Raw genomic sequence first — 57,671 nt, 5'->3', positions numbered from 1 at the left:
ACCCGGTGCACGGCGCCCCCTCCGGCTCCTACACCGTGCAGGGAGCACCTCCCGGGCAGCAAGGCAGGCCCGCGCAGATCCAGCAGCCCTATCCGCCACAGCAGTACGCCCGGCCACCCGCCCCGCACCATCAGGTGACACAGGGACCGGCGCCACAAGGGCACACACCGCCCGCGCAGGTCCGGCCGGACCCGGTGATGAGCACCTGGGGACCACCGCAGAGCGCGTCCTGGGCGCGGGGCGACCAGCGGCCCGCCGAGCCCGCACCCGCGCAGGCACGCGCGGGCCGCAGCGGGGACGTGCTGGAGACCCACGGACTGGAGGGCGAGCAGCTCGCCATCCAGCTCCTCGAAGTGCAGGATCCGGCGGACTTCCTGTTCAGCGCGGCGGGCTACCGGCTCGACGACGGGGAGCGCGCGGTCGTCGTGCACACCGAGATCACCAATCGGGGAGCGATTCCCTTCGCCTCGCTGCCGGACAACTACCTCGAACTCGTCGCGGCGGACGGCACCGCCATCGGCAAGGCGCCGGTGTCACTGTCCTCGCGCCCTCCGCACCGGATCGGGGTTCGGCCGGGCGAGACGGCGGGCGGGCACACCGTCTACGTACTGCCGGACGCCACGCGCGTCGTGTCGGTGCGCTGGAACGCCCGGCCGGACTCCGACGAACGCTCGGTCACCTGGTCACTCGACGACTGACCCACCGGCAGGCCCGGTGCTGCCGGGCATCCGGTGCAGGACGACGATGCCGCCGTGCACCGGCTGGTCGAGGCGCTGGTCCTCGGTCTCGACGTAGGCGTCGATCACCGCGCAGATCCGCCGGTCCAGCTCGGCAAGGTCCTCCTCGGACAGATGCGGGGCGAAACGGGCGTAGGTGCGGACCGAGTCCGGCCCCGCCTCGCGCAGTTCCTGCTGGAACGCCTCGATCGGCGCTGCCGCGGCGGCCGAGACGGCGGCGTCCCGCGGCGGGGTGAACCACCAGGACTGGCGTGTGGAGCGGATCGGCCGGCTGACCGGCGCCGCCGGGTGTCAGGACTCGGCGCGCAGGATTTCCAGCGCGGACGCGAGATCGTCCGGGTACTCGCTGGTGAACTCCACCCAGCGGCCGTCGGCGGGGTGCGCGAAGCCCAGACTGCGGGCGTGCAGCCACTGCCGCGACAGCGCGAGCCTGCGCGCCAGTACCGGATCGGCGCCATAGGTCAGATCGCCGACGCAGGGGTGCTTCAGCGCCGAGAAGTGCACCCGGATCTGGTGCGTACGCCCGGTTTCCAGCTTGATCGCCGTCAGCGAGGCGGCACGAAAGGCCTCCGTCACCTCGTAGTGGGTGACGCTCGGCCGTCCCCCGGCGACGACGGCGAACTTGTAGTCGTGCCGGGGGTGGCGGTCGATCGGGGCGTCGATGGTGCCGCGCGTCGGATCGGGATGGCCCTGCACGAGCGCGTGGTAACCCTTGTCGACGGTGCGTTCCTTGAACGCCCGCTTCAGCACGGTGTAGGCGTGCTCACTCTTCGCCACCACCATCACGCCGGTGGTGCCCGCGTCGAGGCGGTGCACCACGCCCTGCCGCTCGGCGGCCCCGGAGGTGGAGATCCGCAGCCCGGCCGCGGCCAGTCCGCCCACCACGGTGGGCCCGGTCCAGCCGGGACTGGGGTGCACTGCCACGCCGACCGGTTTGTCGATGATCGCGATGTCGTCGTCGGAGTGCAGGACCCGCATGCCCTCGACCGGCTCGGCTACCACCTGGACGGCCTGCGCGGGTTCCGGCAGCGTCACCTCCAGCAGGCCACCTGCCGCGAGACGGTCGGACTTGCCCGCGGGCCTGCCGTCGAGAAGGACGTCACCGGAGGCGGCCAGCTCGGCGACGGCGGTGCGGGAGAGGCCGAGCATCTTCGCCAGGCCCGCGTCGACGCGCATTCCGTCGAGACCGTCCGGGACGGGCAGCATCCGGGCGCTCACGCGCCGTCCCCCTCGGCGGTTCCCGCCGCGGCGGCCTTACGGTCCTGTGTGGACGTACCGTCGTAGTCCTTACCCAGCAAGGAAAGCACCACGATCAGCACGGCCCCGACACACACCGCGGAGTCGGCGACGTTGAACACCGGCCAGGCCTCGCCGTTGGGGGCGAACGCGGACAGGAAGTCGACGACGTGACCCTGGAACGGGGCGGGCGCGCGGAACACGCGGTCCACCACGTTGCCGAGCGCGCCGGCGAGCACGAGGCCGAGCCCGACCGCCCAGCCCGCCGACCGGATTCGCCGGGCGAACCAGACGATCGCGAACGCGACGAGGATCTTCACCACCGCCAGCACCCACGTCATGTCGACACCCATCCCGAAGGCAGCGCCGGGGTTGCGGACGAGCTGCAGGTACATCGCGCCGCCGAGCACCCGGACCGGCTCGCTGCCCTCCAGCGTCGCCGCGGCGATCACCTTGGTGACGACGTCGAGGAGCAGGAACACCGCGGCGACGGCGGCCAGCAGTCCCACCCGGCGCGGTGGACGGGGCGGGGCGGGCGGTCCCGGCACCTCGGCATCCGCGCTCGCGGAAGTGCTGCCTGCGGTGTCGACGTCCTCGGGGCGTTCGGTGCTCACCTCCGCATTGTCCACTGTCCGGCTCAGCGGAGGAACGGCGGCAGCTCCCGCGGGTCCGGGGTGGGCGCCCAGCGTCCGTCCAGCTCCGCGTAGGACCACCGCTCACCCCCGGTGACCAGCCGTCGCAATGCGGTCACCAGCCGGTCCACGTGCTCGGTCGTGGTACCGAGTCCGATGCTCGCCCGCAGCGCCTTCGCCCCGCCGGTTCCGGTGCGCCCGACCAGCCTGCGGGTGGCGATGTGCGCGCAGAACGCGCCGTCCCGCACGCCGATGCCGTACTCGGCGGACAGGGCCGCGGCCACCCGGCCGGGGTCGTGGCCCTCGATCACGAAGCTCACGGTGCCGACCACGTCGGCCACGGCCGGATCGTCGGCGAACAGGCGCAGCGTGTGCAGTCCGGGCACCCCGGCGAGGCCTCTGCGCAGCCGCGCCAGCAGCTCGTCCTCGTGGGCGGCGACCGCCCCGGCGTGGCGTTCGAGTTCGGCGCAGGCCACACCGAGGGCATACACGCCGACCGTGTTCGGTGAGCCGCCCTCGTGCCGTTCCGGGCCGTCGTTCCAGGCGACGGTGACTCGTTCCCCGTCGGCGGCGACCGACCTGCTCGCGCCACCACCGGCCAGGTACGGCGGCGCGGCCCGGAGCCAGTCGGCCCGGCCGGCGAGGGCGCCGGCGCCGAACGGCGCGTAGAGCTTGTGGCCGGAGATCGCGACGTAGTCGACGTCCAGCTCGCGCAGCGAGATGGGGCGGTGCGGGGCGAGCTGTGCCCCGTCGAGTGCGATCCGGGCACCGTGCCTGCGGGCGACGGCGGCGAACTCGGCGACCGGCAGGACCTCGCCGGTGACGTTCGACGCGCCGGTCACGACGACAAGGCGCGGACCCTCGGGACAGTCGGCGAGCGCGGCGTCCAGCGCGGCGATCGCGCCGGACCGGGTGCTCGGCGTGGCGATCCGGCGGACGTGCGGGCCGCGCCACGGCAGCAGTGCCGCGTGGTGCTCGGTGTCGAACTGCACGACGGCGGTGTGCCGGGGCACCGAGCGGGCCAGCAGGGTGAGGGCGTCGGTGGTGTTGCGGGTGAAGACGACGGTGTCGCCCCGCCGGGCACCGAGGAAGCGGGCGACGATGTCACGGCTGCGCTCGTGCACGCGGGTGGACACCTGCGAGGCGAAGCCGGCGCCGCGGTGCACGCTGGCGTACCAGGGCAGGAACTCGTCCACCGCGCGGCGGACCTCGGCCAGGCACGGTGCGCTCGCGGCGTGGTCGAGGTTGGCGTACTCGCGGGTGCCCCCGGTGACCAGCGGAACCCGCAGGCCCGCACCGGCCACGGCCGGAACCGCCCGCGGAGCGCGGGCGACCGGGGCGGGAGCGGGCACGGTGTCGATGCGGTCGAGTGCGAGCGTCATGGCGTCTCCTCGGCGGTCCGGGACCCCGGGTGACGACCGGCGGAGTCCGCGCTTGCCCACCGCGGGATCGCGACGGGCCAGGTCCTCACCCGGGGCACCCCACCGCGGAAGGAGGGTTGCCGGCCAGCGAGCCGGGGCTTGACGCTGGCGCTCATGACCTGCCGAAACGTTAGCCCATCACCGGGAGCCGGGGCGAACCGTTCCAGCCCGTGGGAGCGCGGAGCTCAGCCGCCGCCCGACTCGCCGTGCCACCGGGCGAGCCTGCCCGCGCGGTCCACGGCCCGGATCCGTCGTTCGGCCGCCGACCGTGCGGATTCGGTGGCCACCACCAGCAACTGGTCACCCACCTGCAGCCTGCTGGTGGCCTGCGGGGTGAACCCGGCTCCCTTGCGCACCACCAGGCTCACCGAGGCACCGACCGGCAGCCGGAGCTCGGACAGGTAGACGCCGTGCAACCGCGATCCCTGCTGGATCCGCACCTGCAGCAGTTCGGCGCCCAGCTCGTCCAGCGGGGCGGAGTCCACCTCGATCTCCTGGGCCCTGGCCGCGGTGTCCAGGCGGAGCAGTCGCGCCAGCCAGGCCAGGGTGGTGCCCTGCAACAGGGTCAGCACGAAGACGAGCACGAAGACGGCGTCGACGAGTTGCTGTGCGCCCGGCACACCCTCGGCGAGCGGGATCATCGCGAGCACGATCGGCACGGCACCGCGTAATCCCGCCCAGGACAGGAACGCCTGGTCCCGCCAGGGTAATCGGAACGGCAGGCAGGACAGCGCGACCGACACCGGCCGCGCCACCAGCAGCACCACGGCGCCTGCCACCAGGCCGGGGATCACCGCGTCGAGCAGACGGCCCGGCGAGGCGAACAGGCCCAGCAGCACGAACAGCCCGATCTGCGAGAGCCAGCCCAGCCCCTCGGCGAAGGACAGCGTGTCGGAACGGTGCGGCAGCCGGGAGTTGCCCAGGACGACCCCGGCCACGTAGGTGGCGAGCAGGCCGGAGGCGTGCGCGAGCTGCCCCGAGGAGTAGGCGAGGACGCAGACCGCGACCGTGGCCACCGGGTAGAGGCCGGTGGCCGGCAGGGCCGCCCTGCGCAGCGCCTGCGCGCCCAGCCAGCCCAGCGCCAGCCCGACCACCAGCCCGGCGCCGAGCTCGTAGACGACCAGCAGCGGAAGAGTCCAGTCGACCGTCGTGCCGGTGGCGAGCACGACCACCGCGATGTAGGCGGGTGCGTCGTTGATGCCGGACTCGAGCTCCAGGGAGCCGACCAGCCGCTTGCCCACCCCGGCGGACCGCAGCACCGAGAACACCGCGGCCGCGTCGGTGGACGCGAGCACCGCGCCCCACAGCAGGGCCATCCGCCAGTCGAGGCCGAGCAGCCAGTGCAGGAGACCGCCGGTGATCGCGATGCTGATCACGACGCCCACCGTGGACATCGCGATTCCGGGCCCCAGCGAGGGTTTCACCGCCGACCAGCGGGTGGTGAGCCCGCCCTCGGCGAGGATCATCACCAGCGCCGCCAGTCCCAGCGACTTCGTCAGCGAAGCGTCGTCGAACTCGATGCCCAGGCCCGCCTCGCCGATGAGCACACCGATGCCGAGGTAGAGCAGCAGCGAGGGCAGACCGATCTTGATCGACACCCGAACGGCCAGCACGGCCAGCAGCAGCACACCCGCGCCGACCCCCAGCACGACCGGGAGGTTCTCCATCGCCACCCCTTCCTCGCCGTGCCCGCCGGGGTCATTCTTCCGTAGGACCCTTCGGCCACTCACCATCACCACCCCCATCCGGACAGAACATCCGAAAGACCCTGGTGCGGGCCGGGTCCGGTACAGCAGCCTGCGAAGGAACCGAACGCGACCGTGACAGGAGTTCGCATGTCCCTGCGCAGCACCCTCACCCGTGGTCTGCCGGCGTTGCTGGCCACCAGCGCGCTGCTCGCCGGCGGTGTCGCCGTGGCCGCCCCCGCGACGACCGCGGCTCCGCCGGACATCCCGATCGCCGACGTGCAGGCACATCTCACGGCGCTGAACGACGTGGCCGCCGCCAACGGCGGGAACCGCGCGCACGGCCAGCCCGGGCAGAAGGCCACCATCGACTTCCTCAAGGCCACGCTCGACGAGGCCGGGTTCGAGACGTCCGTGCAGGAGTTCGAGGTGCAGGGCGCGACCGGCTACAACCTGATCGCCGACTGGACCGCGGGCGACGCGAACCAGGTGCTGATGCTCGGCGGCCACTCCGACGGCGTCGAGGCCGGACCGGCCATCAACGACAACGGCACCGGGTCGGCCGCCCTGCTTGAGGTGGCGCTGACCGTCGCCGAGCAGCAGCTCCAGCCGGCGAAGAAGCTGCGCTTCGGCTGGTGGGGTGCCGAAGAACTGGGCCTGGTCGGTTCCACCGAGTACGTGGAGTCGCTGCCGCAGGCCGAACGGGACAAGATCACCGGGTACCTGAACTTCGACATGCTCGGTTCGCCCAACGCCGGCTACTTCGCCTACGACCCGAGTGACCAGCCGGAGGGCTCCGCGGAGCTGCAGGCGCCGCTGAACGAGTTCCTGGCCGGAGCGGGCGTGCAGACCGAGGACACCGCGATCGGCGGCCGGTCCGACCACGCGGCCTTCGCCGACGCCGGCATCCCGACCGCCGGGCTGTTCTCCGGCGCCGAGGACGTCAAGACCGAGGCGCAGGCCGAACTGTGGGGCGGCACGGCGGGTGAGGCCTTCGACCCGTGCTACCACCAGGCCTGCGACACGCTGGACAACATCGACGTCGAGTCGCTGGACAAGATGACCGACGCTGTCGCGCACGCGGCCTGGACGCTGGCGGGCTGACCGGGTTCGCCGGACGCCGCCCGCGCCCGGGATCGGTGCGGGCGGCGCGCGGCGCCGGCGGGGCGTGGCCGGTGGGTTAGCGTCGGGCGATGGGCACCATCGAGTCGGTCAACGTCGGGACCGCGACCCCGAGCGAGCACACCGGTCCCGGGATCACCGGCATCGCCAAACGACCGGTGCCCGGCCGGATCGCCGTGACGGCCCCGGGACCGAGGGGCAGCGGGGGCAGCGGTCTCGCCGGCGATGCCGTCTGCGATCTGCGCTTCCACGGCGGCGACGACAAGGCCGTCTACGCCTATGCCGCGGAGGATCTGCGGTACTGGGCGGGGGAACTGGACCCGCCCCCGGGGCCGGGGACCTTCGGCGAGAACCTGACCACGGCCGGACTGGACCTCACCGGCGCGCTGATCGGCCAGCGCTGGCAGGTGGGCGGGGAACTGGTGCTGGAGGTGTCCGGGCCGCGGATCCCGTGCCGCACGTTCGCGGCCGCGATCGGTGTCCCACGCTGGGTCCGGACATTCATGGCGGCCCGCAGGCCGGGGACCTACCTGCGGGTGATCACCCCCGGAACGGTCGCGGCGGGCGACCCGGTCCGGTCCGTGCACACCCCGGACCACGAGGTGACGATCACGCTGGCGTTCCGGGCGCTGACCACCGAGCGCTCGCTGCTGCCCCGGTTGCTGCCCGCGGGCATCGCCCTGCCCACCGAGCTGCGCACACCCGCCTCGACGGCGAACTGGTAGGCGCCCGCGCTCTCAGGGCAGGCGGTATCCCATCCCGCGAACCGTGTCGATGCGGTCCGGTCCGATCTTGCGCCGCAGGGTGCGGACATAGACGTCGACCACGTTGGATCCGGGATCGAAGTCGTAACCCCACACGTGCGACAGGATCTGCTCGCGGGAGAGCACCTGCCCCGGATGTCTCAGGAACAGCTCCAGCAGGGCGAACTCCCGCGCCGTCAAGTCCACTGTGGACTCGCTGGTTCTGGCCCGTCTGGTGCGCAGGTCGAGTGAGAGTTCCCCGTTGCGCAGCACGGTGACCTCCGGCGAGCGGTCGGTGGACTTCAGCCGCAGGCGGACCCGGGCGAGCAGTTCCTCGAAGCGGAACGGCTTGGTCATGTAGTCGTCCGCGCCGCCCTCCAGCCCGGCGACCGTGTCGTGCACCGAGTCCCGTGCGGTCAGGATGATCACCGGCAGCGAGACCCGCGCGGCCCGCATCGCCTGCAGTACGGCGAATCCGTCCCGTCTCGGCAGGCCGAGGTCGAGCACCATCAGCTCGAAGTCACCGGTGATCACGGTGGCCAGCGCGGCGTCGCCGTCACCGACGACGGTGGTGGTGAACCCGTTCGCCCGCAGGCCTTTCTCGACGAACGCGGCGATGCGCTGCTCGTCCTCGGCGATCAGGATCCTGCTCATGCGCGGTGGGTCTCCCCGGTCTCGTGTCGTGGTGCCGTCTCGTGCGGGACGGTGTCGTGTCGTGGTGCGGCGGGCAGTTCGATGCCGAAGGTGGCGCCCTGCCCAGGGTCGGACATGACCCTGGCGTTGCCGTGGTGCGCCTCGGCGATGGCCTTGACGATGGCCAGCCCCAGACCGGCGCCACCGCGGCCCGCGCTGCCGTCCGCGGTGGTGGATCCGCGGGCGAAGCGCTCGAAGATCAACGGCGCGTCCTCCGCGGCGACACCGGGTCCGGTGTCGGTGACCCAGAAGGACGCGGACCCGTGGTAGACCGAGGATCCGACCCTGATCTCGGCGTCGTCGGCCGTGTGCGCGACGGCGTTCTGCGCGAGTTGCAGCACGGCCTGGGTGACCCGCTGGTCGTCGAGCCAGGCCTCGCCCTCACCGATCCGTTCGAGCACCCAGCGCCGGGGTGCGATCGCCCGGACCTTGGCGTCGATGTCGCTGGTCAGTTCCGGCACCGACACCCAGCCGGGGCGCAGGAAGTCGGGTTGTTCCGCCTTCGCCAGCAGCAGCAGGTCGCCGACGATGCGGGCCATCCGGTCGAGCTCGTCGGTGCACAGCCGCACCACCTCGGCGCGCTCCGCCGGGTCGTCGCCCATCAGCTCCAGATTGCCGCGGATGATGGTGATCGGGGTGCGCAGTTCGTGCCCGGCGTCGTCGAGGAACTGCCTGCGGGTGGCGAAGGCGCTCTCCAGCCGGTCGAGCATCGCGTTGAACTGCTCGGCCAGCGCGGCGAGGTCGTCCCGGCCGTGCACCGGGATCCGGGTGGTGAGGTCGTGTTCGGTGAGCTCGGCCGCGGCGCGGCGCACATCGCGCACCGGAGCGAGGATCTGGCCCGCCACCAGCCACGAGACGCCCGCGGCGAGCACGAGGGCGATGGCGCTGATGCCGACCAGCGTGCGCACGGTGGCGTCGACGTCGGTGTGCGCCTGGTCCAGGAAGTATCCGGCCACGAACCAGAAGCGGGCGCCCTCGGGCGTGCCGCCCGGCGGCGGGAGGACGTCGATGCGCAGCCAGCGCATGTCCCCGCCGGTGGTGGCCAGGGTGCCGGTGCCCGCCGGATCGTCGACGATGGAACGCAGCGCCGGATCGTCGAGCACGATGCCGCCGACGGAGTCGTCCGCCTGCTTGACGGTGCCGAGCCGGCCCGCGACGTCGCTGACGCCGAGCAGGATCTCCGCGCGATCCGGGTACTGGCCGCGGAGATGGGCGCGGAACAGCAGGGCCGGATCGGTCGGAGTGCCCGCCTGGCCGGGTTCCCCGCCCTCGCCGGCGACCCGCCGGAACTCGCTGATGTCCTGTTCCAGCGAGCGGTTCACCCGGTCGTCGACGGCCGAGTACTCGAACTCGGCGACCAGGAGCACGACGGTGGCCAGCGCGCCCGTCATCACCAGCACCAGCCAGCCCATGATCTGCACCCGGGCGGGGATCCTGGTGCCGCGGCCCCGTTCCGGCGCCGTCGACTCAGCCGTCGTCGTCATCCGGGCCGTCGATGCCGTCGTCGTCGGGGCCGTCGTCATCGTCGTCGTCCACCGGCGGTGGAGGCGGGAGCTGGGTCGCCTGCTCGGAGGGAACGGGCGGAGTGGGCGACGGGACGGGACTCTGTGTCGGGGAGTTCACCGGATCGCCCGGCCGCAGTTCGCCGACGGTCACCTGCGCGGGTTGCCGCGGTGGTTCGGGCCCGGTGGCGACCAGCATCGCGACACCGGCGGCCACCGGCAGCGCGGCCACCGCGACCAGCGCGAGGATCCGCGGCCAGCGGGTCGGTGTCGATTCGGCCATGAACCCAGTATCGGCGTACGGAGTGGCCGCCCGATGAGGCGAGGGTGAGGATCGCTTCATCTTCACCCCACCGGGCGGGTGCTCACCGCCGGGTCACGCCGACGGTCACCGGCACACCCTCGCCGACGGTTCCGGCGGACCCCCCGGCCACGGTCCCGTAGCCGGTCGACGTCGCCAGCGTCTCGGCGGCGACGAACGCCTCGTGCGCCCGGACGGCCTCGACCACGTCCTCGGGTGCCTGCACGGTCAGTGCGATCCGGTCGGCGACATCCAGCCCGGCGTCCCGGCGGGCCTGCTGCACCACGCGTACCAGGTCGCGGGCCACGCCCTCGGCGGCGAGTTCCGGGGTGACCTCCTGGTCGAGCAGCACCAGTCCCGAGCCGCCCGGCAGTTCCGCCGCGGCGCCCGGCTCCTTCGCGACGAGGCGCCGTTCGTACTCACCGTCGGCGAGTTCGATCCCGGCGGCGATCACGGCACCGGACTCGCTCGTCGACCACTCCCCCGCCTTCACCGCCTTGATCACCTTCTGCACGTCCCTGCCCAGCCGGGGGCCGGCGGCGCGGGCGTTCACCGCGACCTCGAACCCGCCGTGCGCGGCGATGTCGGTGCTCAGCTCGACCGACTTGACGTTCACCTCGTCGCGGACGATGCCGGTGAAGTCGCGCAGCGCTTCGGCGTCGTCGGCGGCCACCAGCAGTTTCGCCAGCGGCAGCCGCACCCGCAGTTTGCTCGCCTTGCGCAGCGACAGCGCCGAGGAGCAGACCTGGCGTACCCGGTCCATCGCGGTGACCAGCGCCGGGTCTGCGGGCAGTTCCCCGTGCCCCGGCCAGTCCCCGAGATGCACCGAGCGGCCACCGGTCAGCCCCCGCCAGACGACCTCGGTGGTCAGCGGCAGCAACGGCGCCAGCACCCGGCAGACGACCTCCAGCACGGTGTGCAGGGTGTCGATGGCCTCACGGTCGCCGGACCAGAAGCGGTCCCGGGACCGGCGGACGTACCAGTTGGTCAGCACCTCGAGGAAGTCGCGGGCCGTTCCGCAGGCACCGGCGATGTCGTAGGTGTCCAGCGCGTGCTCGACATCAGTGACGAGCTGGTGCGTCTTGGCGAGCACGTACCGGTCCAGCACGTGCCGGGAGTCGGTCCGGACGCTGCCCTCGGTGCCTTCGGCGTTGGCGTAGAGGGCGAGGAAGTAGTACGAGTTCCACAGCGGCAGCACGGCCTGCCGGACGGCATCGCGGATGCCCCTGTCGGTGACGACCAGGTTGCCGCCGCGCAGGATCGGGCTCGCCATCAGGTACCAGCGCATGGCGTCCGAGCCGTCGCGGTCGAACACCTCGTTGACGTCCGGGTAGTTGCGCAGCGACTTGGACATCTTCTGCCCGTCGGAGCCGAGCACGATGCCGTGCGAGATGCAGTTGCGGAACGCGGGCCGGTCGAACAGCGCCGTGGCCAGCACGTGCAGCGTGTAGAACCAGCCGCGGGTCTGGCCGATGTACTCGACGATGAAGTCGCCCGGGTAGTGGTGCTCGAACCAGTCGGCGTTCTCGAACGGGTAGTGCACCTGGGCATAGGGCATCGAGCCGGAGTCGAACCAGACGTCGAGCACCTCCGGCACCCTGCGCATCGTGGCGGTGCCCGTCGGGTCGTCCGGGTTCGGCCGGGTCAGGTCGTCGATGTAGGGCCGGTGCAGGTCGTCCGGGCGGACGCCGAAGTCGCGCTCCAGCTCGTCCAGCGAGCCGTAGACGTCGGTGCGCGGGTAGTTCGGGTCGTCGGAGGTCCACACCGGGATCGGCGTGCCCCAGTAGCGGTTACGCGAGATCGACCAGTCGCGGGCGTTCTCCAGCCACTTGCCGAACTGGCCGTCCTTGACGTGCTCCGGGTACCAGGTGATCTGCTGGTTGAGCTCGACCATCCGGTCCTTGAACTCGGTGACCGCCACGAACCACGAGGACACCGCCCGGTAGATCAGCGGGTTGCGGCAGCGCCAGCAGTGCGGGTACGAGTGCTCGTAGGTCTCGTGCCGCAGCAACACGGCACCCTGCGCGGACGCGGAACCGGTGCCGTTCTTCAGGTCCCGGATGATGTTCGGATTGGCCTCGAACACCTGCTGGCCCGCATAGTCGGGCACCTCTCCGGTGAAGCGGCCCTTGGCGTCCACCGGGGTGACCGGCACGATGCCCGCCGCGTCGGTGACGACCTTGTCCTCCTCGCCGTACGCGGGCGCCATGTGCACCAGCCCGGTGCCGTCCTCGGTGGTGACGTGGTCACCCGCCAGGACGCGGTGCGCGTTCTCCGCGCCGACGAAATATGGGAACGGCGGCGTGTAGCGCAGGCCGAGCAGGTCCGCACCGGTGTGGCGGCCGACCACGGCCGGTTCCTCGCCGAGTTCCTTCGCGTACGAGGTGAGGCGGGACTCGGCGAGCAGGTAACGCTCCCCGCCGGACTCGACGACGACGTAGTCGATGCCGGTGCCGACCGCGACGGCGAGGTTCGACGGCAGCGTCCACGGCGTCGTCGTCCAGATCAGCAGCAGCGTCCCGTCGAGCTCGGAATCGTTGCCGTGCAAGCGATATCCGACGGTGACGGCCGGGTCCTGGCGGCTCTGGTAGACGTCGTCGTCCATCCGCAGCTCGTGGTTGGACAGCGGCGTCTCGTCCCGCCAGCAGTACGGCAGCACCCGGTAGCCCTCGTAGACGAGGCCGGAGTCCCACAACTGCTTGAACGCCCAGATCACCGACTCCATGTAGGTGACGTCGAGCGTCTTGTAGTCGTTGCCGAAGTCGACCCACCGGGCCTGCCGGGTGACGTACTCCTGCCACTCGCCGGTGTAGCGCAGCACAGACTCGCGGCAGGCGGCGTTGAAGGCGGCGATGCCCATCTCGTCGATCTGCGACTTGTCGGTGAGCCCGAGCTGACGTTCCGCCTCAAGTTCGGCGGGCAGGCCGTGGGTGTCCCAGCCGAACCGGCGCTCGACGCGCTTGCCCTTCATCGTCTGGTAGCGCGGGACGATGTCCTTCACGTAACCGGTGAGCAGGTGCCCGTAGTGCGGCAGGCCGTTGGCGAAGGGCGGGCCGTCGTAGAACACGTACTCGTTCGAGCCGTCGACGCCGGGGTCGCGGGCCTCCACCGTGCCGGCGAACGTGCGGTCGCTCTCCCAGTACGCCAGCGTCTCCTTCTCCAGCGCGGGGAAGGACGGCTGCGACGGGACCTGGCCGTCGTGCGACTTGGGATACATCGGGGCGCTCCTCGCGGTTCGTGCTCGTCTCGTACGGACGCCGGCGTCCACCGGCGGTCCACACGGGGACGAGACGGCGCCGTGTCCGGCGTCGTTCCGCGGTACCACCCCGCTTGCCCGGCGATGTTCTCGCCGGGCCACTCGTTCCGCGACTGTACGGGCCGCACCCGTCCGGTTCTACTGGGGACCTGGGTCCCGTTCTTCCGGAGGCTCCCCGGTGATGGCCGGATCGACGCCGTTGTCACATCAGGTTAACCGGCCGGGCAAACGCGTTCCCGCCCGGCCGCGATACGCGGCCTAGCGCCGGGTGCGCTTACGCGCGCGGTACTGGATGGCCAGTTCGGAGTCAGGGCCGCACCGGGCGCAGGGCGTGAAGCCGAGTTCTCGGGCCTCGGACACGGCGATCGGGATCGTCTCGCGACGGCCGAGCCAGTCACAGCCGCCGAGGTGATACCGGGGGTACTCGTCCACGACGAGCACCGGGTTCGGCAACTCGGAGACGATCAGCAGATCGGCGGCATCGGTCTGCTCCTCCGCCGGGTCGCCGTCGGGTTCGGTGACGGTCGTGGCGGCCACGGCCGGCATGAACTCGGTCTGGTCGGAGGTGCGGCCGGCGGGCTTGTCCGCGGGGACGCCCGCCTTCCGCTCGTCCGGCTCCATCTTTCCGGCGGCGACCTGCTCGTCCGGGACGGTGCCGGTGTCCGAGTCGGCATCGCCGGAATCGGTGTCCGAGTCGGCCGCGGGTCCGGCATCCGGTTCGGCGTCCGGTTCGGCGTCCGAGGCCCGGTCGGCGCGCCTGCGGCGCAGAAAGTCCACCAGCAGGGCGATGCCGGCCACGACCGACAGACCGACGGAGACCCAGGCCCACACCGAGTTCGCGGACACGAGCGCCACGATCAGCAGCGCGAGGGCGGCCAACACCAGGAGAAGAGCGATGTAGAGCACACGCAATTACAGCATGTATCGGAACGACGACAGGGCCCGCCCCTCCGGAACGGAGGAACGGGCCCTGTCGGGTGTCGCGTGCGGGACGCCGGTGGGTCAGCCCGCCTCGGCGCGGGGACCGAAGGAGTAACCCTGGCCACTGCCGCCGGACGAGCCACTGCCGCCGGTCGAACTCGCGCCCGAGGTCGACGCGGACGCCGGCGCGGCCGAACCGCGGTCGTCGAGCTCGCGGAGCTGGGACTCGAGGAAGCCACGCAGTCGCGTGCGGTACTCACGCTCTATGGTGCGCAGTTCCTCGATCTTCTTGCCCAGCGAACCCTTCTCTGTGTTCATGTTGTTCATGGTCTCGGTGTACTTGCGCTGGGCCTCCCGCTCCATGGTGGTGGCCTTGTCCCGCGCCTGACGCTCCAGAGTCTCCGCCCTGGTACGGGCGTCGTTGAGCATCGTCTCGGCACGGGTGCGCGCCTCATTCACCATCGAGTCGGACTTCGACCTGGCATCGGAGAGCAACTGCTCGGACTTCGTGCGCGCCTCGGCGAGCATCCCGTCCGACTCCGTCTTCGCCTCGGCGGTCAGCCGGTCGGCCATCTCCTGCGCGAGCCCCAGCACCTTCGCGGCCTGGACGTTCGGCTCGCCGTTGTCCCCCACGATCGCGGCATGGGTCTGCGTCTGCTCCATCGACGAGGTCGGCGGAGGCACGGGGGCGAGTCGGCGTGGCTCCTCACGCACCGGTGGCGCGGGCGGCGCGACCTGGGCGGGACCGGCGTTCGCCTTGGCGGACTCCAGTTCTCCCCGGGTCGACTCCAGCTCGGAGTCCATTTGCTCGACCTGCTGGCGCAGCTCGTTGTTGTCCTCGATCAGTCGCGCAAGCTCGGTCTCCACCAGGTCGAGGAAGGCATCCACCTCGTCCTCGTTGTAGCCCCGCTTGCCTATCGGAGGCTTGCTGAACGCGACATTATGCACGTCAGCAGGGGTCAACGACATCAGATCTCACCTCACGCACTCCATGGACTGCCGGACGTTCCCTGATCCCCGTCATCAAGGAAGCGCCAGTTGCATCAGGATGAACACAACCAACAACAGCACCATAATCGATAAGTCCAGTCCGACGCCGCCGATCCGGACCATCGGAATGATCCGACGGACCAAACGGACCGGTGGGTCGGTCACTGTGTAGATGGTCTCCAGCGTTACCGCAACCCCGCCGGCCGGACGCCACTCCCGAGCGAACGCACGTACGAGTTCCACAACGACCCTCGCCGTGAGCAGGAGCCAGAAGACGAAAAGAACGTAATAAAGGACAAGCCGGACTACATCCACGTCACCACTCTGCCACTGTTCAGTGCCGGAGGAACAACCCACCCTCCGCAATGCGGCGGCGGTCCTCGGCCGTCACGTCGACGTCCGGGGGTGAGAGCAAGAACACCTTGTTGGTGACCTTGTCCATCGAGCCGCGCAGTGCGAAGGCCAGGCCGGCCGCGAAGTCCACCAGGCGCTTCGCGTCGGCGTTCTCCATCTCGGTCAGGTTCATGATCACCGGGACACCGTCCCGGTAGTGCTCGCCGATGGCGCGGGCCTCGGCGTAGCTGGTCGGATGCAGCGTCGTGATCCGGCTCAGCGTGTCCCTGGCCTGCGTGCGCGGCTGTTCCGGGACCGGTCGCAGGCGCGCCACCGGCTCCGGCTGGCGGTCCATCGCCAGCGCGCCGTGCACCGGCGGATCCGCCGGTACCGGGGCCCGGCCGCGTGCGCGGGCACGCGGTGCCGCGTGCTCGAAGTCCTCGAACTCGTCGTCCTGGTAGCGCCCGCGCGCCCTGGATCTGGCCGGTGGCCCGTCGTACGCGTCGAAGTCGTCCTCGTCGTGATAGCCACGCCGGTAGTCGTCGTCGAGGTCGTAGCCGTCCTCGTCGGCCGGCACCATCCCGAAGTAGGCCTTCAGCTTCTGTAGCGTGCTCATGCCTCTGCCTCTCCGATTGCCTTACAGCCCCAGGACCTCGGCCCTGGCCCGCCCTGTCCCGATCCCCCGGAGCGAGGGACTACACCCAGCTACCGGCATGATCGACTTTCTGCTACCCAGCCCCGCATCGGGTGAAACAAAGCCGGGGCAACTCCCTAGGGCGAGGCTAGACCGCGACCTCCCAGCAGGGCGGTTCCGACACGCACGCGGGTGGCACCGTGCAGCACGGCGGCCTCGAGATCACCACTCATCCCGGCGGAGATCTCGGTGGCAGCGGGATGGCTCCGGCGTAGCTCGGCGGACGCAAGGGCGAGGCGTTCGAAGGCGGGTCCCGGCTCCGCGCCGAGGGGTGCGACCGCCATCAGGCCACGGAGAGATAGTTCACCCGATTCAGCGACCGTATCGGCGAGTCGGGCAAGCTCCCCGATCGGGCAGCCACCGCGCGCGGTGTCCCCGTCGAGGCTGACCTGGAGAAGCACGGCGAGTGGTTCGTCACGTTCGCCCGATGCGAGCGCGCGGCCGGAGGCGCCGGCCAGTGCGGTGGCCAGTCGCACGGAGTCGACCGACTGCACCTCGTCCGCCCATCTGGCGACCGAGCGGGCCTTGTTGCGCTGCACGCTGCCGACCATGTGCCAGCGGATCGCCGCGTCCGGTCGCAGCGCTCCGACCTCGGGCACCTTCGCGGACGCCTCCTGGTCGCGGTTCTCGGCGAACGCGGTCAGCCCGAGATCGGCCAGCAGTGCGGCGTCGAGCGCGGGGAAGGTCTTGGTGACCGCGAGCAGGTCCACCTCTCCGGCCGCTCGGCCGGCCGCGGCGCAGGCGCGTTCGAGGCGTCCGCGCACGTCACTGAGCGCGGCCCGCAAGTCCTCGCGGCGCGCATCAGGGGCGGCGGGGTCCACGCGGGCGTTCACGCGGGGTCGACCCAGACGACCCCGGCCAGCCTGCCGGTCGGGTTCTGCCTGCGGTGGCTGAACAGCGTCCGGTCCTCGGCGGTGCAACGCGGGTCGACGCCGATCCGGCCCACTCCCGCCTCGGCGAGCTGCTTCCACAGCCCGGCTCGCAGATCCAGGGCCTGGGTTCCGGCACGGCTGCGGCAGGCACTGCCAGGCAGGTGCTTCTCCACGTCGGCGGCCATCTCGGCGGGCACCTCGTAGCACTCGCCGCAGATCGCCGGGCCGAGCAGGGCTTCGACGCGGGCGAGTTCCGCCCCGGCCGCGCGCATCGCGTCGAGGGCCGCCGGGAGCACGCCGACGCGCGCGCCGACCCGGCCCGCGTGCACGGCGGCGACGACACCCGCCTCCGGGTCGCCGAGCAGAACGGGCACACAGTCGGCGACGAGCACGACCAGCGCGAGGCCGGGTTCGGCGGTGACCAGCGCGTCGGTCGCCTCGGCCGCCGCGGTCTCGGTGCCGTCGACGATCGTGGCGGTGCGCCCGTGTACCTGTTCCATCCAGGCAAGACGCTGCTCACCGAGACCGAGTTCGGCGGCCAGCCTGACCTGGTTCGCGGACACGTCGGCCGGATCGTCGCCCACCCGGCCGCCGAGGTTGAACGAGTCGTACGGCGGCCGGGACCGGCCGCCCGCCCTGGTCGTGAACACACGGCGGATGCGCACGATGAAACCCTTCGACTCGAACGGTGGAGAACGCCGACCGGTCAGGCGGCTGCGCCGGGCGGTTGTGCGGACCACCGTATCGAGGGTTGCTCCACGCCCGTGCGCGGGTCAGGACGCCTGGGCGCGGCACTCGTGTGCCCGGCACATCGCGGTACCGGTCAGCGGCGCATGAACGGCGGGACGTCGACCTCGTCGTCGCTCGGGTCCTCGGTCACCGGAACCGCCCGGCTGGGCAGTCCCCCGCCCGCCTGGGGCGGACGCGGCGCGGGGTAGCCGCGTCCGGTGGAGCCCTGCGGTGCGGCTCCCACATGCGGGGCCCCACTGCCCGCGGATTGCTGCGGGCGGGCCGCGCTCTGGTGACCGCCGCCGTGCGGGACGGCGTGGCCGGTGCCGTGACCGTTGCCGCCGTCGACCTGCGGCGCGGACGCGGGACGCTGGCCGGAGGACTGCCCGCCCTGCTGGGACGAGGAGTTCCCGCCGACCTGACCGGACTCCGCGGACGCCGTCGAGCGCGAACCGAGCGTGCCGGGCTCCAGCTTCTTGTGCGTGGGAGCCCCGGCGTCGAACCCGGCCGCGATGACGGTCACCCGTACCTCGTCGCCGAGCGAGTCATCGATGATCGTGCCGAAGATGATGTTGGCCTCGGGGTGCGCCGATTCCTGCACCAGTGAAGCCGCCTCGTTGATCTCGAAGAGGCCGAGATCGGAGCCGCCCGCGATGGACAGCAGCGCGCCGTGGGCGCCGTCCATGGAGGCTTCCAGCAGCGGCGAGTTGATGGCCTTCTCGGCGGCCTGCACGGCCCTTCCCTCGCCGCGGGCGGAACCAATGCCCATCAGCGCGCTGCCCGCGCCGGACATGACGCTCTTGACGTCGGCGAAGTCCAGGTTGATCAGCCCGGGGGTGGTGATCAGGTCGGTGATGCCCTGAACACCGGAGAGCAGCACCTCGTCGGCGGAGCGGAAGGCGTCCATCAGCGAGACGCCGATGTCGCCGAGCTGCAGCAGCCGGTCGTTGGGGATGACGATCAGGGTGTCGCACTCGTTGCGCAGCTGCTGGATACCGTCCTCGGCCTGCTTGCCGCGCCGCTTGCCCTCGAAGGAGAACGGCCGGGTGACCACGCCGATGGTGAGCGCGCCGAGTTTGCGGGCGATCTGGGCGACGACCGGGGCACCACCGGTGCCGGTGCCACCACCCTCGCCCGCGGTCACGAACACCATGTCAGCGCCCTTGATGACCTCTTCGATCTCCTCGCGGTGGTCCTCGGCGGCCTTCTGGCCGACGTCGGGGGCCGCGCCGGCGCCGAGGCCACGGGTGAGTTCGCGACCGATGTCGAGCTTGACGTCGGCGTCGGACATCAGCAGTGCCTGGGCATCGGTGTTCACCGCGATGAACTCGACGCCCTTCAGGCCGACCTCGATCATCCGGTTCACGGCGTTCACGCCGCCGCCGCCGATACCGACGACCTTGATCACCGCGAGGTAGTTGTGCGGGGGCGTCATCGGGATCCCTCTTCCTGATCGTGGTGCTGTACCGCGTGTCTGTGCTGTCTGCCGTGTGCTGCTGTGCGAGCCGTGGCGCCGTTGCTCTCCGCCGCCGCGACCGGACCGGCGGAGCTTGCTCGGAAACCCTCGACCTAAACCAGAGAGTGAGAGTTATGTCAACCACCGGTTGTTCTGCAGGACGGTAGGCACCACACAGGCCGGATGCCAGCAGCCACGCCGTGTGTCGCGAACCTGTTTGACCACAAGAGCTTCCCGGCCCCCGGGCGTACCGGCCACCAACGAGACCCGGGCGGGACCCGCGTGGGGTCCCGCCCGGGTCCGCCGTGCTCGTGGCGCGCCGGTGTCAGGCGGGCAGGTCGACCCAGAGAACCGGGGCCGTCGTCGGTTCCGGGGAACCGCCCTTGGGCTCCACGGTCATCGCGACCTTCGCCATGCCCTGGATCCCGTCGGTCATCAGCACACCGTCACCCGCGGTCTCGGTGCCGACGATGCCCGCGGACCGCGGAATGCCTTCGGGATCCATCAGCCAGATCTGGTAGTCGTGGTCCGGGCCGTGGTCGGGAAGCTGCGAACCGAGGAACATCATCCGGTTCTGGCTCTGCGAGGCCACGACCGTGCCACCGCCGCCGGTGAGCGCGTCGTTCGAGGCGATCCGGACGTCCGACGCGGTGAGCAGGTCGCCCGCGGGCGAGTACTGCGCCCTGGCCTGTTCGAGCTGCTGCTGGGCGACGGTGAGCTCGTCGTTGGCGTCCGAGGCCAGTCCGGCGGAGACACCGGCGACGGCCAGTCCCACCACGGCCGCGGCGGCCGAGAGCCCGACCGCCCAGCGCGGGGCACCGGTCCGGCGGCGGGTCCGTTCCACGGAGTCGACCGACGCGGTCGGCGAGTCCTGCCGGGTGGTCCGGACCTGGGCGAGGACGCGCTGCTTGAACTCCGGTGACGGATCCGCCGCGACGGCCGCGCCCAGCCGGGCCGCGGTCGCCCGCATCTCGCGGACCTCCTGTGTGCACGCGGCACACTCGTCGAGGTGGCGCTGGAAGCGCGCACGTTCGTGCTCGCTGAGCGCGTCCAGTGCGTACGCGCCGGCCAGTGTGTGCATGTCCGGAGACGTCATGCCGTCACCCCCAAGCAGTCGCGGAGCCGGATGAGCCCGTCCCGCAACCGCGTTTTGATCGTTCCCTGTGGTGCCGAGAGGATCTCGGCCACCTCGCGATAGGTATAGCCCTGGTAGTACGCCAGCATCACGGATTCTCGTTGCAGTTCCGTCAGATTGGACAGACACTTGCGGACCTGCTGGCGTTCCCAGTTCGCGGTGACGGATTCGGACACCTCGTCGAACGGCCGGGCACGCCCCGCCTCGAAGGTCGCCTTCTGCTCCCGCTCGGTGCTCGCGGCGGCGGAGCGGACGCGGTCGACGGCGCGACGGTGTGCCAGGGTCATCGCCCAGTTCATCGCGCTTCCCTTCTCCGGCGAGTACCGCGTGGCCGTGCGCCACAGTTCGACCAGCACCTCCTGGGCGACCTCCTCCGACTGGGCACCGTCGCGGACGATCCGCCGCACGAGCCCCAGAATCGGGCCGGACAGTCTCTCGTAGAGGAGTTCGAAGGCGCGTTCGTCGCCCTTGGCGACCTGCACGAGCAGGTCCTCCGGTGAGGGCCCCCCGGCATCGCCGTCGACGGCGCGCATCGCCACCGGACGCGGTCTGCGTACCGCCTCATCCATTGAGTTCTCCCCTTGTGTCATCGACCCGCGGCCGTACCGCACCGCGGAGGTAGAGCGAGATCCCGTGCCCGCGTATCAGCGCCGACACCCGTTGCGGGACGAACGGCCTGTTCAGGAGCATACGGAGCACCGAGCCCGGCGAGGCGCTGCGACGGACGCCCCGGAGGGTGGCGGTGAGCGGATCCGGTCCTGCGCCCGGCGCGCCGAGGATCACCGTCGCGGAGAGCAGATCGTCCGGTCGCGGCAGGTGCATCCGATACTCACCGGCCATCTCCTGGAACGGCGAGACGTAGAACTCCTTGCCCGTGCGAGCGTGATCGCGTTCGTCGGGGCGCAGCAGGTAGGCGTGCCTGCCGCCGTAGGTGTTGTGCACCTCGGCGACCACGCACTCCAGCTCCCCGTCAGGACGGTGGCACCAGTACACGGTGATCGGGTTGAACACGTAGCCGAGCACGCGCGCGCTGGTCAGCATCAGCACCCGGCCGCCGGCCAGGTCCACCCCGCGGCCTGCCAGCCAGGCGTCCAGCTTCTGCCGGATCCCGGCGCGGTCTCCGGGCTCGAAGTGGTCCCGGCCGTCGAAGCGGGCGAACGGGCGCAGCCAGGCCGGCAGCCGGGGGGACGCGTCCAGGTCGATCAGCCACAGGTACATGCGGTGCGCGAAGGTCAGCGGCGGGTCGATCCGCCGTACGTGCCCGACGGTGGCGTCGTAGAGGGCGGCGGTCACCACTCGACCCCCAGCGAGGACGCCGCGCGCACGCCGGCGGCGCAGCCGTCCTCGTGGAAGCCCCAGCCGTGGTAAGCACCGGCGAAGGCCACGACACCATCGTTAAGGTCGGCCAGTTTCCGTTGCGCGGCAACAGATTCCGGCGTGTAGACGGGGTGCGTGTAGTCCATCCGGGCGATCACCGAGTCCGCGCTGGGCGGGGTGGCCGGGTTGAGGGTGACGACGTAGTTCTCCGGTTCGTCCAGACGCATCAGCCGGTTCATGTCGTAGCTGACCTGGACGGCGCTGTAGTCGGTGCCGCAGCCCGCCGAGACGTGGTTCCAGCCCGCCCTCGCCGCGGCGGCCGTGGGCAGCATCGTGCCGTCGGTGTGCAGCCAGGCCTCGTTGGCGGAGTACCGGAAGGCACCGAGGACCTCACGTTCCGCCGGGGTCGGATCGGCCAGCAGGCCGAGTGCGTCGTCCGCGTGCGCGGCGACCACGATCCGGTCGGCGTGGTGCGCGTGGCCGGACTCGTCGCGGATCTGCACGCCCTGTCCGGTCCGGCTGATCGCGCGGACGGGAGTGGCGAGGTGCACGGCACCGAGCTGCTTGGCGACCCGGTCGACGTACTCGCGGGAGCCGCCGGTGACGGTGCGCCACTGCGGGGAGCCGGAGACGGCGAGCATGCCGTGGTTGCGCAGGAACTCGAACAGGTAGCGCGCCGGGTAGCGCAGGGTGTCCGTGCGGTCGGCGGACCAGACCGTGGACACCACCGGCAGCATGAAGTGGTCGATGAAGTACTTGCCGTACCCGCCGATCGCCAGGAACGCGCCGAGGGTCACGTCGCCTGCGTCCGGGGCGTCCAGCAGGCGCCGGGCGTGCCGATGGAACCGCTTCACCTCGGCGAGCATCCGCAGGTAGCGGGGATTACGCAGGTTGGCGGGCTGGGCGAAGATCCCCCGCATACCCTTGGCGCCCGCGTACTCCAGACCGCAGCCGGAGCAGTGCACGCTCATCGACATCTCGGTCTCCTGCGTGGCGACGCCGAGCTCGCCGAACAGCCGCAGCAGATTGGGATAGGTGCGCTCGTTGTGCACGATGAACCCGGAGTCCACGCCGATCGTCCGGCCGCCCGCGCCCTCAATGTCGTGGGTGTGCGCATGACCGCCGAGACGCCCGTCGGCCTCGAACAGCACGACCTCGTATCGTCGCTGCAACAGGTACGCGGCGGTCAGGCCGGCCACGCCGCTGCCGACGACGGCGACCGTGCCTGCGCGTTCTCCGGTGGTATGCACAATGGTCATTCGACACCACGTACGCTCCGGATTGGCCCGGAGCGCGACGTGATCGGGACCACGCTACCAATCCGTCTCGCGCGCGCCCGCGAATCACCGCCATGCCAATGACTCGCGCCGAACGCATCGCCGCACTCGTCGAAGAGGTGCTGGGCACCTCGCTGCCCGTCGGACTGCGCACCTGGGACGGCTCGCACGCCGGTCCCGCGGACGGGCCGCAGGTGGTGCTGCGGTCCCGGCGCGCCCTGCGCTGGCTGCTCTACTCCCCCGGCGAACTGGGCCTGGCCCGTGCCTATGTCTCCGGTGATCTGGACGTCGAGGGGGATCTGACCGAAGGTTTCCGCACCGTGTGGGCGCTCACCCGGTCCGGTTCACTCGGCACGTCCCGGCTCGGTCCCGCGCAGCTCGCGAAGGCCGCGGGGCTCGCGCTGCGACTGGGCGCCGTCGGCACGCCGCCGACCCCGCCCGCCGAGGAGGCGCGCCTGTCCGGGGTCCTGCACAGCCTGCGCCGCGACTCCTCGGCGATCTCGCACCACTACGACCTGAGCAACGCCTTCTACCAGCTCCTGCTGGACGAATCGATGGCCTACTCCAGCGGCTACTGGACCTCGGCCGACTGGAGCTCGGGTGAGCCGGGCGGGACGCTCGAACAGGCGCAGTGGGACAAGCTGGACATGATCTGCCGCAAGCTCGCGCTGCGCCCGGGTATGCGCCTGCTCGACGTCGGCTGTGGCTGGGGATCACTGCTGATCCACGCCGCCAAGCACCACGGCGTGCACGCGGTCGGCGTCACGCTGTCCGCCGAGCAACTCGAACACGTGCGCGGACGGGTCGAGGCCAACGATCTGGGTGACCAGGTCGAGGTGCGCAGGCAGGACTACCGGGCGCTGGACGACGCTCCGTTCGACGCCATCGGCTCGATCGAGATGGGCGAGCACGTCGGCGAGGACAACTACCCCACCTACACCGCCACCCTGCACCGGATGCTGAAGCCCGGCGGGCGGCTGGTGCTGCAGCAGATGTCCCGCGGCGCCAACGCTCCCGGCGGCGGTGCCTTCATCGAGCGCTACATCGCCCCCGACATGACGATGCGCCCCATCGGCCGCACCCTCGGGCATCTCGAGGGTGCCGGGTTCGAGGTGCGCGACGTGCACGCGATGCGCGAGCACTACGTGCCGACCGTTCGGGCGTGGCTGGACACCCTGGAGCGCCGCTGGGACGATGCCGTCGCGCTGATCGGCGAGACCGGCGCCCGCGTCTGGCGGCTCTACCTGGTCGGTGGCGCACTGGCGTTCGAGGAGAACCGCATGGGGGTCGACCAGATCATGGCGGTACGTCCCGACTCCGCGGGCCGCAGTGAGCTGCCGCCCACCAGGGACTGGCCGTGACCGGCGTCGGGCTCAACCTGGCCGTGACCGCGGCGGCCACGCTCCTCGCGGTCGTGGCCACCTTCGGGATCGCGCTGCGCCGCGGCCGCTACGACACCGTGGACACCTTCTGGGGCCTCGGTTTCGTGTTCGTCGCCGTGGAGACGTTCGTCCTGTCCGGCACTCAGGCGGGTGCCGGCGATCTCGCGTTGCGGATCACGGTCACCGCGCTGACCCTCGTCTGGGGCCTCCGCCTGGCGGTGCACCTGCACCTGCGCAACCACGGTGTCGCGGAGGACCCCCGTTACGTCGCCATGGCGCAGCGGGCGGGGGAACGCCCGGCGGCGAAGATCTTCGTCCGGGTCTACCTGGTGCAGGCCGCGGTGCTGTGGCTCGTTTCCCTGCCCGTGCAGTTCGCGCAGTACGGCGGCGGTTTCGGTGTGACGGCGTGGATCGGCGTCCTGGTCTGGCTGACCGGCTTCACCTTCGAGACGATCGGCGACGAGCAGTTGCGCCGATTCCGGGCGGACCCGCGGACGAAGGGCACGGTGCTCGACACCGGGTTGTGGCGCTACACCCGCCATCCCAACTACTTCGGTGACGCCTGCGTCTGGTGGGGCCTCTACCTGCTGGCCTGCGGCACCTGGGCGGGCGCGGCGACGATCCTGGCACCGCTCGCGATGACGTACACGCTGGCCCGCGGCACCGGGAAACCCTTGCTGGAGAAGGGGTTGGAACGCACCCGGCCCGGTTACGCGGACTACGTGAAACGCACCAGCGGTTTCGTCCCGCTGCCGCCGCGCCGGACGGTCACTCCCCCGTCGTCCCGTCGGTGAGTTCGCGTAGCAGGTCGAGGTGGCCGAGGTGGCGGGCGGTCTCCTCGATCATGTGCGTGACGACCCAGCGCAGGTTGATCCGGCCCTCGCCGCAGAAGGTCACCTCCCCGGCGAGGTCCAGTGGTTCGGCGATGCGGCGGCTCGACGCGCACTGCGCCTGGTAACCCGCGATCAGCTCGGTCACCGGCGTGGTCATCGCAGCACGGAACTCGGCGTCCGGGTCGGCGGCGAGACGTTCCTTCCAGATGTCCTCGCCACCGTGCAGAACCACGTGGAACCAGTACCGCTCGACGTAGGTGAGATGCCCGAGCAGGCCGGCGATCGTGGTGAGTTCCGAGGGGACGTGCGCCGAGCGGGCCTGCGCGTCGGTGAGCCCGGAGCACTTGAGCACCACCGTCTCGCGTAGGAAGTCGAGAAACGAGGTGAGCTGCTCACGCTCGCCCGCCGACATCGGCGGATCGGTGCGCACGGGAGTGGTCGTCATGCCCCGGATTCTGCCCGCTCGGCGGACCCGGCCGCACCGGATTTGGCAAACACCGGTGCCGCCCCACGCAGGCGTCAGGAGACCGTGGGCAGTTCCGGACTCGAGACGTCGTAGTTCTGCCCGGGCTGGGTGAGCAGGGCGGCCAGCACCTTCGCCTTGCGGTCGCTGTCGTCCGCGTCGCCCCAGCGGACCAGCTTGCCGTCGTCGAGGGTGAGTTCCACGCTGCCGGGCGTCGCCGCCCCCGCGAGGGTCACCCGCTCCCGAAGCTGCGGGGGGACCGCGGCGAGGACACCGGCGATCGACCGGGTGACCGGGTCGGCCGCGCTCGACCCGGTGAGCGAGAGCTCCGGCAGGCCCTGCGGCCGCTCTGGCACCGTCTTGAAATCCGTGCCGGCGTCGTCGACGAGGTGGAAACCGTTGCCGCCGTTGAAGAATCCGATCGGCGTGCGTTCGGTGATCTCGATCCGCAGGGTGGTCGGCCAGGAGCGGGAGACCGCCGCCGTGGCGATCCCCGGCAGGGTCAGCACCCGGTCGCGGATCTCGTCGGCGTCCAGGCGCAGCATCGACCGCTGGTCGGGAACCGCCGCCAGGGCGAGGATCTGCTCCTCTGGCAGTTCCCGCGCGCCGACCACCTGCACGGTCTTCGCCCCCACGGTCGAGGTGAAGAACAGGATGTAGCCGAGACCGGCGATGGTCAGCACGCCGAGCAACGCGATCCACCGGCGGCGCATGGCGCGACGCCGGGTCGGCCGATCGGCGGTGCGGGCGCGCACACTGGCCGGCCTGCGGCCGCGCCGTGCCCTGGCAGCCGGTTCCCCGCCACCCGTCGTATCCCCGCCGCGGCGCGACGGGCGGGACGGCGTCCGCCTGCCGCCCGACCGCGATCGCGTCACCGTCATGGCTATCCCTGCTCCGCGCGCCGGTCCAGCTCGGCGACGATCTCCGGGCCGAGCTGTGTGACGTCGCCCGCCCCCATGGTGACCAGCAGGTCTCCCGGCCGCACCAGGTCGGCCGCGAGCAGGGCCGCCCGGTCGAACGCGGGCTCGTAGTGCACCCGCGCGCCGGTGATCCGGTCGGCGATGAGGGCACCGCTGACGCCGGGCTGTGGTTCCTCGCGGGCACCGTAGACGTCGAGCACCACGACCTCGTCGGCCAGCCCGAGCGCCTGCGCGAACTCGGCGGCGAAGGTGCTGGTGCGGGAGTACAGGTGCGGCTGGAACACCACGATCACCCGGCCCTCGCCCGCCGCCTGCCGGACGGCGCGGAGCTGGGCGTCCACCTCGGTGGGGTGGTGGGCGTAGTCGTCGTAGATCCGGACGTCACCGGAACGGCCCTTGAACTCGAACCGCCTGCGCACCCCGCCGAACGCGGCGAGACCTTCGATCAGCCCGTCCACCGGTGCGCCCAGTTCGACGCCGGCCAGCAGGGCCGCGACGGCGTTGAACGCCATGTGCTCGCCCGGCACGGCGACCTCGATCTCGATCTCCTTGCCGTCCAGGGAGATCGTCACGATCCCGCCCTCACCCCACGGCCGGTAGCCGAGGACGCGCGCGTCCCCCGGCCCCTCGACGGTGCGGCCGTAGCGGCGGATCCGCACGTCCGCGCCGACATCTCCGGCCAGTGCGGCCGCGTCGGCGTCGTCACCGCAGAGGATGAGCAGGCCGCCGGGCCGGACCCGGCGGGCGAACTCGCCGAACACGGCCACGTAGGCCTCGGCGGTGCCGTGGTGGTCGAGGTGGTCCGGCTCCACATTGGTCACCACGGCGACCGAGGGGGCGTAGCTGAGGAACGAGCCGTCGCTCTCGTCCGCCTCGGCGACGAACATGCCGCCTTCGCCGTGGTGGGCGTTGGCACCGGACTCGTTGAGATCACCGCCGATGGCGAACGAGGGATCGAGACGGCAGTGCTGCAGCGCGACCGTCAGCATCGAGGTGGTGGAGGTCTTGCCGTGAGTGCCGGCGATGGCCGCCACCCGGTGCCCCTCCATCAGTCCGGCGAGCGCCTCGGCCCGGTGCAGCACGGTGACCCCGCGTTCCCGCGCCGCGGCCAGCTCCGGGTTGACGTCCCTGATCGCGGTGGACACCACCACCGCCGACGGCCCCTCGGCGAACAGGTCCAGGTTCTCCGAACGCTGGCCGATCGCGATCTTCGCCCCCTGCGCGCGCAGCGACAGGAAAGCGCGTGAGTCCTTGGCGTCGGAGCCGGACACCGCGGCTCCCCTGGCCAGCAGGATGCGGGCGATGCCGCTCATCCCGGCGCCGCCGATTCCGATGAGATGCGCACGCCGCAACACCTCGGGAACGTCATTCATGTCCTGCACCCCGTCGTCCCGCGGTCCTGCCCGCAGCCCTGTCCGCGGCGACCGCGTCGAGCACGATCCCGGCCAACACCTCGTCGGCCTCGCGGTGGCCAAGGCCCACCGCTGCCGCACCCATTGTCTTCACCCGGCCGGCGTCGGTCACCAGCGGGAGCACCAGATCCCGGATCGACGAGGCGGTCAGGTCTGCGTCGTCGATCACGATGCCCGCCCCGGCGCCGATCGCGGGCTCCGCGTTGACGCCCTGCTCACCGTTGCCGTGCGGCAGCGGGACGAAGATCGCGGGCAGGCCGACGGCGGAGACCTCGGCGGCGGTCATCGCACCGGAACGGCACAGCACGACGTCGGCCGCGGCGTAGGCCAGGTCCATCCGGTCCAGGTAGGGCACGGGTACGTACGCGGGCCTGCCGGGGAACTCCTGTACCACCACGGTGTTCTTCGGGCCATGAGCATGCAACACGCCCACCCCCGCGGCGGCGAAGTCGCCCGCCGCCGCGGACACCGCGGTGTTGATCGAGCGGGCGCCCTGCGAACCGCCGAAGGCGAGCAGGGTCGGCGCCTCGGGGTCGAGGCCGAAGAACTCCCTGGCCTCGGCGCGCAGGGCGGCACGGTCCAGTGTGGTGATCGAGCGGCGCAGCGGGATGCCGACGACGCGCGCCCCGGCGAGCGGGGTGCCGGGTGCCGCCACCGCCACCTGCTCGGCGAAGCGGGCGCCGACCTTGTTGGCCAGGCCGGGACGCTTGTTCGCCTCGTGCACGACGATCGGCACCCGGCCGCGCGCCGCGAGGTAGGCGGGCAGCGCGACGTAGCCGCCGAAACCGACGACGACATCGGCACCGACCCGGTCGAGGACCTCGCGGGTACGGCGGACGGAGTCGCGGACCCTCAGCGGCAGACGGAGCAGATCCGGGGTCGGCTTGCGGGGCATCGGCACCGGCGGGATGAGCTCGAGTGGGTAGCCGCGCGCGGGCACCAGGGTGTTTTCCAGCCCGCGTTCGGTGCCCAGCGCGACGACCCGCGCGTCGGGCCGGAGCCGCATCACGGCGTCCGCGAGCGCCAGCGCGGGCTCGATGTGCCCCGCCGTGCCACCTCCGGCCACCACGACTGTCGGTGCCGCGCTCGACGCGGCTCGCTCCGTGTTCGTTGCCGGCTCGCTCACCAAGTTCCTCTCCGGTTCGACGTCCGCGACGTCCTGGCGGTGTTGCGTACTGGGGTGCCGCGTGCGGCCGTGCTGCCGCCGCGCGCGGTGGACCTGCGCCGGTCCGGTGCCGCGGCCGAGCGGGCGGTGCGCGGCGCGGGCCTGCGCCCGTTCGCGGCCCCGCTCCGTGCCGCGGGCCTGCGACCGGATTTACGGGCGGGCGGCCGGTACGGCTCGGGCGCGGGCAGCCGGAGCAGCCGCCCGAACTTACCGGGCCCCTGCGTGCGCAGTGCGGCCACCGCCTCCGGTTCGTGCCGGGCGCAGTTCGCCAGGATGCCGAACAGCATCATGGTCACCAGCAGCGAGGTACCGCCGTAGGAGATCAGCGGCAGGGTCACGCCGGTGACGGGCAGCAGCCCGACGACGTAACCGATGTTGATCGCCGCCTGCGCGACCAGCCAGGCGGTGAGCGTGCCGGCGAGGATGCGGATCCACGGGTCGAGGTTGCGGGTGGCGATGCGCAGCCCGACGACGGCCAGCAGGCCGAACAGGCCCATCACCGCCACGCAGCCGACCAGGCCGAGTTCCTCGCCGAGCAGGGCGAAGATGAAGTCGTGGTGGACGTTGGGCAGGTAGTTCCACTTCGAGGCGCCCTGGTTCAGTCCCTTGCCGAACAGGCCGCCGTCGGCGAGCGCGTAGAGCGCCTGGTTGGCCTGCAGCCCCTTGCCCTGCGGATCGGCCGAGGGATTGAGGAACGACAGCACCCGGTCGAGGCGGTACTGGTCGATCAGCGCCAGCACCAGTACGCCCAGCGCGGCGGCGCCGAGCAGCACGCCGAACAACCGCTTCGGGGCGCCGGCGAACCACAGCAGCGCCAGCAGCACCACCCCGAGGGTGACCGTGCCGCCGAGGTCCGGCTGCATCATCAGCAGGCCGAACATGAGCAGCGCCGCGGGCACCACCGGAACCAGCAGATGCCGCCACTGGTGCAGCACCGCGTGCTTGGTGACCAGGATGTGCGCGCCCCACATGGCCAGTGCGACCTTGGCGATCTCCACCGGCTGGAAGGAGTACCCGGCGACGTCGAACCAGCCCTTCGACCCGTAATGCTCGGTGCCCAGCGGGGTCAGCACCAGGACCAGCAGGCCCAGCCCCAGCACCATGGCGGTCGAGGACAGCGTCCGGAGCCTGCGCAGTGGCAGCCGCAGCGCCACCCAGAAGACCACCGAACCGAGCGCGACGAACACCAGGTGCTTGCGGAACAGGCTGTACGGCGAGGAGCCGGTGTTCAGCGACTCGACCGAGGATGCCGAGAGCACCATGACGATGCCGATCGTGGTGAGCAGCCCGCAGATGGCGAGGATCAGGTGGAACGAGGCCAGCGGCCGCGACAGCCAGGCCGTCAGCGCCACCCGCACGGCCGTCAGGCCGCGCGCCGGCCGCCGTCGTTCGGGCCGCTTCCGCCGGGGGGCCGGCGTTTCCGTCCGGCCGTCCCTGCCGCGCCTGTCCCTGTTCTGGTCAACCACCGTCACGATTCGGCTCCCCCGTGGCGAGGGCACGGACCGCGTCGGCGAAGGCGTCGCCCCGATGGGCGTAGTCGCGGAACATGTCCAGCGAGGCGGCGGCCGGGGCCAGCAGCACGACGTCACCCGGTCGTGCCATTGCGCTGGCCGCTCCCACTGCCGCAGTCATGGGGTCATCGTCACCCGGGAGCACCGTGTTGACCGGTACATCCGGCGCGTGTCGCGCAACAGCGGCGGCGATCACGCCGGAATCGACGCCGAGCAGCACCACCCCGCGCAGCCTGTCCGCCGTGGCGGCCACCAGTTCGTCGACCGAGGCCCCCTTGAGCATTCCGCCCGCGATCCACACCACGCCGGGATGCGCCAGCAGCGATCCCGCGGCGGCGTGCGGGTTGGTGGCCTTGGAGTCGTTGACGTAGCGGACGCCGCCGATCTCGGCCACCGGCACGGCCCGGTGCGCGCCGGGGCGGAAGGCACGCAGCCCCTCGGCGATCGCTGCGGGTGGCACGCCGTAGGCCCTGGCCAGTGCCGCGGCGGCGAGGGCGTTGGCGACGTTGTGCGGGCCCGCGGGGCGGACGTCGGGCAGTTGCGCGAGTTCCTCGGCGGTGGTGGCGGGATCGGCGACCAGGGCCCGGTCCACCAGCAGGTCCTCGACCACGCCGAACTGCCCGGGACGCGGGCTGTCCAGGGTGAAGGCCACCCGGCGGGCGCCTGGTCCGGCGTGCGTGCCGGCCAGGGCCGAGGACCACGGGTCGTCCGCGTTGGCGACGACCGTGCCGCTGCGTTCGTGCACCGTGCCCTTGTCTGCGGCGTAGGCCTCCATCGAACCGTGCCAGTCGATGTGGTCCTCGGCGAGGTTGAGCACGGCCGAGGCTCTCGGCGCGAGCGTGTTCGACCAGTGGAGCTGGAAACTGGACAGTTCCACGGCGAGCACCCGGTGCCCGGCGGCGACGGCGTCGGTCACCGCGTACCCGACGTTGCCGCAGGCCACCGCGTCCACGCCGGCCGCGCGCAGGATCGACTCCAGCATGCCGACGGTGGTGGTCTTGCCGTTGGTGCCGGTGACGGCGAGCCAGACCGGTGGTTCCGGGAGGGCTTCACCGATGCGCCAGGCCAGCTCCACGTCGCCGATGACCTCGACGCCGGCGGCGGCCGCCGCGACGAGCAGCGGCGAGCCGGGACGCCAGCCGGGGCTGGTGACGACCAGCTCGGTGCCCTCCGGCGGCTCGGTGAGGCCCGCGGCCGTCTCCACTCCGGGCGCCGCCAGCTCCGCGAGCCGTCCGGCGTCGCCGTCGGTCACGGTGACGTGCGCGCCCGCGGTGACCAGCGCGTCCGCCACCGACCGCCCGGTCACCCCGGCGCCCGCGACCAGTACCCGGCGTCCGGTGAGATCCATGACCGCTCAGCCTCCCGCGATGCCGAGCTGTTCGCTGTAGAACAGGCCGAGGCCGAACATGCAGCAGATGGCGGCGAGCAGCCAGAACCGGATGATGACCGTGGTCTCCGCCCAGCCCGCCAGTTCGAAGTGGTGGTGGAAGGGCGCCATCCGGAACAGTCGTTTCCGGGTGGTGCGGAAGACCGCGATCTGCGCGACCACCGAGACCATCTCGACGACGAACAGGCCGCCGATGACGATGGCGAGCAGTTCGGTGCGGGTGGTCATCGAGAGACCGGCGACGAGCCCGCCGAGGGCCAGTGATCCGGTGTCGCCCATGAAGATCTTGGCGGGTGCGGCGTTCCACCAGAGGAAGCCGATGCACGCGCCCGTCGCCGCCGCGGCCACCACGGCCAGGTCCAGCGGGTCGCGCACGTCGTAGCAGGCGGCCTGGGGCGTGACGCCGCAGTCGAGGCGGGCCTGCCAGAACGCGATCACCACGTACGTGCCGAGCACCATCGCCGAGGCGCCACCGGCGAGACCGTCGAGGCCGTCGGTGAAGTTGACCGCGTTCGACCACGCGGAGATCAGCAGGTAGCAGAAGATGATGAAGATGGGCACCGGGAAGAAGATCAGCGCCAGGTCCCGCACGTAGGACAGGTTCTGCGAGGCGGGCGTGAGCCCGCGGTCGTCGGCGAACTGCAGCACCAGCACCGCGAAGACGAGCGCGACGACGAGCTGCCCGACGAGCTTCGCCGTCTTGTTCAGGCCGAGGTTGCGCTGCTTGCGGATCTTGATGAAGTCGTCGAGGAAACCGACCACCCCCAGCGCGACGGCCAGGAACAGCACGATCAGCCCGGACGCCGTCGGCCCGGTGCTGGAGGAACCGCCGATCCAGTTGATCAGGTGCGCGGTGAAATAACCGATGACCAGTGCGGTGATGATCGCGACGCCGCCCATGGTGGGCGTGCCGCGCTTGGACTTGTGTCCCTGCGGTCCCTCTTCGCGGATCTCCTGGCCGAACCCCTGCTGGGAGAACACGCGGATGAGGTACGGGGTGAGCAGGATGGAGACGAGCAGGCCGACGGAGGCGGCGATCAGGATGCTGATCACGCGTCACCACCGTGACCGGTGCCGGAGTCCGCGAGCAGCGCGTCGGCCACCCGCCAGAGCTCGGCGACCTTGGACGCCTTGACGAGCACGACATCGTCCGGCCGGAGTTCGTCGCGCAGCAGCGCGACGGCGGCATCGGTGTCGGGTACCAGGACCGACTCCTCTCCCCAAGAACCTTCGTGGCATGCGCCCTGGTGCATCGGCGCGACGGCGGAATCACCGACCACGACGAGCCTGCTGATGTTCAGCCGGACCGCGAGGCGGCCGATCTCGTCGTGCGCGGTCACGCTATCTGCCCCGAGTTCGCCCATGACACCGAGTACCGCCCATGAGCGCCTGCCGCGGCTCATCGAGGCCAGGGTCTTCAGCGCGGCGCGCACGGACTCGGGGTTGGCGTTGTAGGAGTCGTTGAGCACCGTCAGGCCGTCGGCCCTGGTGCGCACGTCCATCCGGCGCTCGGACCGGCGCCGCACCGAGGACAGCCGGCGCGCGACGTCGGCGACCGGGGAACCGAGTTCGAGCGCCACGGCGGCGGCGGCCAGCGCGTTGCCGACGTGGTGCTCGCCGAACAGCGGCAGGTTGACGGCGGCCTCGCCCTGCGGGCAGACGAGCCGGAACGACGCGCGGGCCCGTTCGTCGAGCGTCACGTCCACGGCGCGCACCTCGGCCGCGGGGTTCTCCCCCACGCCGACCACCCGCGCTCGCGTGCGGGAGGCCATCGCGGCGACCAGCGGATCGTCGAGGTTGAGCACGGCGACTCCCTCGGCGGGCAGTGCCTCGACGAGTTCACCCTTCGTCTTCGCGATCCCGTCCCGGGAACCGAACTCACCGACGTGAGCACTGCCGACGTTGAGCACCACGCCGATCCGCGGCGGCGCCACGGCCGCCAGTTCGGCGATGTGGCCGGGCCCGCGCGCGGAGAGCTCCAGCACCAGGTGCCGGGTCGAGGCCTCGGCGCGCAGTGCGGTCCACGGATGGCCGAGCTCGTTGTTGAACGAGCCCGGCGGCGCCACCGTCGGGCCGAGAGGCTCCAGCAACTGGGCGATCAGGTCCTTGGTGGAGGTCTTGCCTGAGGAACCGGTGACGCCGACGACGGCGAGCCCGTCACGGGCGAGCACGGTGACCACGTGGCGGGCGAGCGCGCCCAGCGCGGCGAGCACGGCCGCGCCGGAACCGTCGGTGTCGCCGGTGAGCGCGACCGAACGCTCGTGCGCGGCGCCCTCGGCGAGCGGCGGCACGATGACGGCGGGGGCGTCGACCTCGCGGGCGGCCAGGACTCCCGCCGCACCCGCGGCGACCGCCCTGGCGGCGAAGGTGTGCCCGTCGACCTTCTCCCCCGGCAGGGCCACGAAGAGCCCGCCACCGGTGAGCGCCCTGGAGTCGAACTCGACGCCGCCGGTGACCCGGGTGGAGCCGTCGGTGCCGTGCAGCCTGCCGCCGACGATCTCGGCGATCTCGGCCATGGTCAGCGTGATCACGCGGTCACCTCGAGACGGTGGCGGATGGCGGTGGTGAGTTCGTCCCGGTCGGAGAACGGCTGCACCACACCGTGGACCTCCTGCCCGGTCTCGTGTCCCTTGCCGGCGACGAACACGACGTCGCCCTGGCCTGCGCGGCCCACGGCCTCGGCGATGGCCGTCCGCCGGTCGCCGATCTCCAGCAGTTCCCCGCCGAGGGACGGGCCGACCGCGCGCGCCCCGGTGAGCATGGCCGCGCGGATCGCGGCAGGCTCCTCGGTGCGCGGGTTGTCGTCGGTGACGATCAGCACGTCGCTGCCCCGGACGGCGGCGTCACCCATCATCGGCCGCTTGCCGGTGTCGCGGTCGCCGCCGCAGCCGAGCACGGTGATGATCCTGCCGCCGGTGCGGGCGCGCAGCGCCTCCAGCGCCTGCCCCACCGCGGCGGGTTTGTGGGCGTAGTCGACGACGGCGGTGAAGTCCTGGCCGAGGTAGACGCGCTCCATCCGGCCCGGCACCTCGACCGAGGCCAGCCCGGCGACGATCTGCTCCGCAGGCACGCCCGCGGCGTCGAGCACGGCGGCGGCGAGCAGCGCGTTGGCGACGTTGAACGCACCCGGCAGCGGCAGCGTGGCGGCGGCCGAGAGCCCGTCCGGGCCGTGCATCCGGAAGGCCTGTTCCCCGGTGGCGGTGACCGAGAGCCCGGTGGCCCGCCAGGTGGATTCGGTGTCCTGCTCGGTCGCCACGGTCACCGTGTGCGGGGTGACCAGCGCCTGCCCCCACGGGCTGTCCACGACGACGACCTCGGTGGTCGAGCGGCCGTCGAACAGCAGCGACTTGGCGGCGAAGTAGTCCTCCATGTCGCGGTGGAAGTCCAGGTGGTCCTGCGAGAGGTTGGTGAAGGCCCCGACGGCGAACCGGGTGCCGTTGACCCGGCCGAGGGAGAGCGCGTGGCTGGACACCTCCATCGGCACGTGCGTCACCCCCTGCTCGGCCATGACGGCGAGCAGGGCCTGCAGGTCCGGTGCCTCGGGCGTGGTGAACGCGCTGGCGATGCGCTCGCCCGCGATCCGGGTCTCGACGGTGCCGATCAGCCCGGTGGTCCGGCCCGCGGCGCGCAGGCCGGCCTCGATCAGGTAGGCGGTGGTCGTCTTGCCGGAGGTGCCGGTGACGCCGAGCACGGCCACCCGCAGCGAGGGTTCCCCGTAGATCCAGGCGGCCATCGGCCCGATCATGGCGCGCGGGTCGGGGTGCACCAGGATCGGCACGGAGGCCTCGCGCAGCGCCGGGCGCTCGGCCCCCGCCGGGTCGGTGAGCACGGCGGTGGCACCGGCCGCGATCGCGTCCGCGGCGAAGTCGGCGCCGTGCACGCGCGCACCCGGCAGCGCGGCGAACAGGTCGCCGGGGAGCACGTGCTGGGCGCGCAGCGTGGCACCGGTGACCGAGACCTCCTCGGCGTCGCGATCCGGCACGACGCGCGCGTCGGCGCGGGCGACCAGCGTCGTCAGGGGAACCGGTTCGATGCGGGCGGGGCGAGGTGGCGCGGCGACGAATTTCGCCGGGCTGTCCGGGACCGGCCCGCCAGACGGGGCCGACCCGTCGTTGTTGACAGACACAGGCGGGAGATTACCGGCGGGCTTCCCCGGCGGCGTGAGGCGGTACGGCATCTTCCGGATGTGACGTGGAGGATGCTGTCGGGCTGCGCGTGTGCGCACCGCTACCGACGGTGTGCCCCTCGCCGGGCCACTGCTGCCCGGGACCGCCGCCCCGGAGCCGCGACCCGCCCCGGCACGGGTCACCGGCGGTGCGGCGGATCAGGGCGTGTCGCGGGCGGTGATCGGGCGGAGCCTGCGCGGCCCGGTGTCCGGACGGGACGGGGTGGGGCCGAACGTCACGCGCGCGTTCGCCACGAACGCGCCCTGCGGCGAGGCGAGGACCGGGTCCAGGCTCAGCGAGCGCACCTCGGGCAGGTCCTCCGCGAGCGCCGCGACGCGCAGCACGATGTCCTGCAGGGCGGCCAGATCCGCGGGCTCGTCGCCGCGGTAGCCGGTGAGCAGCGGGGCCGTCCGGGGTTCCCGGATCAGCGTCGCCGCGTCCACGTCGGTGAGCGGCACGGCCCGGTACGCCCGGTCTCCCAGCAGGGTGCTCACCACACCGGAGAGACCGAAGGAGACGAGCGTGCCGAAGGACGGGTCGTCCTGCAGGCCGATCCGGCAGGACAGCCCCTTGGCCGCCATCCGCTGCACGTACACGTCCTCGGCCCCGGAGACCTCGCGCAGGGCGGCGTAGCTGGTGCGCACCGCGTCCTCGGACGTCAGGTCCAGGCGCACGCCCACCAGGTCCGGTCGGCCGCGCAGGCGTTCCTCCACGGCCTTGAGGGTCACCGGGTAGCCGAGTTCGGCCGCGGCCGCCACCGCGTCGGCGGCGGAGGAGACAACCCGGAAGGGCACGATCTCGATGCCGTAGCAGGACAACAACCGCAGCACGTCGCCGTCGGAGGCCACGACCTCGCCGCGCTCCGCCGGGGCGTCCGGGGCCGCCGCGTCCGGGCCCGCCAGTATCTCGCGGACGATGTCCTGCGCGTGTTCGGGATGCAGTCCGCCGGGGCGCACCAGAGTGCCCTGTGGACGGTCGCGCCAGGCGGCGTAGCGGATCACTCTGGCGAGCGAGTTCACCGCGCGCTCGGGGCTCGGGTAGGACGGGATGGATCCGGCCGCGGGCACGCCGTCCGGTGACAGCACCGCCAGTTCCGCGGGGACCCCCTCGGCGGCCAGGAACGTCGACACGATCGGCTTTCCCCGTTCGCCCTCCGTCCCGACGAGGGCCTCGCGCAGCGCCCGCGCGTAGCTGGTGCCGGGAATCGCCAGCGGGGGTACGAACACGACGACCAGAGCGTCCACTTCGGACGATGCGGAGGCCTCGCGCACGGCCGCCGCGAACTCGGCCGGCCCGGTCTGCGGGCCGAGGTCCACCGGATCGAACGCCAGCCGCAGTCCCTGTGCCCGCGCGGTGTCGGCGGCCAGCAGCCCGATGGCCGAGGAGTTGCCGACGATGCCGACCCGTGGCCCGGCGGGCAGTGGCTGGTGCGCGAGGACCAGCGCGGTGTCGAACAACTGCGCCAGGGACTCGACCCGGATGACGCCCGCCTGCTCGAACAGCGCCTGCACGCTCGCCTCGTCCACCTCGGCGGAGGTGGCGGCGAGCTGCGGCCGGACGGCGTGCCTACCGGACTTGACCGCGACGATCGGTTTCGAGCGGGCCAGCCTGCGCGCGAGCCTGGCGAACTTGCGCGGGTTGCCGAAGGATTCCAGGTAGAGCAGCACCACGTCGGTGTCCGGGTCGGTCTCCCAGTACTGGAGGAGATCGTTGCCGGAGACGTCGGCGCGGTTGCCCGCCGAGACGAAGGTCGACAGGCCCAGCCCGCGGGACTCGGCGTCGGCCAGGATCGCCGCGCCCAGTGCGCCCGACTGGCAGAAGAACCCGGTCCGTCCCCGGCCGGGCAGGCGGGGGGCCAGCGTGGCGTTGAGGCGGACCGAGTGCGCGGTGTTCAGCACGCCCAGCGCGTTCGGCCCGACCACGCGCATGCCGTGCGCGCGGGCCTCGCCGACCAGGCGCAGCTCGGCGTGCAGTCCGTGCGGGCCCGCCTCGGCGAAGCCGCCGGAGACGATCAGCAGGGTTTTCACGCCCTTCTCCAGTGCGCCGTCGAGCACGGACTCCACCGCCTCGGCGGGAACCGCGACCACGGCCAGGTCCACCGGCCCCGGAATGTCCACAACGGACGGATACGCCCGCACCCCGCGCACCGAGGAGTGCTCGGGGTTGACCGGGTAGACCGTCCCGGCGAAGTCGGCGGCGAGCAGGTGGGTCAGCACCGCGTAACCGATCTTGGTCGGATCGGTGGAGGCGCCGATGACGGCGACCGAGCGCGGATGGAGCAGGTTGTGCACGCTGCGCGCCTCGGCCGCCTGTTCCCGGGACCGGGCGACGGCCAGCGACTCGTCGGTGGGGTCGATGTCGAACTCCAGATGCAGCACACCCTCCTCGATCTCCCTGCTGACCTGGTAACCGGCGTCGCGGAAGACGCGCACCATGCCGGGGTTCTCGGCGAGCACCTCGGCGATGAACCGCCGTAGTCCCGATTCGGAGGCCGCCGCGGCGAGGTGTTCGAGCAGGATGGAGCCGAGACCGCGGCCCTGGTGGGCGTCGTCGACGACGAACGCCACCTCCGCCATGTCCCGCTCCCCCAGGCTCTCGTAGCGGCCGATGGCGACGATGTCGTCGCCGAGCAGGGCCGCGAACGCGACCCGGTCGTGGTGGTCGACGGTCGAGAACCGGTCGAGGTCGCGCTGCGGGATCCTCGGGTAGGCACCGAAGTAGCGCAGGTAACGGGTGCGTTCGGAGAGCCGTGAGTGCAGGGCGACCAGGCCCTCGGCGTCGTCCGGCACGACCGGTCGCAAGTGGACGGTCCCGCCGTCGGAGAGCAGGACGTCGGCTTCCCAGTGGCGCGGGTAGTCGAACGGATCGCGCGCGCCGTCCGCGCCACCCGGTCCGTCCGGCGTGGCGCCGGGCGCGGCCTCGGGCGTGTGGCCGGGAGCCGGGTCCGCGGGGTTCTCTGCCGGGTTCATGTCAGTCCCTCGGATCGTCCGGATCGAGACCGTGCAGGGGGAACACCGCGCGCCGGGTGTCGCGGATCGCGATGTCGACCGGATCGTCGGCACCGTCGCCCCATGGTTCGAATCCGGTCTCGGCGCCGTCGGTCATCGAGGTGGGGAGTTCGTGCCCGGGGGCCGCCTTGCCGACGGTGCGCAGCCAGCCGGAGGGCATCGAGGTGCCCTGCGCGACGTCCCGGTCGAGCACGGTGGCGAGCAGATGCGTCCACGAGCGCGGCACCACCCGGATGACCTGGTACCCGCCGCCGCCGACGGCCAGCCAGCGCCCGCCGGCGTGCTCGTCGGCCAGCGACCGCAGTGCCCGGTAGATCTCCCGATGGCCGTCCACGGACAGGGAGAGATCGGCGAGCGGGTCCTCGTCGTGGGAGTCGACGCCGCACTGGGTCACCAGGATCTGCGGACGGAACTCGCCGAGCAGCGAGGGCACGACGGCGTGGAAGGCGCGCAACCACCCGGGATCGCGGGTGTGCGGCGGCAGCGGCACGTTCACCGCGGTGCCCTCGGCCCGCCCGCCGCCGGTCTCGGCGGAGTACCCGGTGCCGGGCCACAGGGTGAACGGGTGCTGGTGCAGAGAGATGGTGAGCACGCGCGGGTCGTCGTAGAACGCGGTCTGCACCCCGTCGCCGTGGTGCACGTCGGTGTCCACATAGGCCACCCGGTCGAAACCGTTGTCCAGCAACCAGGAGATGGCCACCGAGCAGTCGTTGTAGACGCAGAAGCCGGAGGCGCTGGCCCGCATCGCGTGGTGCAGGCCGCCCGCGATGCCGACGGCGCGGGTCGCCTCCCCCGCCGCGATGGCCCGGGCGCCGAGCATCGTCGAGCCCACCACGAGCGAGGAGGCCTCGTGCATGCCGGAGAACACCGGGTTGTCGGTGGTGCCCAGGCCGTGCCCGGGGTCGCCGCCGGTCATCGGCGCCTGTTTCACCGCCTCGATGTACTCCCCGGCGTGCACGCGGTGCAGCTCGCGTTCCGATACCGCCTCGGGAACGAGCAGCGGCACCCCGTCCAGCACGCCGAGTTCGGTGGCCAGCCGGATCGTCAGCTCCAGCCGCACCGGATTGAAGGGATGCTCGCCGCCGAGGTCGTACCCCAGCAGCGAGGAGTCCCAGACGACGGCGGGGGTCGTCGCGCGCACTGTCATGGACGCTCCCGCACGGGCCGTTCGCTCATACGACCGACCCTAACCGCACCGGGCGCGGCGGGCCCGCGACACGAAGACCGTGCGGTTCGGGCAGGGCGGTTCGGGCAGGGCGGGCGGGGTGCCCCGCGAATGCCGGTGCGCCGGTGGCTCAGCCGGGGAGTTCGCCGGTCGCCACGGGACGCTGCGGGTCGGCCGACCACTGCGACCAGGAGCCCGGGTAGAGCGCGGCGGTCTCCCGCCCGGCGACCTCGACGGCCAGCACGACCGATGCGGCGGTGACACCGCTGCCGCAGTAGGCACCGACCGGGACCCCTGGCGCGACGCCGGCGTCGGCGAGGATCGCGGCCAGCTCGGCCGGGGGGAGCCAGCGCCCGTCCGGACCGGTGTGCGCGGCGAAGGGTGCGCTGCGAGCACCCGGGATGTGCCCGGCGCGGGAGTCGAGCGGCTCGGTCTCGCCGCGGTAGCGCTCGCCCGCCCTGGCGTCGAGCAGGACTCCCTCGCGGGCGAGTGCGGCGGCGCCGTCGGCGTCGACGACGGGCATGCCGCCGGGACACACGTCCACATCGCCGGGTTCCGGTTCCGGCACGGTGTCGGTCACCGGGCGGTTCTCCGCCGTCCACGCGGCGAATCCACCGTCGAGCACGGCGACCTCGGTGTGCCCGGCCCAGCGGAGCAGCCACCACGCGCGGGCGGCGACGGAACCGTCCGCGTCGTCGTAGACCACCACCGGACGGTCGCGGCGCACGCCCGCCCGGCGCAGGCTCGCCCGCAGCGCGCCGGGTTCGGGCAACGGATGCCTGCCGCCCGTGCCGGGTTCGGCCGCGAGATCGCGGTCCAGATCGAGGTACACGGCGCCGGGCAGGTGCGCGCCAGCGTACGACTCGGCCCCGGACGGACCGTCCCTGCGCCAGCGCACGTCGAGTACGACGGGGCGGCGCCCGTCCGTGTCCAGTGCGGCGGCGAGCTGTTCGGTGCTGATCAAGGGATCCACCGGGCCATCTTCGCGCCGGCCCGGGAGAACGCGGGAGCCGGGGGACTTTTCCCCGTACCGGCGTCGTTACCGCCCGCATGGTCCGGCCGCGGGTGGCGAGCGACTAGGATGTACTTCGCGGACGAAGGGGACAGGCGTGAACGATCTCATCGACACCACCGAGATGTACTTGCGCACGATTTACGACCTCGAGGAAGAGGGGATCGTGCCGCTGCGCGCGCGGATCGCGGAGCGGCTGCAGCAGAGCGGGCCGACCGTGAGCCAGACGGTCGCGCGAATGGAGCGCGACGGACTGGTCATCGTGGCCGACGACCGCCACCTGCAGCTCACCGAGCACGGCCGGGAACTCGCGGTGGCCGTGATGCGCAAGCACCGGCTGGCCGAACGGCTCCTGGTCGATGTCATCGGGCTCGAGTGGGAACAGGTCCACACCGAGGCCTGCCGCTGGGAGCACGTGATGAGCGAGGCCGTGGAACGCAAGCTGGTGACGCTGCTCGGGCACCCGACCACCTCCCCGTACGGCAATCCGATCCCGGGTTTGGAGAAGCTGGGCGAGGGAACAGAGCCCGCGCCCGCCATCGAGACCGGCCTGGTCCGGCTCGACGAGTTCGCCCGCGCCGGTGGCGGCGAGGTCGAGATCCGGCGGATCGCCGAGCACGTGCAGATCGACGAGGCGCTGATGACCGAGCTCAAGTCCGCCGGCGTGGTTCCCGGTGGCATGGTGCGGATCGGCAGGGCGAACGGTTCCGGCGCCACGGTCGAGGTGACCGGATCGGGCAGCACGGTCCGGGTCGCCACCTCGGCCCTGCACGCGGTGCTGGCGCAGGCACGGTGACCCAGGCGGCGACCGCGGTCGCGGCATTCCGCGACCTGCACGGTGCTCCCCCGGCCGGAGTGTGGGCGGCTCCCGGACGAGTGAACCTGATCGGCGAGCACACCGACTACAACGACGGTTTCGTGCTGCCGTTCGCGCTGCCGCACCGGATCGCCGCTGCCGCGGGCCGGCGGGACGACGGGATGCTCACCGTCGCGACGGTCGGCTCCGACGGCAAGCTGCAGCGGATCACCCCGGTGGCGATCGCGGATCTGGAACCCGGTGGCGTATCCGGCTGGGGCGCGTATCCGGCCGGGGTCGCATGGGCACTGCGGGACGAGGGTGTCTCCGGTGGTGCCGACCTGGTGCTCGCCGGCGACGTGCCGACCGGTGCGGGCCTGTCGTCCTCGGCCGCCCTTGAGTGCGCGGTCGCCCTGGCGCTGCTGGGGCTGGCCGGGTACGGCGAGCCGGACGCGGCCCGGCGGGTGGAGATCGCGCGGCTCGCGCAGCGGGCGGAGAACGATTTCGTCGGCGCCCCAACCGGTGTGCTCGACCAGACCGCGTCGATGTGCTGTGTCGAGGGCAATGTGCTGTTCCTCGACGTCCGCTCCGGGGAGAGCGAGCAGGTTCCCTTCGACACCGCCGAGGACGACCTCCGGATCCTGGTGATCGACACCAGGGCCAAGCACAGCCACAGCGAATCCGGTTACGGAGAACGGCGCCGGGGTACGGAAAGGGCCGCGGACCTGCTCGGGGTGAAGTCGCTGCGCGAGATCACCCCGGAGGGGCTCGATGCCGCGATGGCTACCCTGCCCGCCGAACTCGGCCCCCTCGTGCGGCACGTGGTCACCGAGAACCAGCGCGTCCTCGACGTGGTCGCGTCGCTGCGCGCGGGCCGGGTCGCCGACATCGGCCCGTCGCTGAACGCCTCGCACGCCAGCCTGCGCGACGACTACCGGGTGTCCGCCGTGGAGCTCGACCTCGCCGTCGAGGCCGCGCTGGAGGCCGGTGCGCTCGGCGCCCGGATGACCGGCGGCGGGTTCGGTGGCTCGGCCATCGCGCTGATCCGCTCCGGCGACCAGCAGGCGGTCGAGTCGGCGGTCGGCAGCCGGTACGTGCGGGAGCACCTGCCCGCCCCGCGGTTCTTCCTGGCCGTGCCCGCGGCGGGCGCCGGGCGGGTCTGAGGCACTCCTCGCCCGCGCCGCCGGGACCTCCTTGCCGCTCCGGTCGCCGCGGGGTACAGACTGTGTGCCCGACCACCCCGCCGCGTGCCGACTCGGTACCCGACATCGCGGCACCCCCATCGTGCGGGAATCACGCAGGAGAGGCCCGGATCCGACCATGACCGAGAACGAACGCACCGCCATGAAACTGGTCGTCACCGGCGGAGCCGGGTATGTCGGCAGTGTCTGCGCCGCCCGGCTGATCGAGGCCGGGCACGAGGTCGTTGTGGTGGACGACCTGTCCACCGGGCACGCCGACGCGGTTCCCGGCGGTGCCCGTTTCATCGAGGGTGACGCCGCGGAGACCGCGGAAACCCTTCTGGGAGAAGGATTCGACGGCGTCCTGCACTTCGCGGCGAAGTCACTCGTGGGCGAGTCGATGCAGGACCCCGGCAAGTATTGGAACGGCAACGTCGTCACCTCGCTTCGCCTGCTGGACGCGATGCGTGTGCACGGCACACCCCGTCTGGTGTTCTCCTCCACCGCCGCCACCTACGGCGAACCGGACAGCTCGCCGATCCCGGAGAGCGCGGCGACGCGCCCCACCAATACCTACGGCGCCTCGAAGCTCGCCATCGACCACGCCATCACCTCCTACGCACGGGCGCACGGGCTGGCGGCGGTCAGCCTGCGCTACTTCAACGTCGCCGGGGCCTACGGCGCCTACGGCGAACGCCACGCCACCGAAACCCACCTGATCCCGATCGTTCTGCAGGTCGCCACCGGTGATCGCGAGCAGGTGCAGATCTACGGCGAGGACTACCCGACCGAGGACGGCACCGCCGTCCGCGACTACATCCACGTCGTCGACCTCGCCGATGCCCACCAGCTCGCGCTGGCGGGCGCCGCCGCCGGGGAACACCGCATCTACAACCTCGGCAACGGCACCGGATTCTCGGTACGCCAGGTCATCGAGGCCTGCCGGGAGGTGACCGGTCACCCGATCCCGGCCGCGGTGGCTCCCCGTCGCGAGGGCGACCCGGCGGCACTCGTCGCCGCTGCCGGACGGGCACGCGAGGAACTCGGCTGGACACCGGAGCGGGCCGATCTCGCCGGGATCGTCGGCGACGCGTGGCGATTCACCCAGAGCCGTCGCGGGGCAACGGCACCGCGCTGATCTCCGGACCCGACAGCCATTCGACCGCCTGGTCCTCGCCCCGGCCGAGCTGTTCGAGCCGTTTCGGCAGCATGTGGTGATCGAGCGCCCGGAACAGCAGCCCGGCGAGCACGTGGCCGGGGTCGGCGGTCAGCGCGTTCTCCAGTGCCATCCCGGCCAGTGCGCCGTCGCCGCGCATGTACGCGGAGAACCCGAGCAGGCAGGCCGGGTGGGCACGCTCGGGCCGCGGAGTGGCCCGGACCAGTGCCAGCCAGAGACGCTCCGCCACCCGGGCCGCGTCGGAACCGGCCGGGAGCGCGAGAGTGAGGCAGGCGTCGCGGACGCGCGGACGGGAGACGGCGAGCGCGAGGGCCACCACCTCCTCGTCGTCTGAGAGCACGACCTCGCCGGGTCCGCGCAGGTAACGGCGGACCAGCGCACAGGCCCGGTGGATCTCGGCGTCGGAATCGGGGTCGGTGCCCGCCGCGGCGTCGGCCGCGGCGTCCAGCAACGCGGAACGCCTGCCGAGCGTGTCCTCATCCACCGGGTCCAGCAGGCTCGCCATGGCCTCCCTGCTGCCGAAGGTGACCACACCGACCGTGGCGGAGGCCGCCGCCAGTGCGGTCGTCGCCGGATCGGGCAGCAGACCCGCGCAACCGGGGTCGGTGTCGCAGGCCCATGCCGCGCCGGCCGCGATGTCCGGCACTCGCAGGACGTGCAGCAGGCGCAGTCCGGTATCGCGGAGCACCGAGGCCAGCGCCGCGACGACGCGGGCGCCGGGCCGCTCCTGCTCTGCCACACGGCCCCCGACGATCGCCAGGGTCGCCCCGGTGGCCCCGTCGGCGAGCAGGGCGCCCATCAGCCGGGCGGCGAGGTCTCGTTCGCAGCCCGCCGGTGGCAGATCGGCGCGGGCCACGGCGCCGATCGTGCGCGCTGCCGGGCCACGGTGACCGATCAGCACCACCGAGTTGGACGGGCGGAAGCCGAGCAGGTGCGGGATTCCGGCGAGGAGCTGCCCCGGGTCGCGAAGGTCGACGCGCAGCCGGCCGGAAGTCGTGGAAGTGGTCATGTGATCGACCGTGCCGGGCCTGCCCGGCCCGTGGGGTGGTCACGGCGGATCTGTGGATGGTTCGGCGCGCCGGGGACAACTCACGCGACGTCGTCCACCGGCGGCGGCGACTGTCGGTGGGATGGTCTACCGTGACCCGCCCGCCATCGGTGTCCGGCCCACCGGTCGGGCGGGCCGGACACCGCACGTCGCCGGGAGGTCAGCCGCAGTGTTCGAACGGGCTGGTGTACGACTCGTCGCCCACCGAGCCGCCCCACTTGACGCAGGTGGCGCCCGCGGCCTTCTTCACCGGGCCCGCGTAGTACCCGAAGTCCCCGGAGTCGGTCACGCGGGCGCTGCCCTGGACCTCGAGGAAGGCTGAGGCCGCGCTCTCCTTGCCCAGTGACACGGCCTTCAGGGTGGTCACGCAGTTCGCCTTGGTCGAGGCGTTGTACAGCAGGTACGCGGTGCCCGCGGAGCCCAGCTTGTGCGAGTTGATCACCGTGAAGCCGGAACCGCACACCTCGGTGGCCGAGTACGGGTTGCCGCCGCAGTTGTTCTTGCTGGTGAAGTCGGTGTGTCCGTTGTACGGCACCGCCACACCGTGCAGCGTGGCCTTCTGCGCCGTGCCGTTGAGCCGCTCCTCGAAATGCAGGTGCGGACCGGTCACACCGCCGGTGGCCCCCGCGGTGCCGAGCTGCTTGCCGGTCGACACCGAGTCGCCGACCGAGACCGACTGGCTGTTCAGGTGGGCGTACCGGGTGGTCCACCCGCCGCCGTGGTCGACCTCGACCCAGCGCCCGTAGCTGGTGTTCCCCTCGTTGGCCACCCGCGAGACGGTGCCGGACGCGGAGGCGAGCACCGGCATCCCGGTGATGCCGGACTTCTGGAAGTCCACCGAGTTGGCGGGACTGTGCCCGCTGAAGGTCGCGGCGGTGACCGTGGTGCCACAGGCGAAGGGCACCTGGAAATTGGGAGCCGCGGACGCGGTGGACTGTCCGGCCACGAGCAGGCCGAGTGCGGGGAGCACCGCCGCCGCGGCAACGGCCACAATTCTTCGCCAGGTCGTCATCGTTACCTCCGGAATGACTGCAGGGGGTAAGGATGTAAGCACGAAACGACGGTTCGAAAATACCTTTTCGCGCAATATTCCGGTGAAATGTTTCCGCACCGAAACCGGGCGGGAAAACCGTTCAACCGCGATTGGGACGGGTGGAGCATCGGCGTGCTCCACCCGTCCCAACAGCGGGCGGGGACCGGATCAGAACGCCGACCGCAGGCTCTCGGCGCCGCCGACCACCGGCAGTGTCACCGCGGTCTTCGTCAGGTCCACGGACAAACCCGCCCCGGGGTCGGGCCGCAGGGTGTAGTCGTGGTCGCTGGAGGCCACCATGAACTCCAGCCGGTGCCCGGCGGCCAGCACGTAGTCCTTCGGCTGGAGTTCGAACCCGATGGCGTAGCTCGTACCGGGTTCGATCGGCTCCGTGGTGGCCGGGTCGGACCGGTTCTGCGGATCGGTCCAGCCGCGGGTGATCACCTTCGAGGTGCCGTCCGGCGCGCGGTCCAGCAGCACGCCGGTGACGTTCGCCGCGGGCCGGTCGAACGCCACGGCCAGGTCCACGACCGGGGTTCCGCTCAACCGCACCGGTTCACTGGCTGCGGTCGTGGAGTAGGCGAGGCGGTTACCCGAGGAGGGGAGGTCCGCGAGCTGCTCGACGGTCTTGCCCGCGTCGTCGGCGAGCCGTTCCACCGTGGACGCCCCGGGTACGGCGTCCCGCACGTCGATGGTGCCCTTGCCGCCACCCCCCGGCCACGGATACACGGTCGCGTCCTCGGCTCCCGGGGCCGGCCAGTCCGGTTCGTCGGCCCAGGACATGTCCTCCCGCTGCACGGTGGAACGCGGCTCGTCCTCGACGCCGTTGTCCTGGCCGAACAGGTAGTGCGAGTACCAGCGGTTCAGGGTGGAGAGCCACTCGTCCTTGCGCAGCGACAGCGGGTCGGTGTGACCCGACTGGTGCAACCAGATCTTGCGCTGGACGCCCTGCTCCCCCAGTGCCGCGTACCAGCGGGCGACCTGGCCGGTGGTGACGTTCCAGTCGTTGAGGCCGTGCACGGCCAGCACGGAGGCCCTCACCCCGCCGACGTCGTCGAGGTAGTTGCGCTCCGCCCAGAACGGGCTGTAGTCGCCGGTGACACGGTCCTGGTCCGCGGCCACCTCCGCGATGACGGGCGCGCACACCTCCCGGTCGGCCCGGGTGTGCACGTACTCGGCCAGCACGTCGGCGTCCTCACCCTGATAACCACCGGGCGCGACGACGGCACCGTCCTCGCGGTAGTAGTCGTACCAGCTCGAGATCGCCGCGATGGGAACGATCGTCTCCAGCCCCTCGACGCCGGTGGTGGCGACGGCGTTGGGCAGCGTGCCGTTGTAGGAGACGCCCTGCATCGCGGTCCTGCCCGTGGTCCACTCCGCGGGCACCGGGGTGCCGCCGGCGTCGTGCGCGGGCAGGCGGCCGTTGAGCCAGTCGATGACGGAGCGGGCGCCTACGGTCTCGTTCTCCCCGCCGGTGGTCGGGCAGCCGGTGGACTGGCCGCTGCCGAGGGATTCCCCGTACACCACGGCGAAACCGCGGGAGACGAAGTACTCCTCGTACTGCCAGGTGATCGGTTCGGCCCTCGGCCCCGCGCCCTCGACCGCGCCGACGGAGGAGGTGCGCGTTCCGTCCGCGCGCCGGGCCGGGGCCGCGGCACCGGGATCGTGCAGCTCGACGTCGACGTTGTGGTTCGGCACGTCGTTGCCGCCCGCGTAGTAGGGGCTGGCCTGGTAGACGACGGGCACCTTCATGCCCCGCTCCGTCGCCGCCGGCCGAACGATCTCGACGTGCACCTTGTCGTGGACGCCGTCGTGGTCGCTGTCCACCGGGGCGTCGACCCACAGGCTCTCCCGCACGACATCGGCGGGGTCGAACACCGGCTGCGCCTCACCGTTGTCGAAGACGGGCGCGGGCGGCGGATCCGCCTGGGCGCCGGTGGCGGCGAGTGGCAATGCCACGGCGGCGGCGATCAGGGCGGCGAAACGCTTGGCTCTCACAGAACCCACCTCAGGTGAGAAGGAACGAACGAAATGACCCTTCCCGGACGGTGCGGGCATGTCAAGGAATTCCCTACCGACGCAGGTATCGGTGACCCACCATTTCCGTGGAACGAGAAAAAATGCGAAACCTCGCCGGGATCGCAACAATCCGGAGAGCCTGGTCGTTGTGTGGTGTATGAAGCGCCGATCCTCGGTTCAGACGCTGTGCGGCACCGGCCTTGCCGTGGCGGTGCTGGCACTGACGGTGGCGGCCGCGCCGGAGGGCTGCGCGGAGCCGGTCACCCCGCCCGCCGCCGCGGCCACGCTGCCGGGTCCATCGGCCGCCCCGCAACCCGGCACCGGAGCGGCCGGTACCGCGGAGTCCGGCGCCCCGGAGACCCTCGCTCCGGCGGAGTTCGACGGTGCCGCGCTCGCCGAGGCGGTGGGCGCAGCCGTACGGGGCCGAGTGCCGGGCACCGAGTTCGGCCTGCACTTGCACGATCGGCTGAGCGGGACCACCGTGGCCTCGGCGGGTGCGGAGCGGCCGTTCTACACAGCCTCGGTGGTGAAACTGCTGATCGCGGTGGATCGCATCCGGGACGCGGGGTGGCGGCTGCCGGAGGCCGAGCGTGCCGGGCTGACCGCGATGCTCGCCGGCAGCTCCGACGGGGTCGCCTCCGCGTGGTGGGATCCGACCGTGCTGGACCCCGCGCTCGGCGACCTGATCGGCCTGCGGGAGACCACGCCGCCCCGGCGGGACGCCGACTGGGAACTGACCAGGATGAGCGCCCGCGACGTGAGCGCGGCCTACGAGTTCATCGCCGGCGGTCTGCCCGCGGAGGCGAGCGCGTTCACCCTGGACACGCTGTCCGGGGCCACCGATCCGGCCGCCGACGGCTTCGCTCAGTACTTCGGCATCCCGGATGCCCTGCCGGGCACACCGTGGGCGGTGAAGCAGGGGTGGATGCGGGTGGCGGACGGTCTGGTACTGAACACGACCGGACTTGCCGGGCCCGATCTGCGATACGTGGTGGTGCTGCTGACCGAGCAGCCCGCGGGTACCTCATATGCGGCGGGGCGGGCGGCCGTCACGGCCGGGATCGGTGCGCTGGCACCGATCCTGACCGCGGCGGCCCGCTGACCGCTCGCCCGGTCAGCCCTGGGCGATGTACGCCTCGAGCTGCTCCCGGCTCTCCTCCAGCTCACCGAGCCGGGTCTTGACCACGTCACCGATGCTGACGATCCCGGCCAGCGTCCCGTCGACGAGCACAGGCACGTGGCGGATGCGGCGTTGCGTCATCAGGGCGCTCAGGTCGTCGACGGAGTCCTCGGGGGTGCAGGTGGTGACGTCGGTGGTCATGATGTCGGCGACCCGCCGGGACAGCAGCGCCGGCCCGTGCTCGTGCAGGCCGCGCACGACGTCGCGTTCGGACACGATGCCCTCGACCCCGTTCTCGCCCGCGACCACCAGCGCACCAACGTTCCGTTCGGCGAGCTGGCCCAGCAGTTCGGTCACGGAGGACTCGCGTCCCACCGTCGCCACGGTCGCGCCCTTGGTCCGCAGTACATCGGCAATCCGCATGTGACTCCTTCCGGCAGCGTGATCTGGTTCACATCAGATTAGTCGCCGGGCGGGCACCGGGGAAAGCCGCGAATGCCGGTTTCCGGCGGCGCGCAGGTCAGGCGTCCTCCCGGGTGGCGCCGAGCACGTGGCCGGGGTCCACGTGGGTGCACTCTCACGGATGCGCGCCGCGTGTCCGTACACCCTTCCCGCCCCGCACGACGCGCTCGATCGGCTGGCACCCGTGCCCCGGGAACGGCCAGACTGGCGGCATGACCGACACGAAGCACACCGACGGCGACGATCCGCACCTCTGGCTGGAGGACGTCACCGGCGACCGGGCGCTCGACTGGGTGCGAGCACGCAACGCCGAGACCGTCACCGAACTGACCGGCGGCGCGGACTTCGGCGAGTTGCGCGACCGTGTGCGCGAGGTGCTCGATTCCGACGGCCGGATCCCGTATCCGCGCAGGCGCGGGGACCACCTCTACAACGTCTGGCAGGACGCCGAGAATCCGCGCGGGTTGTGGCGGCGGACGACGCTGGAGAGTTACCGGGACGAGGCGCCGGAGTGGCAGGTGCTGATCGACGTCGACGCGCTCGCCGAGACGGAGGGCGAGAACTGGGTGTGGGAGGGCGCCCGGGTGCTCGAGCCGGGTTTCCGGCACGCCCTGGTCGAGCTGTCCCGCGGCGGCGCCGACGCGAGTGTGGTGCGCGAGTTCGACATGGAGACGCTGGAGTTCGTTCCCGGCGGCTTCGTCCTGCCCGAGGCGAAATCGTCCATCGACTGGATCGACGAGGACCGGGTCTACGTCGGCACCGATTTCGGCGAAGGATCCATGACCTCGTCCGGCTATCCGCGACTGGTGAAGGAGTGGCGGCGCGGTACGCCGCTCGCCGAGGCGGTGACGGTGTTCGAGGGCAAGACCGAGGACGTCGCGGTGCAGGGCTCGCACGACTCCACGCAGGGGTACGAGCGAGACTTCGTCGTCCGGGCGATCGACTTCTACCGGTCCGAGCACCTGCTGCGTACCCCCGAGGGGCTGACCCGCGTCGACCTGCCCGAGGACGCCGCCGTATCGGCGCACCGCGACTGGATGCTGATCCGCACCCGCTCGCCGTGGCGGGTGGGCGGGCGGGAACACCCGGCCGGGGCGCTGCTGGCCGCCCGGTTCGACGACTACCTGGCGGGCAGGCGCGAGCTGGTCACGCTGTTCACCCCGGACGCGCACACCTCCCTCGACTACTACACCTGGACCTGGGACCACGTGCTGCTCGGCACCCTCGAGGACGTGAAGACGCGGCTGCGAGTACTCACGCCGCGCGCAGACGGGACGTGGAGCGACGAACCGATGCCCGGCATACCGGACGTCGGGGTGGTGAACGTGATCGGCACCGATGCCGATCACAGCAACGAGTTCTTCCTGAACGTGAGCGGCTACACCCAGCCCTCGACCCTGCTGCGCGGGCAGGTGGGCGAGGAACTCGAGGTACTCAAGCAGGCGCCCTCCTTCTTCGACGCGGACGGGATCGGCGCCGAGCAGCATTTCGCCACCTCGGCGGACGGCACCGCCATCCCCTACTTCGTGGTGGGCAGGAGAACCGACCGCCCGGGACCGACGTTGCTCACCGGTTACGGCGGTTTCGAGATCTCCCTGACTCCCTCGTACAGCGGGGTCACCGGCCGTGGCTGGCTCGGCCGCGGCGGCACCTACGTGGTGGCGAACCTGCGCGGCGGCGGCGAGTACGGACCGCAGTGGCACGCCGGCGCGGTCAAGGAGAACCGGGTGAAGGTGTACGAGGACTTCGCCGCGGTCGCGGCCGATCTGGTGGAGCGCGGCATCACCACCCCCGACCGGCTCGGCATCCAGGGAGGCAGCAACGGCGGTCTGCTGATGGGGGTGATGCTCACCCGGTACCCGGAGCGTTTCGGTGCCATCGTCAGCCAGGTTCCGTTGCTGGACATGAAGCGATACCACAAGCTGCTGGCCGGAGCCTCGTGGATGGCGGAGTACGGCGACCCCGACGTCGAGCGGGAATGGGCCTACCTGCGCGAGTACTCGCCGTACCACAACGTCCACAGTGGACGGTACTATCCGCCCTCGCTGTTCGTGACCTCCACCAGGGACGACCGGGTGCACCCCGCACATGCCCGGAAGATGGTCGCGCGCATGCGGGAACAGGAGCACGACGTCCGCTACCACGAGAACATCGAGGGCGGGCACGGCGCCGCGGCCGACAACGAGCAGCTCGCGTTCAAGTGGGCGCTGGTGTTCGAGTTCCTCTGGCGCCACCTCGGCTGTTGACCGCTTCCCGGCCGGCTTCAGGCACGGCTTCCGGTACGGGTTCCGCGGGCCGCATCGCGCTCCCGGCGGAACCCCGTACCGGGTCAGGGCCAGGCGAGCAGCACGGGCAGGGCGGCGCCTCCGGAATCCAGTCCCGTGCCGTCGTCGCGGCCGGCCAGCCAGGCGGTGATCCCGGCCAGCGGCCCGCGCACGGTCACCGGCTCGCCCTCACCGAGGTCCCACCGCTGCCGGGCGTCGGCGGGGGCGAGCAGCAGCCGCGCCCCCGCCGGCACCCGCGGCCGGAGGAACTCGACGACGTGGGCGCAGAAGTCGGCGGACCACTCGCCGGGCTCGTAGCCGATGTCGGCGTCCGCGGTGTGGATCTCTATTTCCCGCCACACACAGAACGCCGTCGCGAGCAGGTTCGAATCGCGGTACCGCACCGCGGCGGACCAGTCACCCGGCTCCAGTTCCGCCCATGCGGTCGCGAGCCGCTCGTTCGCCGCGAAGACCGCGGACCTCAGGGCGGCGGCGGGACGGCCCGCGTTCGCTTCGATCGCGGCGTCCCGGCCGGGGCGTCCGCCGTCGTAGACCTCGACCAGCTCGCCGCGCCGGGCGTACTCGGCCTGGCGGGCGAAAGCCACCACGACCTGTTCGAGATGGGTCAGCACGTGTCCGCGCGTCCAGCCCGGTAGCCGGGACGCGGACCTGGCCGCGTCCTCGTCGAGTCCATCCAGCAGCAGCGCCAGACGCGCCTGCCCGGTGGTCACTTCGGTCACCACATCGGCAACCTGCATGTCGATACTCCTTGCCCCCTGGGCCTCCGCGTCGCGCGGAGGCCGCGCCGGCGCCTGGCCGGACGCCGGTTCGACAGTCCTGTGTGGACTGATGTGGTCAGCCACGGAGATTCCGTGGAACGTCGCGAGGCCCCGGGTACCGGCGGACGCGGATGCACCGCCGCCGCCCCCGGCCGGTCGCGCGGGCCCGGCCAGGGGCGCGGTAGCGCTCCCCTGACCCGGTGGCCGTGCGCCTCAGCTACAGCCCGAGGTGGAACCGCACCCTTCGCAGGCGTAACAGGATCCGGCGGGGCGCATCTTGGTCCCGCAGGTCATGCACAACGGCGCGTCGGCCGCCTTGCCGAGCTGCAGATCGACCAGTTCGGCTGTGCTCTGCGCCGGGCGGCCGGTGTCCTCGGTCCCCTCGTCCGCGGCCGGTCGCCCAGCCGAATGGACGCCGGTGCGCAGCGCCTCCAGATCCACGTTGTCCTGGCCACCGCCGTAGTCGGCCTCCACCTGGGCGGCCCGCTCCCCCGCCGTGAAGATGCCGAGCTGCGCACGCTTGTCGTAGGACAGGTAGTCGAGCGCAAGCCTGCGGAACAGATAGTCGAGCACGCTGGTCGCGATCCGGACGTCGGGATCGTCGGTCATTCCCGCGGGCTCGAACCTCAGATTCGAGAATTTCGACACGTAGAACTCGAGGGGGATTCCGTACTGCAGCCCGACCGAGATGGACATGGAGAACGCGTCCATCACGCCCGCCAGGGTGGATCCCTGTTTGCCCAGCTTGACGAAGATCTCGCCGAGACCGTCGTCCGGGTAGGAACCCGCGTGCAGGTAGCCTTCCGCACCGCCGACGGTGAACGACACGGTCTGGCTCGGCCGCTTCTTCGGCAGCCGCTTGCGCACCGGCCGGTACTCGACCACCGGCTGCGCGGCCGGGGTCGCCGAACTCTGTTCCTTGCCGCCGGTGGACAGTGGCTGGCCGACCTTGCAGTTGTCCCGGTAGATCGCGAGCGCCTTGAGCCCACCCTTCCAGCCCTGGAAGTAGATCTCCTCGACGTCCTCGACCGTGGCCGACTCCGGCATGTTGACGGTCTTGGAGATCGCGCCGGACAGGAACGGCTGCACCGCGGCCATCATTCGCACGTGGCCCATCGGGGCGATGGACCGCTCTCCCACCGCGCAGTCGAAGACCTCCTGGTGCTCGGGGCGCAGACCGGGCGCACCCACGACATGGCCGTGCCGCGCCACGTAGTCGACGATCGCCTCCACCTGCTCGTCCTGGTATCCGAGCGAGGACAGCGCGCGCGGGACCGTCTGGTTGACGATCTGCATCGAGCCTCCGCCGACCAGCTTCTTGAACTTCACCAGGGAGAAGTCGGGCTCGATACCGGTGGTGTCGCAGTCCATCATGAAGCCGATGGTTCCGGTGGGCGCGAGCACGCTGGCCTGTGCGTTACGCCAGCCGTGCAAGGCGCCGATCTCCAGGCAGCGCTGCCATTCGGTCGTGGCGAGATCGCGCACCCGCGCGTCGTTCTGGTACGAGGTGCGGATGGCGTCGTTGGCGGCGGCGTGCTTGCGCATGACCCGCCGGTGGGCCTCGCTGTTGCGGACGTAGCCCTCGTACGGACCCACGGCGGCGGCGAGCTCAGCCGACCGCCGGTAGGACACGCCCGTCATCAGCGAGGTGATCCCGGCGGCGAGCGCCCGTCCGCCGTCGGAGTCGTACGCGTGCCCGGTCGCCATCAGCAGGGCGCCCAGGTTGGCGTAGCCGATGCCGAGCTGGCGAAAGCTCCGGGTGGTGTCGCCGATGGCCTCGGTCGGGAAGTCCGCGAAACAGATGGAGATGTCCATCGCGGTGATCACGAACTCCACCGTCCTGGCGAAGCGTACGGCGTCGAAGGTGCCGTCGGCGGCGAGGAACTTCATCAGGTTCAGTGAGGCGAGATTGCAGCTCGAGTTGTCCAGGTGCATGTACTCCGAGCACGGGTTGGACGCGGTGATCCGGCCGGACTCCGGGCAGGTGTGCCAGTCGTTGATCGTGTCGTCGTACTGCATGCCGGGGTCGGCGCACTCCCACGCCGCCTGGGAGATGGTGCGGAACAGGGTCTTCGCGTCGGTGTGGTCGATGACCTCACCGCCGAGCCGGGCACGCAGGCCGAACTCGGTCCCGTTCTCGACCGCCCGCATGAACTCGTCGGACACTCGGACCGAGTTGTTCGCGTTCTGGTATTGCACCGAGGAGATGTCCGCACCACTGAGATCCATGTCGAAGCCGGCATCGCGCAGGACACGGATCTTCTTCTCCTCGCCTGCCTTCGTCCGGACGAACTCCTCCACATCGGGGTGGTCGACGTCGAGCACGACCATCTTCGCCGCGCGCCGCGTCGCCCCGCCCGACTTGATGGTGCCCGCGGAGGCGTCCGCCCCGCGCATGAACGACACCGGGCCGGACGCGGTCCCGCCGGAGGACAGCAGCTCGCGGGAGGAGCGGATGCGGGAGAGGTTCAGGCCCGCCCCGGAACCGCCCTTGAAGATGAGCCCTTCCTCGCGATACCAGTTGAGGATCGACTCCATCGTGTCGTCCACGGACAGGATGAAGCAGGCCGACACCTGCTGGCGGGAGGCGGTGCCGACGTTGAACCAGACCGGGGAGTTGAAGCTGAACACCTGGTGCAGCAGCATCCAGGTGAGTTCGTGTTCGAAGATCTCGGCGTCCTCGTCGGAGCCGAAGTATCCGTGCCGGGTACCGGCGACGACATAGGTCCGGACGACCCGATCGATGAGCTGGCGGAGACTGTGCTCCCGCGCCGGAGTGCCGACAGCGCCGCGAAAGTACTTGCTGGTGACGATGTTCGTCGCGTTCACCGACCACGATTCGGGGAACTCGACACCCCGCTGCTCGAAGTTCACGGTGCCGTCGCGCCAGTTCGTCATCACGACGTCGCGCTGTTCCCAGGCGACCTCCTCGTACGGGTGCACGCCGGGGGTGGTGTGCACCCGCTCCAGCCGCAACCCGACCGTGCCACTGTCCTGCGGCGGCCTGTCCCGGCCCGCGCTCCCGGTGTGAAACTGGCCCGTCCCCACGGTTTCCGTCATGCGATTCCCCTCGCTCCCTCGAACCGCCGACAGTCAGTCGCCGGCCCCGCTGTCATCGTCGCCCGCGGGCGATGCCGAACCCGCTATGGCCTCCCTCAGGTCGGCGATCTCCTTCTCGAAGTCCTCGATGGAGGAAAACGAGCGGTAGACACTGGCAAAACGCAGATACGCGACCCCGTCGAGTTCACGCAGCGGGCCGAGAATCGCCAGCCCGACCTCGTGACTGGGAATCTCGGCGACCCCCGCGGAACGGATCGTCTCCTCGACGCGCTGCGCGAGTTGCTGCAAGGCGTCGTCGTCGACCGGGCGCCCCTGGCAGGCGCGGCGCACTCCGCGGACCACCTTGTCGCGGCTGAACTGCTCGGTGACCCCGGCCCGCTTCACCACGGCCAGGACCATCGCCTCGGAGGTGGTGAACCTGCGGCCGCATCCCGAACAGGAACGACGGCGGCGGATCGACTGCCCCTCGTCCACCTCGCGCGAGTCGACGACCCTGGAGTCGGCGTGCCGGCAGAACGGGCACCGCACCGCCGATCACCTTCCTTCCGCCGCGCCCACGACGGTCCGGCCACTCCGGTCCCCGCCATCGTCCGGCACCGGACGTCGAGATGTGGACAATTATCTCCGATACTACCCCAACCTGTGGACAAGTCGCGGTCGCACACCTACTAGATGTAGGGGTGAGCGTAGGTCGCCCCCCAGGGCCACGCAAGCACCTCGTCCGAGTGAGAAACGCGCCGGGACTCAGCCGGCGGAGACCGCCGCACCGCCCTGCACCGGCACCGCGATCGCCATACCCGGCGAGACCCCACTGCCGGCCAGGCCGTTCAGTTCCTCGATCCGGCGCACGACCGAGGCCGGCTCACTGTCCGGGGCGTACCGGGAAGCCACCTCCCACAGGGTCTCCCCCGGCGCGACCGAGACCAGAGCCGTCTCCTCCGGAACACCCGAGGCGGCAGGCACGGACTGCGCCAGCACGCCGAGACCGACCACCGCGGCGAACACCGCCAGCCCGAGCAGCAGGAGCCAGCCCCAGCGCGGTGCCATCCGGCGGGGAGCACACGCCGGCCGCGCGGCCCGCCCGCGGCCCGCGACCACCCGGACCCGGGTCGGCGGCCGACGCACCTCGCCCCGGCGCACCGGGCCGTGCGGCGACACCGGACGCAACGGCCGGAGCCGCTGTTCCGGGACGCCCGAGGTCGCCCGCCCGTCCCGCCCCGGACGCTGCGGCACCCGCGGATCCGCCCGGCGGCGAT

The 57,671-nt window shown here is 71.7% G+C and carries 50 protein-coding genes and 1 riboswitch (2 of these 51 running past the window's edge); of the genes, 10 read left to right on the top strand and 40 right to left on the bottom strand.

Features of this window, described 5'->3' with window-relative positions; genetic code table 11:
• Positions 1-698 carry the 3' portion of an AsnC family protein gene (locus CFN78_RS05275; protein ID WP_094861426.1) on the top strand. Its footprint begins 388 nt before the window's first position, so the window shows 698 of its 1,086 coding nt (coding positions 389-1,086); its start codon lies off the left edge, out of view; its stop codon occupies positions 696-698.
• Here the strand turns inward: CFN78_RS05275 and CFN78_RS30060 are convergent.
• The 5 genes from CFN78_RS30060 to CFN78_RS05255 form a co-directional block, all read right to left on the bottom strand.
• Positions 684-806, bottom strand: a complete 123-nt coding sequence (locus CFN78_RS30060) for a hypothetical protein (protein WP_276307322.1) — start codon at positions 804-806, stop codon at positions 684-686. The genes CFN78_RS05275 and CFN78_RS30060 overlap by 15 nt on opposite strands.
• A gap of 222 nt (positions 807-1,028) precedes the next feature.
• Positions 1,029-1,955: an RluA family pseudouridine synthase gene (locus tag CFN78_RS05270; RefSeq protein WP_094861425.1), complete on the bottom strand. Its 927-nt coding sequence runs from the start codon at positions 1,953-1,955 to the stop codon at positions 1,029-1,031.
• Positions 1,952-2,521 (bottom strand): signal peptidase II, encoded by a 570-nt coding sequence (lspA, locus tag CFN78_RS05265; RefSeq protein ID WP_240519292.1) that lies wholly within the window; start codon positions 2,519-2,521, stop codon positions 1,952-1,954. The genes CFN78_RS05270 and lspA overlap by 4 nt, the downstream gene beginning before the upstream one ends.
• An 89-nt stretch (positions 2,522-2,610) precedes the next feature.
• The gene (locus tag CFN78_RS05260) at positions 2,611-3,987 is read right to left on the bottom strand and encodes an aminotransferase class V-fold PLP-dependent enzyme (protein ID WP_094861423.1); all 1,377 of its coding nucleotides are present in this window, start codon (positions 3,985-3,987) and stop codon (positions 2,611-2,613) included.
• 43 nt (positions 3,988-4,030) lie between these two features.
• A riboswitch (SAM riboswitch) is annotated at positions 4,031-4,146 on the bottom strand.
• A 65-nt stretch (positions 4,147-4,211) separates the two neighbouring features.
• Positions 4,212-5,693, bottom strand: coding sequence for a potassium/proton antiporter (locus CFN78_RS05255; protein WP_094861422.1), 1,482 nt, complete (start codon positions 5,691-5,693; stop codon positions 4,212-4,214).
• 168 nt (positions 5,694-5,861) lie between these two features.
• On the opposite strand from CFN78_RS05255, the gene CFN78_RS05250 reads away from it, so the two are divergent.
• Positions 5,862-6,815 (top strand): M28 family metallopeptidase, encoded by a 954-nt coding sequence (locus CFN78_RS05250; RefSeq protein WP_094861421.1) that lies wholly within the window; start codon positions 5,862-5,864, stop codon positions 6,813-6,815.
• Positions 6,816-6,904: 89 nt separating this feature from the next.
• The gene (locus tag CFN78_RS05245) at positions 6,905-7,558 is read left to right on the top strand and encodes an MOSC domain-containing protein (protein WP_094861420.1); all 654 of its coding nucleotides are present in this window, start codon (positions 6,905-6,907) and stop codon (positions 7,556-7,558) included.
• Positions 7,559-7,570: 12 nt separating this feature from the next.
• On the opposite strand, the gene CFN78_RS05240 is transcribed toward CFN78_RS05245, so the two are convergent.
• The 15 genes from CFN78_RS05240 to CFN78_RS05170 form a co-directional block, all read right to left on the bottom strand.
• Entirely contained in the window at positions 7,571-8,230 is a 660-nt protein-coding gene (locus CFN78_RS05240; protein ID WP_094861419.1) for a response regulator transcription factor, read from the bottom strand.
• A complete protein-coding gene (locus CFN78_RS05235) occupies positions 8,227-9,753 on the bottom strand; it encodes a sensor histidine kinase (protein ID WP_094861418.1) in 1,527 nt (508 codons plus the stop codon). Before CFN78_RS05235 ends, CFN78_RS05240 begins: the two co-directional genes overlap by 4 nt.
• Entirely contained in the window at positions 9,737-10,054 is a 318-nt protein-coding gene (locus CFN78_RS05230) for a hypothetical protein (RefSeq protein WP_094861417.1), read from the bottom strand. Before CFN78_RS05230 ends, CFN78_RS05235 begins: the two co-directional genes overlap by 17 nt.
• 82 nt (positions 10,055-10,136) lie before the next feature.
• A complete protein-coding gene (ileS, locus tag CFN78_RS05225) occupies positions 10,137-13,289 on the bottom strand; it encodes an isoleucine--tRNA ligase (protein WP_094861416.1) in 3,153 nt (1,050 codons plus the stop codon).
• 297 nt (positions 13,290-13,586) lie between these two features.
• Positions 13,587-14,234: a hypothetical protein gene (locus tag CFN78_RS05220; RefSeq protein WP_094861415.1), complete on the bottom strand. Its 648-nt coding sequence runs from the start codon at positions 14,232-14,234 to the stop codon at positions 13,587-13,589.
• A gap of 96 nt (positions 14,235-14,330) precedes the next feature.
• Positions 14,331-15,218, bottom strand: a complete 888-nt coding sequence (gene wag31, locus CFN78_RS05215) for a DivIVA-like cell division protein Wag31 (protein ID WP_094861414.1) — start codon at positions 15,216-15,218, stop codon at positions 14,331-14,333.
• 54 nt (positions 15,219-15,272) lie between these two features.
• A complete protein-coding gene (locus CFN78_RS05210; RefSeq protein ID WP_094861413.1) occupies positions 15,273-15,554 on the bottom strand; it encodes a YggT family protein in 282 nt (93 codons plus the stop codon).
• A 19-nt stretch (positions 15,555-15,573) separates the two neighbouring features.
• Positions 15,574-16,188 carry a cell division protein SepF gene (locus CFN78_RS05205; RefSeq protein WP_094861412.1) on the bottom strand — a complete coding sequence of 205 codons (615 nt, stop codon included), beginning with the start codon at positions 16,186-16,188 and terminating at the stop codon, positions 15,574-15,576.
• Between the two features lie 155 nt (positions 16,189-16,343).
• Positions 16,344-17,099: a YggS family pyridoxal phosphate-dependent enzyme gene (locus CFN78_RS05200; protein ID WP_240519269.1), complete on the bottom strand. Its 756-nt coding sequence runs from the start codon at positions 17,097-17,099 to the stop codon at positions 16,344-16,346.
• The gene (pgeF, locus tag CFN78_RS05195; RefSeq protein WP_094861557.1) at positions 17,096-17,803 is read right to left on the bottom strand and encodes a peptidoglycan editing factor PgeF; all 708 of its coding nucleotides are present in this window, start codon (positions 17,801-17,803) and stop codon (positions 17,096-17,098) included. Before pgeF ends, CFN78_RS05200 begins: the two co-directional genes overlap by 4 nt.
• Before the next feature lie 158 nt (positions 17,804-17,961).
• On the bottom strand, positions 17,962-19,302 hold the full coding sequence (gene ftsZ / locus CFN78_RS05190) for a cell division protein FtsZ (protein ID WP_094861410.1): 1,341 nt from the start codon (positions 19,300-19,302) through the stop codon (positions 17,962-17,964).
• Between the two features lie 346 nt (positions 19,303-19,648).
• The gene (locus CFN78_RS05185; RefSeq protein WP_094861409.1) at positions 19,649-20,419 is read right to left on the bottom strand and encodes an anti-sigma factor; all 771 of its coding nucleotides are present in this window, start codon (positions 20,417-20,419) and stop codon (positions 19,649-19,651) included.
• A complete protein-coding gene (sigK, locus tag CFN78_RS05180; RefSeq protein WP_094861408.1) occupies positions 20,416-21,027 on the bottom strand; it encodes an ECF RNA polymerase sigma factor SigK in 612 nt (203 codons plus the stop codon). Before sigK ends, CFN78_RS05185 begins: the two co-directional genes overlap by 4 nt.
• Positions 21,020-21,754 (bottom strand): DUF1365 domain-containing protein, encoded by a 735-nt coding sequence (locus tag CFN78_RS05175; protein WP_094861407.1) that lies wholly within the window; start codon positions 21,752-21,754, stop codon positions 21,020-21,022. Before CFN78_RS05175 ends, sigK begins: the two co-directional genes overlap by 8 nt.
• Positions 21,748-23,025 (bottom strand): NAD(P)/FAD-dependent oxidoreductase, encoded by a 1,278-nt coding sequence (locus CFN78_RS05170; protein ID WP_094861556.1) that lies wholly within the window; start codon positions 23,023-23,025, stop codon positions 21,748-21,750. The genes CFN78_RS05175 and CFN78_RS05170 overlap by 7 nt, the downstream gene beginning before the upstream one ends.
• A 101-nt stretch (positions 23,026-23,126) precedes the next feature.
• Here CFN78_RS05170 and CFN78_RS05165 point away from each other — a divergent pair, with 101 nt between their 5' ends.
• Both CFN78_RS05165 and CFN78_RS05160 read left to right on the top strand, forming a co-directional pair.
• Positions 23,127-24,413 carry an SAM-dependent methyltransferase gene (locus CFN78_RS05165; RefSeq protein ID WP_094861406.1) on the top strand — a complete coding sequence of 429 codons (1,287 nt, stop codon included), beginning with the start codon at positions 23,127-23,129 and terminating at the stop codon, positions 24,411-24,413.
• Entirely contained in the window at positions 24,410-25,228 is an 819-nt protein-coding gene (locus CFN78_RS05160) for a DUF1295 domain-containing protein (RefSeq protein WP_165777449.1), read from the top strand. The genes CFN78_RS05165 and CFN78_RS05160 overlap by 4 nt, the downstream gene beginning before the upstream one ends.
• Here CFN78_RS05160 and CFN78_RS05155 read toward each other — a convergent pair.
• The 12 genes from CFN78_RS05155 to CFN78_RS05100 form a co-directional block, all read right to left on the bottom strand.
• Positions 25,203-25,712, bottom strand: coding sequence for a DinB family protein (locus CFN78_RS05155; RefSeq protein ID WP_094861404.1), 510 nt, complete (start codon positions 25,710-25,712; stop codon positions 25,203-25,205). The genes CFN78_RS05160 and CFN78_RS05155 overlap by 26 nt on opposite strands.
• A 74-nt stretch (positions 25,713-25,786) precedes the next feature.
• Positions 25,787-26,611, bottom strand: a complete 825-nt coding sequence (locus CFN78_RS05150) for a cell division protein FtsQ/DivIB (RefSeq protein ID WP_094861403.1) — start codon at positions 26,609-26,611, stop codon at positions 25,787-25,789.
• Positions 26,612-26,613: 2 nt separating this feature from the next.
• Entirely contained in the window at positions 26,614-28,023 is a 1,410-nt protein-coding gene (gene murC, locus CFN78_RS05145; RefSeq protein WP_094861402.1) for a UDP-N-acetylmuramate--L-alanine ligase, read from the bottom strand.
• Complete coding sequence (gene murG / locus CFN78_RS05140; protein WP_094861401.1) at positions 28,016-29,188, bottom strand: undecaprenyldiphospho-muramoylpentapeptide beta-N-acetylglucosaminyltransferase; 1,173 nt, start codon at positions 29,186-29,188, stop codon at positions 28,016-28,018. The genes murC and murG overlap by 8 nt, the downstream gene beginning before the upstream one ends.
• Complete coding sequence (gene ftsW, locus CFN78_RS05135; protein ID WP_094861400.1) at positions 29,185-30,699, bottom strand: putative lipid II flippase FtsW; 1,515 nt, start codon at positions 30,697-30,699, stop codon at positions 29,185-29,187. Before ftsW ends, murG begins: the two co-directional genes overlap by 4 nt.
• Positions 30,686-32,086, bottom strand: a complete 1,401-nt coding sequence (gene murD / locus CFN78_RS05130; RefSeq protein ID WP_094861399.1) for a UDP-N-acetylmuramoyl-L-alanine--D-glutamate ligase — start codon at positions 32,084-32,086, stop codon at positions 30,686-30,688. The genes ftsW and murD overlap by 14 nt, the downstream gene beginning before the upstream one ends.
• Positions 32,087-32,092: 6 nt before the next feature.
• The gene (gene mraY / locus CFN78_RS05125; RefSeq protein WP_094861398.1) at positions 32,093-33,178 is read right to left on the bottom strand and encodes a phospho-N-acetylmuramoyl-pentapeptide-transferase; all 1,086 of its coding nucleotides are present in this window, start codon (positions 33,176-33,178) and stop codon (positions 32,093-32,095) included.
• Complete coding sequence (locus CFN78_RS05120; protein ID WP_094861397.1) at positions 33,175-34,656, bottom strand: UDP-N-acetylmuramoyl-tripeptide--D-alanyl-D-alanine ligase; 1,482 nt, start codon at positions 34,654-34,656, stop codon at positions 33,175-33,177. The genes mraY and CFN78_RS05120 overlap by 4 nt, the downstream gene beginning before the upstream one ends.
• Entirely contained in the window at positions 34,653-36,251 is a 1,599-nt protein-coding gene (locus CFN78_RS05115) for a UDP-N-acetylmuramoyl-L-alanyl-D-glutamate--2,6-diaminopimelate ligase (protein ID WP_240519268.1), read from the bottom strand. The genes CFN78_RS05120 and CFN78_RS05115 overlap by 4 nt, the downstream gene beginning before the upstream one ends.
• 198 nt (positions 36,252-36,449) lie before the next feature.
• Positions 36,450-39,260, bottom strand: coding sequence for a bifunctional acetate--CoA ligase family protein/GNAT family N-acetyltransferase (locus CFN78_RS05110; protein WP_094861395.1), 2,811 nt, complete (start codon positions 39,258-39,260; stop codon positions 36,450-36,452).
• Between the two features lies 1 nt (position 39,261).
• Entirely contained in the window at positions 39,262-40,446 is a 1,185-nt protein-coding gene (locus tag CFN78_RS05105) for an acetoin utilization protein AcuC (protein ID WP_094861394.1), read from the bottom strand.
• 148 nt (positions 40,447-40,594) lie between these two features.
• A complete protein-coding gene (locus CFN78_RS05100; protein ID WP_094861393.1) occupies positions 40,595-41,437 on the bottom strand; it encodes a sulfurtransferase in 843 nt (280 codons plus the stop codon).
• Positions 41,438-41,573: 136 nt separating this feature from the next.
• Here CFN78_RS05100 and CFN78_RS05095 point away from each other — a divergent pair, with 136 nt between their 5' ends.
• The 3 genes from CFN78_RS05095 to galE all read left to right on the top strand — a co-directional run bounded on the left by CFN78_RS05095 (position 41,574) and on the right by galE (position 44,591).
• Positions 41,574-42,272, top strand: coding sequence for an iron-dependent transcriptional repressor DtxR (locus CFN78_RS05095; protein WP_094861392.1), 699 nt, complete (start codon positions 41,574-41,576; stop codon positions 42,270-42,272).
• Entirely contained in the window at positions 42,269-43,435 is a 1,167-nt protein-coding gene (galK, locus tag CFN78_RS05090) for a galactokinase (RefSeq protein ID WP_094861391.1), read from the top strand. Before CFN78_RS05095 ends, galK begins: the two co-directional genes overlap by 4 nt.
• A gap of 157 nt (positions 43,436-43,592) precedes the next feature.
• Positions 43,593-44,591 (top strand): UDP-glucose 4-epimerase GalE, encoded by a 999-nt coding sequence (galE, locus tag CFN78_RS05085; protein ID WP_094861390.1) that lies wholly within the window; start codon positions 43,593-43,595, stop codon positions 44,589-44,591.
• On the opposite strand, the gene CFN78_RS05080 is transcribed toward galE, so the two are convergent.
• The 3 genes from CFN78_RS05080 to CFN78_RS05070 form a co-directional block, all read right to left on the bottom strand.
• A complete protein-coding gene (locus CFN78_RS05080) occupies positions 44,554-45,639 on the bottom strand; it encodes a DUF4192 domain-containing protein (RefSeq protein ID WP_094861389.1) in 1,086 nt (361 codons plus the stop codon). The genes galE and CFN78_RS05080 overlap by 38 nt on opposite strands.
• A 199-nt stretch (positions 45,640-45,838) precedes the next feature.
• Positions 45,839-46,690 carry a M23 family metallopeptidase gene (locus CFN78_RS05075; RefSeq protein WP_094861388.1) on the bottom strand — a complete coding sequence of 284 codons (852 nt, stop codon included), beginning with the start codon at positions 46,688-46,690 and terminating at the stop codon, positions 45,839-45,841.
• Between the two features lie 189 nt (positions 46,691-46,879).
• Positions 46,880-48,709 (bottom strand): Xaa-Pro dipeptidyl-peptidase, encoded by a 1,830-nt coding sequence (locus CFN78_RS05070; RefSeq protein WP_240519267.1) that lies wholly within the window; start codon positions 48,707-48,709, stop codon positions 46,880-46,882.
• A 178-nt stretch (positions 48,710-48,887) separates the two neighbouring features.
• Here CFN78_RS05070 and CFN78_RS05065 point away from each other — a divergent pair, with 178 nt between their 5' ends.
• Entirely contained in the window at positions 48,888-49,832 is a 945-nt protein-coding gene (locus CFN78_RS05065; protein ID WP_094861386.1) for a hypothetical protein, read from the top strand.
• 12 nt (positions 49,833-49,844) lie between these two features.
• Here CFN78_RS05065 and CFN78_RS05060 read toward each other — a convergent pair whose 3' ends face one another.
• The gene (locus CFN78_RS05060; protein WP_094861385.1) at positions 49,845-50,273 is read right to left on the bottom strand and encodes a CBS domain-containing protein; all 429 of its coding nucleotides are present in this window, start codon (positions 50,271-50,273) and stop codon (positions 49,845-49,847) included.
• A gap of 251 nt (positions 50,274-50,524) precedes the next feature.
• On the opposite strand from CFN78_RS05060, the gene CFN78_RS05055 reads away from it, so the two are divergent.
• The gene (locus CFN78_RS05055) at positions 50,525-52,558 is read left to right on the top strand and encodes a prolyl oligopeptidase family serine peptidase (protein WP_094861384.1); all 2,034 of its coding nucleotides are present in this window, start codon (positions 50,525-50,527) and stop codon (positions 52,556-52,558) included.
• Positions 52,559-52,641: 83 nt separating this feature from the next.
• Here the strand turns inward: CFN78_RS05055 and CFN78_RS05050 are convergent, their stop codons facing one another.
• From CFN78_RS05050 to CFN78_RS05035, 4 genes are all read right to left on the bottom strand, one after another.
• Positions 52,642-53,334 carry a maleylpyruvate isomerase family mycothiol-dependent enzyme gene (locus tag CFN78_RS05050; protein WP_094861383.1) on the bottom strand — a complete coding sequence of 231 codons (693 nt, stop codon included), beginning with the start codon at positions 53,332-53,334 and terminating at the stop codon, positions 52,642-52,644.
• A gap of 234 nt (positions 53,335-53,568) precedes the next feature.
• Positions 53,569-56,415: a vitamin B12-dependent ribonucleotide reductase gene (locus CFN78_RS05045; protein ID WP_094861382.1), complete on the bottom strand. Its 2,847-nt coding sequence runs from the start codon at positions 56,413-56,415 to the stop codon at positions 53,569-53,571.
• Between the two features lie 33 nt (positions 56,416-56,448).
• The gene (gene nrdR, locus CFN78_RS05040; protein WP_094861381.1) at positions 56,449-56,943 is read right to left on the bottom strand and encodes a transcriptional regulator NrdR; all 495 of its coding nucleotides are present in this window, start codon (positions 56,941-56,943) and stop codon (positions 56,449-56,451) included.
• A 216-nt stretch (positions 56,944-57,159) separates the two neighbouring features.
• Positions 57,160-57,671 carry the 3' portion of a LysM peptidoglycan-binding domain-containing protein gene (locus CFN78_RS05035; RefSeq protein ID WP_110494988.1) on the bottom strand. 34 nt of this gene lie beyond the right edge of the window, so only the last 512 of its 546 coding nucleotides appear in the window; its start codon lies off the right edge, out of view; it ends in the stop codon at positions 57,160-57,162.

The organism is Amycolatopsis antarctica (genome assembly GCF_002262875.1).
Taxonomy (GTDB): Bacteria; Actinomycetota; Actinomycetes; order Mycobacteriales; family Pseudonocardiaceae; genus Amycolatopsis; species Amycolatopsis antarctica.
Note: the sequence above shows the minus strand (reverse complement) of the source record. Positions and strands in the feature narration are given on the sequence as shown.

Bases quoted from the DNA above. Each gene is read 5' to 3' on its own strand.
- CFN78_RS05260 (WP_094861423.1), bottom strand. From the start codon at position 3,987: ATGACGCTCGCACTCGACCGCATCGACACCGTGCCCGCTCCCGCCCCG.
- CFN78_RS05255 (WP_094861422.1), bottom strand. From the start codon at position 5,693: ATGGAGAACCTCCCGGTCGTGCTGGGGGTCGGCGCGGGTGTGCTGCTG.
- CFN78_RS05250 (WP_094861421.1), top strand. From the start codon at position 5,862: ATGTCCCTGCGCAGCACCCTCACCCGTGGTCTGCCGGCGTTGCTGGCC.
- CFN78_RS05245 (WP_094861420.1), top strand. From the start codon at position 6,905: ATGGGCACCATCGAGTCGGTCAACGTCGGGACCGCGACCCCGAGCGAG.
- CFN78_RS05240 (WP_094861419.1), bottom strand. From the start codon at position 8,230: ATGAGCAGGATCCTGATCGCCGAGGACGAGCAGCGCATCGCCGCGTTC.
- CFN78_RS05235 (WP_094861418.1), bottom strand. From the start codon at position 9,753: ATGACGACGACGGCTGAGTCGACGGCGCCGGAACGGGGCCGCGGCACC.
- CFN78_RS05230 (WP_094861417.1), bottom strand. From the start codon at position 10,054: ATGGCCGAATCGACACCGACCCGCTGGCCGCGGATCCTCGCGCTGGTC.
- ileS (WP_094861416.1), bottom strand. From the start codon at position 13,289: ATGTATCCCAAGTCGCACGACGGCCAGGTCCCGTCGCAGCCGTCCTTC.
- wag31 (WP_094861414.1), bottom strand. From the start codon at position 15,218: ATGTCGTTGACCCCTGCTGACGTGCATAATGTCGCGTTCAGCAAGCCT.
- CFN78_RS05205 (WP_094861412.1), bottom strand. From the start codon at position 16,188: ATGAGCACGCTACAGAAGCTGAAGGCCTACTTCGGGATGGTGCCGGCC.
- ftsZ (WP_094861410.1), bottom strand. From the start codon at position 19,302: ATGACGCCCCCGCACAACTACCTCGCGGTGATCAAGGTCGTCGGTATC.
- CFN78_RS05185 (WP_094861409.1), bottom strand. From the start codon at position 20,419: ATGACGTCTCCGGACATGCACACACTGGCCGGCGCGTACGCACTGGAC.
- sigK (WP_094861408.1), bottom strand. From the start codon at position 21,027: ATGGATGAGGCGGTACGCAGACCGCGTCCGGTGGCGATGCGCGCCGTC.
- CFN78_RS05165 (WP_094861406.1), top strand. From the start codon at position 23,127: ATGCCAATGACTCGCGCCGAACGCATCGCCGCACTCGTCGAAGAGGTG.
- CFN78_RS05155 (WP_094861404.1), bottom strand. From the start codon at position 25,712: ATGACGACCACTCCCGTGCGCACCGATCCGCCGATGTCGGCGGGCGAG.
- CFN78_RS05150 (WP_094861403.1), bottom strand. From the start codon at position 26,611: ATGACGGTGACGCGATCGCGGTCGGGCGGCAGGCGGACGCCGTCCCGC.
- murC (WP_094861402.1), bottom strand. From the start codon at position 28,023: ATGAATGACGTTCCCGAGGTGTTGCGGCGTGCGCATCTCATCGGAATC.
- murD (WP_094861399.1), bottom strand. From the start codon at position 32,086: ATGGATCTCACCGGACGCCGGGTACTGGTCGCGGGCGCCGGGGTGACC.
- CFN78_RS05110 (WP_094861395.1), bottom strand. From the start codon at position 39,260: ATGAACCCGGCAGAGAACCCCGCGGACCCGGCTCCCGGCCACACGCCC.
- CFN78_RS05105 (WP_094861394.1), bottom strand. From the start codon at position 40,446: ATGACAGTGCGCGCGACGACCCCCGCCGTCGTCTGGGACTCCTCGCTG.
- galE (WP_094861390.1), top strand. From the start codon at position 43,593: ATGACCGAGAACGAACGCACCGCCATGAAACTGGTCGTCACCGGCGGA.
- CFN78_RS05080 (WP_094861389.1), bottom strand. From the start codon at position 45,639: ATGACCACTTCCACGACTTCCGGCCGGCTGCGCGTCGACCTTCGCGAC.
- CFN78_RS05075 (WP_094861388.1), bottom strand. From the start codon at position 46,690: ATGACGACCTGGCGAAGAATTGTGGCCGTTGCCGCGGCGGCGGTGCTC.
- CFN78_RS05065 (WP_094861386.1), top strand. From the start codon at position 48,888: ATGAAGCGCCGATCCTCGGTTCAGACGCTGTGCGGCACCGGCCTTGCC.
- CFN78_RS05060 (WP_094861385.1), bottom strand. From the start codon at position 50,273: ATGCGGATTGCCGATGTACTGCGGACCAAGGGCGCGACCGTGGCGACG.
- CFN78_RS05055 (WP_094861384.1), top strand. From the start codon at position 50,525: ATGACCGACACGAAGCACACCGACGGCGACGATCCGCACCTCTGGCTG.
- CFN78_RS05050 (WP_094861383.1), bottom strand. From the start codon at position 53,334: ATGCAGGTTGCCGATGTGGTGACCGAAGTGACCACCGGGCAGGCGCGT.
- CFN78_RS05045 (WP_094861382.1), bottom strand. From the start codon at position 56,415: ATGACGGAAACCGTGGGGACGGGCCAGTTTCACACCGGGAGCGCGGGC.